The sequence below is a fragment of the Pseudomonas baetica genome (assembly GCF_019733355.1).
Taxonomy (GTDB): Bacteria; Pseudomonadota; Gammaproteobacteria; order Pseudomonadales; family Pseudomonadaceae; genus Aquipseudomonas; species Aquipseudomonas baetica_A.
Window position 1 is genome coordinate 1 of sequence record NZ_JAIHLQ010000035.1, and the last position, 57,671, is coordinate 57,671.

At 54.5% G+C, this 57,671-nt stretch carries 50 protein-coding genes and 3 pseudogenes; 37 read left to right on the forward strand and 16 right to left on the reverse strand.

All coding sequences use genetic code 11. The features are described from left to right. Positions 1 to 171: 171 nt before the first annotated feature. The 5 genes and pseudogenes from K5E40_RS25835 to dnaA all read right to left on the reverse strand — a co-directional run. Positions 172 to 3,891: pseudogene (locus tag K5E40_RS25835) on the reverse strand (DEAD/DEAH box helicase); the annotation flags it as partial. A 466-nt stretch (positions 3,892 to 4,357) separates the two neighbouring features. Then, on the reverse strand, positions 4,358 to 6,775 hold the full coding sequence (gene gyrB / locus K5E40_RS25840; RefSeq protein ID WP_221733251.1) for a DNA topoisomerase (ATP-hydrolyzing) subunit B: 2,418 nt from the start codon (positions 6,773 to 6,775) through the stop codon (positions 4,358 to 4,360). A gap of 5 nt (positions 6,776 to 6,780) precedes the next feature. Continuing rightward, a complete protein-coding gene (recF, locus tag K5E40_RS25845) occupies positions 6,781 to 7,884 on the reverse strand; it encodes a DNA replication/repair protein RecF (protein ID WP_150595884.1) in 1,104 nt (367 codons plus the stop codon). A 14-nt stretch (positions 7,885 to 7,898) separates the two neighbouring features. Beyond that, positions 7,899 to 9,002 (reverse strand): DNA polymerase III subunit beta, encoded by a 1,104-nt coding sequence (dnaN, locus tag K5E40_RS25850; RefSeq protein WP_221733252.1) that lies wholly within the window; start codon positions 9,000 to 9,002, stop codon positions 7,899 to 7,901. A gap of 39 nt (positions 9,003 to 9,041) precedes the next feature. Further along, a complete protein-coding gene (gene dnaA, locus K5E40_RS25855; RefSeq protein WP_221733253.1) occupies positions 9,042 to 10,565 on the reverse strand; it encodes a chromosomal replication initiator protein DnaA in 1,524 nt (507 codons plus the stop codon). Positions 10,566 to 11,130: 565 nt separating this feature from the next. Between dnaA and rpmH the strand changes: the two genes are divergently transcribed. The 27 genes from rpmH (at position 11,131) to K5E40_RS25990 (ending at position 40,401) form a co-directional block, all read left to right on the forward strand. Continuing rightward, a complete protein-coding gene (rpmH, locus tag K5E40_RS25860; RefSeq protein WP_003213577.1) occupies positions 11,131 to 11,265 on the forward strand; it encodes a 50S ribosomal protein L34 in 135 nt (44 codons plus the stop codon). 16 nt (positions 11,266 to 11,281) lie between these two features. Then, the gene (rnpA, locus tag K5E40_RS25865; protein WP_221733270.1) at positions 11,282 to 11,683 is read left to right on the forward strand and encodes a ribonuclease P protein component; all 402 of its coding nucleotides are present in this window, start codon (positions 11,282 to 11,284) and stop codon (positions 11,681 to 11,683) included. Continuing rightward, positions 11,676 to 11,921: a membrane protein insertion efficiency factor YidD gene (gene yidD, locus K5E40_RS25870; RefSeq protein WP_010465488.1), complete on the forward strand. Its 246-nt coding sequence runs from the start codon at positions 11,676 to 11,678 to the stop codon at positions 11,919 to 11,921. The genes rnpA and yidD overlap by 8 nt, the downstream gene beginning before the upstream one ends. A gap of 2 nt (positions 11,922 to 11,923) precedes the next feature. Next, a complete protein-coding gene (gene yidC, locus K5E40_RS25875; protein WP_221733254.1) occupies positions 11,924 to 13,606 on the forward strand; it encodes a membrane protein insertase YidC in 1,683 nt (560 codons plus the stop codon). Between the two features lie 81 nt (positions 13,607 to 13,687). Beyond that, the gene (gene mnmE / locus K5E40_RS25880) at positions 13,688 to 15,058 is read left to right on the forward strand and encodes a tRNA uridine-5-carboxymethylaminomethyl(34) synthesis GTPase MnmE (RefSeq protein ID WP_221733255.1); all 1,371 of its coding nucleotides are present in this window, start codon (positions 13,688 to 13,690) and stop codon (positions 15,056 to 15,058) included. Positions 15,059 to 15,611: 553 nt separating this feature from the next. Then, the gene (gene mnmG / locus K5E40_RS25885) at positions 15,612 to 17,510 is read left to right on the forward strand and encodes a tRNA uridine-5-carboxymethylaminomethyl(34) synthesis enzyme MnmG (RefSeq protein ID WP_221733256.1); all 1,899 of its coding nucleotides are present in this window, start codon (positions 15,612 to 15,614) and stop codon (positions 17,508 to 17,510) included. After that, entirely contained in the window at positions 17,507 to 18,151 is a 645-nt protein-coding gene (gene rsmG / locus K5E40_RS25890) for a 16S rRNA (guanine(527)-N(7))-methyltransferase RsmG (protein ID WP_221733257.1), read from the forward strand. Before mnmG ends, rsmG begins: the two co-directional genes overlap by 4 nt. 18 nt (positions 18,152 to 18,169) lie before the next feature. Further along, a complete protein-coding gene (locus K5E40_RS25895) occupies positions 18,170 to 18,967 on the forward strand; it encodes a ParA family protein (RefSeq protein ID WP_221733258.1) in 798 nt (265 codons plus the stop codon). Positions 18,968 to 18,976: 9 nt separating this feature from the next. Then, on the forward strand, positions 18,977 to 19,849 hold the full coding sequence (locus K5E40_RS25900) for a ParB/RepB/Spo0J family partition protein (RefSeq protein ID WP_221733259.1): 873 nt from the start codon (positions 18,977 to 18,979) through the stop codon (positions 19,847 to 19,849). Positions 19,850 to 19,997: 148 nt separating this feature from the next. Next, a complete protein-coding gene (locus tag K5E40_RS25905; RefSeq protein ID WP_221733271.1) occupies positions 19,998 to 20,405 on the forward strand; it encodes a F0F1 ATP synthase subunit I in 408 nt (135 codons plus the stop codon). A gap of 16 nt (positions 20,406 to 20,421) precedes the next feature. Next, on the forward strand, positions 20,422 to 21,291 hold the full coding sequence (atpB, locus tag K5E40_RS25910) for a F0F1 ATP synthase subunit A (protein WP_221733260.1): 870 nt from the start codon (positions 20,422 to 20,424) through the stop codon (positions 21,289 to 21,291). A 133-nt stretch (positions 21,292 to 21,424) separates the two neighbouring features. After that, positions 21,425 to 21,682, forward strand: coding sequence for a F0F1 ATP synthase subunit C (atpE, locus tag K5E40_RS25915; RefSeq protein WP_003097235.1), 258 nt, complete (start codon positions 21,425 to 21,427; stop codon positions 21,680 to 21,682). Between the two features lie 59 nt (positions 21,683 to 21,741). Then, positions 21,742 to 22,212, forward strand: coding sequence for a F0F1 ATP synthase subunit B (locus K5E40_RS25920; protein ID WP_221733261.1), 471 nt, complete (start codon positions 21,742 to 21,744; stop codon positions 22,210 to 22,212). A 12-nt stretch (positions 22,213 to 22,224) separates the two neighbouring features. Next, positions 22,225 to 22,761 carry a F0F1 ATP synthase subunit delta gene (locus K5E40_RS25925; protein ID WP_221733262.1) on the forward strand — a complete coding sequence of 179 codons (537 nt, stop codon included), beginning with the start codon at positions 22,225 to 22,227 and terminating at the stop codon, positions 22,759 to 22,761. Positions 22,762 to 22,782: 21 nt separating this feature from the next. Then, entirely contained in the window at positions 22,783 to 24,327 is a 1,545-nt protein-coding gene (gene atpA / locus K5E40_RS25930) for a F0F1 ATP synthase subunit alpha (protein ID WP_221733263.1), read from the forward strand. A 50-nt stretch (positions 24,328 to 24,377) separates the two neighbouring features. Continuing rightward, entirely contained in the window at positions 24,378 to 25,238 is an 861-nt protein-coding gene (atpG, locus tag K5E40_RS25935; protein WP_007911960.1) for a F0F1 ATP synthase subunit gamma, read from the forward strand. Between the two features lie 27 nt (positions 25,239 to 25,265). Then, positions 25,266 to 26,645, forward strand: coding sequence for a F0F1 ATP synthase subunit beta (gene atpD, locus K5E40_RS25940; protein WP_221733264.1), 1,380 nt, complete (start codon positions 25,266 to 25,268; stop codon positions 26,643 to 26,645). Between the two features lie 45 nt (positions 26,646 to 26,690). Beyond that, complete coding sequence (locus tag K5E40_RS25945; protein WP_016772407.1) at positions 26,691 to 27,116, forward strand: F0F1 ATP synthase subunit epsilon; 426 nt, start codon at positions 26,691 to 26,693, stop codon at positions 27,114 to 27,116. Between the two features lie 117 nt (positions 27,117 to 27,233). Beyond that, positions 27,234 to 28,601, forward strand: coding sequence for a bifunctional UDP-N-acetylglucosamine diphosphorylase/glucosamine-1-phosphate N-acetyltransferase GlmU (gene glmU, locus K5E40_RS25950; protein ID WP_221733265.1), 1,368 nt, complete (start codon positions 27,234 to 27,236; stop codon positions 28,599 to 28,601). 214 nt (positions 28,602 to 28,815) lie between these two features. After that, positions 28,816 to 29,592 (forward strand): DeoR/GlpR family DNA-binding transcription regulator, encoded by a 777-nt coding sequence (locus K5E40_RS25955; protein ID WP_221733266.1) that lies wholly within the window; start codon positions 28,816 to 28,818, stop codon positions 29,590 to 29,592. 2 nt (positions 29,593 to 29,594) lie between these two features. Further along, on the forward strand, positions 29,595 to 31,427 hold the full coding sequence (gene glmS, locus K5E40_RS25960; RefSeq protein ID WP_221733267.1) for a glutamine--fructose-6-phosphate transaminase (isomerizing): 1,833 nt from the start codon (positions 29,595 to 29,597) through the stop codon (positions 31,425 to 31,427). A gap of 282 nt (positions 31,428 to 31,709) precedes the next feature. After that, on the forward strand, positions 31,710 to 32,564 hold the full coding sequence (locus K5E40_RS25965; RefSeq protein ID WP_221733268.1) for a TnsA endonuclease N-terminal domain-containing protein: 855 nt from the start codon (positions 31,710 to 31,712) through the stop codon (positions 32,562 to 32,564). Next, entirely contained in the window at positions 32,561 to 34,729 is a 2,169-nt protein-coding gene (locus K5E40_RS25970; protein WP_045061251.1) for a Mu transposase C-terminal domain-containing protein, read from the forward strand. The genes K5E40_RS25965 and K5E40_RS25970 overlap by 4 nt, the downstream gene beginning before the upstream one ends. After that, the gene (locus tag K5E40_RS25975; RefSeq protein ID WP_019816907.1) at positions 34,726 to 36,186 is read left to right on the forward strand and encodes an ATP-binding protein; all 1,461 of its coding nucleotides are present in this window, start codon (positions 34,726 to 34,728) and stop codon (positions 36,184 to 36,186) included. The genes K5E40_RS25970 and K5E40_RS25975 overlap by 4 nt, the downstream gene beginning before the upstream one ends. A gap of 17 nt (positions 36,187 to 36,203) precedes the next feature. Beyond that, a complete protein-coding gene (locus tag K5E40_RS25980) occupies positions 36,204 to 37,871 on the forward strand; it encodes a TnsD family Tn7-like transposition protein (protein WP_082060923.1) in 1,668 nt (555 codons plus the stop codon). Between the two features lie 378 nt (positions 37,872 to 38,249). After that, complete coding sequence (locus K5E40_RS25985) at positions 38,250 to 39,881, forward strand: TniQ family protein (RefSeq protein WP_225568932.1); 1,632 nt, start codon at positions 38,250 to 38,252, stop codon at positions 39,879 to 39,881. A 187-nt stretch (positions 39,882 to 40,068) separates the two neighbouring features. After that, positions 40,069 to 40,401 carry a DUF2790 domain-containing protein gene (locus tag K5E40_RS25990; RefSeq protein WP_032872197.1) on the forward strand — a complete coding sequence of 111 codons (333 nt, stop codon included), beginning with the start codon at positions 40,069 to 40,071 and terminating at the stop codon, positions 40,399 to 40,401. A 303-nt stretch (positions 40,402 to 40,704) separates the two neighbouring features. Here the strand turns inward: K5E40_RS25990 and K5E40_RS25995 are convergent, their stop codons facing one another. The 6 genes and pseudogenes from K5E40_RS25995 to K5E40_RS26020 all read right to left on the reverse strand — a co-directional run bounded on the left by K5E40_RS25995 (position 40,705) and on the right by K5E40_RS26020 (position 45,542). Then, a complete protein-coding gene (locus K5E40_RS25995; protein ID WP_032872163.1) occupies positions 40,705 to 41,172 on the reverse strand; it encodes a DUF411 domain-containing protein in 468 nt (155 codons plus the stop codon). Then, a pseudogene (locus K5E40_RS26000) lies at positions 41,162 to 41,965 on the reverse strand (c-type cytochrome). The gene K5E40_RS25995 and the pseudogene K5E40_RS26000 overlap by 11 nt, the downstream one beginning before the upstream one ends. Before the next feature lie 9 nt (positions 41,966 to 41,974). Beyond that, positions 41,975 to 42,949 (reverse strand): copper resistance protein B, encoded by a 975-nt coding sequence (locus K5E40_RS26005; protein WP_019816897.1) that lies wholly within the window; start codon positions 42,947 to 42,949, stop codon positions 41,975 to 41,977. Further along, complete coding sequence (locus K5E40_RS26010; protein WP_131670796.1) at positions 42,921 to 43,169, reverse strand: hypothetical protein; 249 nt, start codon at positions 43,167 to 43,169, stop codon at positions 42,921 to 42,923. Before K5E40_RS26010 ends, K5E40_RS26005 begins: the two co-directional genes overlap by 29 nt. A gap of 12 nt (positions 43,170 to 43,181) precedes the next feature. Next, a complete protein-coding gene (locus tag K5E40_RS26015; RefSeq protein WP_019816896.1) occupies positions 43,182 to 45,158 on the reverse strand; it encodes a copper resistance system multicopper oxidase in 1,977 nt (658 codons plus the stop codon). A 177-nt stretch (positions 45,159 to 45,335) separates the two neighbouring features. Beyond that, positions 45,336 to 45,542, reverse strand: coding sequence for a co-regulatory protein PtrA N-terminal domain-containing protein (locus tag K5E40_RS26020; protein ID WP_019816895.1), 207 nt, complete (start codon positions 45,540 to 45,542; stop codon positions 45,336 to 45,338). Between the two features lie 383 nt (positions 45,543 to 45,925). Here K5E40_RS26020 and flgB point away from each other — a divergent pair, with 383 nt between their 5' ends. Beyond that, positions 45,926 to 46,339 carry a flagellar basal body rod protein FlgB gene (gene flgB, locus K5E40_RS26025; RefSeq protein WP_019816894.1) on the forward strand — a complete coding sequence of 138 codons (414 nt, stop codon included), beginning with the start codon at positions 45,926 to 45,928 and terminating at the stop codon, positions 46,337 to 46,339. A gap of 110 nt (positions 46,340 to 46,449) precedes the next feature. Here the strand turns inward: flgB and K5E40_RS26030 are convergent, their stop codons facing one another. After that, positions 46,450 to 46,650: a heavy-metal-associated domain-containing protein gene (locus K5E40_RS26030; RefSeq protein WP_019816893.1), complete on the reverse strand. Its 201-nt coding sequence runs from the start codon at positions 46,648 to 46,650 to the stop codon at positions 46,450 to 46,452. 361 nt (positions 46,651 to 47,011) lie between these two features. Here K5E40_RS26030 and K5E40_RS26035 point away from each other — a divergent pair, with 361 nt between their 5' ends. From K5E40_RS26035 to K5E40_RS26050, 4 genes are read left to right on the forward strand one after another with little or no spacing between them, the layout of a single operon-like run. After that, entirely contained in the window at positions 47,012 to 47,287 is a 276-nt protein-coding gene (locus tag K5E40_RS26035) for a metal/formaldehyde-sensitive transcriptional repressor (protein WP_019816892.1), read from the forward strand. Positions 47,288 to 47,307: 20 nt separating this feature from the next. Further along, positions 47,308 to 48,240 (forward strand): CDF family Co(II)/Ni(II) efflux transporter DmeF, encoded by a 933-nt coding sequence (gene dmeF / locus K5E40_RS26040; RefSeq protein WP_221733269.1) that lies wholly within the window; start codon positions 47,308 to 47,310, stop codon positions 48,238 to 48,240. 39 nt (positions 48,241 to 48,279) lie between these two features. Beyond that, a complete protein-coding gene (locus K5E40_RS26045) occupies positions 48,280 to 48,651 on the forward strand; it encodes a hypothetical protein (RefSeq protein WP_045061253.1) in 372 nt (123 codons plus the stop codon). A 2-nt stretch (positions 48,652 to 48,653) separates the two neighbouring features. Further along, positions 48,654 to 48,854: a DUF1289 domain-containing protein gene (locus tag K5E40_RS26050; protein WP_019816980.1), complete on the forward strand. Its 201-nt coding sequence runs from the start codon at positions 48,654 to 48,656 to the stop codon at positions 48,852 to 48,854. Positions 48,855 to 48,874: 20 nt separating this feature from the next. Here the strand turns inward: K5E40_RS26050 and K5E40_RS26055 are convergent, their stop codons facing one another. The 3 genes from K5E40_RS26055 to K5E40_RS26065 form a co-directional block, all read right to left on the reverse strand. After that, complete coding sequence (locus K5E40_RS26055; RefSeq protein WP_024014913.1) at positions 48,875 to 51,232, reverse strand: heavy metal translocating P-type ATPase; 2,358 nt, start codon at positions 51,230 to 51,232, stop codon at positions 48,875 to 48,877. Positions 51,233 to 51,412: 180 nt separating this feature from the next. Beyond that, positions 51,413 to 51,946 carry a plastocyanin/azurin family copper-binding protein gene (locus K5E40_RS26060; protein ID WP_019816982.1) on the reverse strand — a complete coding sequence of 178 codons (534 nt, stop codon included), beginning with the start codon at positions 51,944 to 51,946 and terminating at the stop codon, positions 51,413 to 51,415. 157 nt (positions 51,947 to 52,103) lie between these two features. Next, the gene (locus K5E40_RS26065; protein WP_024014911.1) at positions 52,104 to 52,457 is read right to left on the reverse strand and encodes a co-regulatory protein PtrA N-terminal domain-containing protein; all 354 of its coding nucleotides are present in this window, start codon (positions 52,455 to 52,457) and stop codon (positions 52,104 to 52,106) included. Between the two features lie 204 nt (positions 52,458 to 52,661). Between K5E40_RS26065 and K5E40_RS26070 the strand changes: the two genes are divergently transcribed. The 5 genes and pseudogenes from K5E40_RS26070 to K5E40_RS35755 form a co-directional block, all read left to right on the forward strand. Then, a complete protein-coding gene (locus K5E40_RS26070) occupies positions 52,662 to 53,348 on the forward strand; it encodes a heavy metal response regulator transcription factor (protein WP_019816984.1) in 687 nt (228 codons plus the stop codon). Then, positions 53,348 to 54,736 (forward strand): heavy metal sensor histidine kinase, encoded by a 1,389-nt coding sequence (locus K5E40_RS26075; RefSeq protein WP_019816985.1) that lies wholly within the window; start codon positions 53,348 to 53,350, stop codon positions 54,734 to 54,736. The genes K5E40_RS26070 and K5E40_RS26075 overlap by 1 nt, the downstream gene beginning before the upstream one ends. Before the next feature lie 359 nt (positions 54,737 to 55,095). Next, the gene (copC, locus tag K5E40_RS26080; RefSeq protein ID WP_024014909.1) at positions 55,096 to 55,479 is read left to right on the forward strand and encodes a copper homeostasis periplasmic binding protein CopC; all 384 of its coding nucleotides are present in this window, start codon (positions 55,096 to 55,098) and stop codon (positions 55,477 to 55,479) included. Positions 55,480 to 55,482: 3 nt separating this feature from the next. Next, positions 55,483 to 56,421, forward strand: a complete 939-nt coding sequence (gene copD, locus K5E40_RS26085; protein ID WP_019816987.1) for a copper homeostasis membrane protein CopD — start codon at positions 55,483 to 55,485, stop codon at positions 56,419 to 56,421. 73 nt (positions 56,422 to 56,494) lie between these two features. Beyond that, positions 56,495 to 56,718, forward strand: a pseudogene (locus K5E40_RS35755) (hypothetical protein); the annotation flags it as partial. A gap of 290 nt (positions 56,719 to 57,008) precedes the next feature. On the opposite strand, the gene K5E40_RS26090 reads toward K5E40_RS35755, so the two are convergent. Continuing rightward, positions 57,009 to 57,416 (reverse strand): helix-turn-helix domain-containing protein, encoded by a 408-nt coding sequence (locus tag K5E40_RS26090; RefSeq protein WP_019816989.1) that lies wholly within the window; start codon positions 57,414 to 57,416, stop codon positions 57,009 to 57,011. Between the last annotated feature and the right edge of the window lie 255 nt (positions 57,417 to 57,671).

A 57,671-nucleotide genomic window follows, 5' to 3' on the forward strand; every position in this document is an offset into this window, starting at 1 on the left:
CCTATAGGACAGGTGCGTCCGCAGTATGGAAATTAAGGATTAATAAGTGCTTAAAACAGGCTTATTCATCGAAAAAAGTCGATATTTCTAGAGTTTCAGCGAAGTGCTCTCTTTTTTACAGCCTGACGCCCGATTTGCTGGAAAAAGAAGGTCTTACTTCAGACCTTCCCTAGAGTAGTTCTCAAAAAGCACCTTTGTGGATGTGTTTTTCTTGTCGCCCAGAACGATAAAGTCGCCAAACCGATCATCGCGCTGGTTGACCCAATCGCCATGCTCGTCAGGGATGATGGACTGCCAGCCGCTTACGGCGTCGATCCCAGCAATGCTGGCAAAGGCGCTGATCTTATCCAGCTTCTCGGCCTGAGTGAGGTAGTCGCCAATATCGTGCCAGTAAATTTTCCCATGTTGCTGGGCGACTGGGTTCTTGACTAGCAGTGAAATGGCAATCGGGGCACGGCTACCGCTACCAAAAATCTTGCCTCCTTCCTTTCGAGAAAGCTCACCAGAAGTCCGCTGATTACCGCGCAAATGAAACACATAAATACTGGAAAATTCTTCGGCCAAACACTGACGCAAACCATTGGCGGTGTTGGCCTCCAAAAAGCCAGCGTTGGTAACAAAGCCAATTACACCACTGTCGCCAATACGATCAGACGCCCAGCGGATGGCACGAATGTAGGAGTCGTATAAGGCGTTTTTAAGTGTCGCCGTCGAGCGCTCGGCATAGGTGTCACGAATTCGGCTATCGAGCAGTGGATAAGCCACATTGGCGTTGTTGTCGTTGGCGCTGGTTTGCCCTGCCGAGTAAGGCGGATTGCCAATGATTACCCGAATGTCCAGGGCTTTCTGACGAGTGCGGCGAGCGCTGTTGTCCACCAACAACTCGCTGACCAGATCGTCTTTTTCATACAGCTGGAAGGTGTCGGTTAGGCAGATGCCCTCGAAAGGCTGATACGCGCCACCGACAATGCTGTGATACACGGCTTCGATATTGATAGCAGCAATGTAGTAGGCCAGCAGGACGATTTCGTTGGCGTGGATTTGGCCTTGGTATTTGTTCTGGAGCTGCTCTTTGCTGATCAGCCCGCTTTGCAGCAAGCGAGTGATGAAGGTACCAGTGCCAGTGAAAGGGTCGATGATATGCACACCATCGCTGCCCAAGGTTTGGCCGAACTCACGTTGCAGGATCTCGTTAACGCTGTGGATTATGAAATCCACCACTTCTACTGGGGTGTAGACGATACCCAGTCGATCCCTCATACGCGGAAAGGCATTGCTGAAAAACTTATCATACAGCTCGACGATGATTCTCTGTTTGCCTTCGGCATTTTCGATGCCCTCGGCGCGCATTTTCACGCTGTCGTAGAAGCGATTGAGGGTGTCAGCTTCTTTGTCCAGCCGATGCTCTTGCAGCACATCTAGGACGTTTTGCATGGCGCAGGACATGGGGTTATTACTGGCAAAGCTATAACCCTCAAACAGCGCGTCAAACACTGGTTTGGTAATCAGGTGCTGGGCGAGCATCTCGATCACTTCGCTGTCGCTGATACTGTCGTTCAAGTCGTCGCGCAGCTCACCAGCAAAGCTAAAGAAGGCTTCGCGCTCCCGGGTGTTAGCTTCGTCTTCGATGATGCTGCTGATACGAGTGATGTGGGTGCGAGCAATCTTCGCGATGTCGTTGGCCCATATTTCCCAGTGACTACGATTGCCGCACTTCTGTACCACTTTGGCGTAGATGGCGCGCTCGATTTCACCAATTTCAAACTCTAGGCCAAACTGTTCAGGAGCGGGGCCGTGGTCATACTTACCACCACCTGTACCGATGCCATAGGTGTCCCTGCCATCGTCTTTGCCGGCATTGCTACGGTCGGACTTTTTGTTGAGCTTTTCGGTGACGGCGATTACTTCCATCTTGGTGGGGTCACTGCCGATCAGGTCAAGCTTATTGACCATAGCGTCGAAGCGGTCATCGTGTGAGCGCAGAGCTTGCAGCACTTGCCAGACGACCTTGTAGGTCTTGTTATCGTTTAACGCTTCCTCGGGAGCCATACCCGAGGGGATAACGACCGGTAGAATCACATAGCCCCGTTTCTTGCCCTCCGCCTTGCGCATGACTCGTCCAACCGATTGAACAACATCCACTTGTGAATTGCGTGGAGTGAGGAACAACACAGCGTCCAAGGCGGGCACGTCCACGCCTTCAGACAGGCAGCGTACGTTGCTGAGAATGCGACAGGTGTTATCGGGCACCTCGGCCTTGAGCCAGTCGAGTTCGGCCTCTTTCTGGCTGGCAGTCATGCCACCATCCACATGGGAGGCCTCGCAGATTAGCGTGGCGGCGGTGTCGGTGTTTTCTGGGTTGCTGGCTTTGTACGCTTCAACCACCTGGTCAAACATGCTGGAGATGTTCTTAGAGCTTACCTTGTGGGTTCTAGCAAACTTCTGGTATTCGATCACCTGGCAGAAAGCCACGGCACGGCGCATGGGGTCGCCATCGTCTACGAGGTCTTCGCGGGTGTCTTGCTTGCTCAAGGCCTTCCAGCAGCCGATGATTTTGGCGGCATCTTCCAGCTTTATCTGGTTGTCGTCGTCGGCCAGCAGTTTTTGCAGGCGGCTGCTTATGTGCTTTTCATCCATGGCCAGCACCAGCACTTTATAATCCACCAGTAGTTCGGCCTTTACCGCTTCGCTGAAGGTGATAACGAATAGCTCTCTGCCGTACAGGCTGTCGTCATCCATGGAGCACAGCGCAACATCATCTTTCTCAGCACTCGCCTTGGCCAGCTCACCATAGATGCGCGGCGTGGCAGTCATGTACAGACGCTTGGCACTGCGAATGTAATCGGCGTTGTGGACTTTAATGAAAGCGCTTTCGTCATCGTCGCCAAAGGTGGCTCCGGTGGTGCGGTGGGCTTCGTCGCAGATGATCAAATCAAAGTTGGCCAGACCATGCTGGTGTTGAGCATCGCTGATCACGGCAATGGAGTGGTAGGTGCTGAACACCACGCTCATGTGCTGGTCGTCATGACGCTTGAGCATCTCGCCGGCTAACTTGCCTGGCTGGGTGGTGGCCGGGTAGCGCAATTCGTGGGCAAAGGTTTGTACGGCGTCATCGTCTTTCTTGCGCTTCTTGCCCACGTCGCTGTCGGAGCAAACGGCAAAGCTGTGCAACGGGGTTTCGCTCTCTTGCGTCCACTCGGTTAGAGTTTGCGACAGCAAAGACAGGCTGGGTACCAAAAACAGCACACGTTTGCCGGCACCCGCCAACTGTTCGGCAATCTTCAGGCTAGTGAAGGTTTTGCCGGTGCCGCAAGCCATGATCAGCTTGCCCCGGTCGGCATTTTCCAGGCCGCTGGCAACGGATAGCAGGGCGCGCTTCTGGTGATCACGCAGTTGCTTCTTAGCTTTGAAGGCTACGGCTTGATTGGGCTGATATCGCGCCCAGTCAATCTGGCTGTTTTCCAAGTCTTGGCGATCAATCTTGCTCACTGGCGGCTGCTGGTTTTGCAGGGCGTCGGCGGCGTGTTCGTTCCAGTTATTGGTGGTGGTTACGATGACTCGATGGGTGAAAGGTTTTTTGCCAGATGCGGTAAAGAAGCTGTCGATGTCGCTTTTCTGGATGCGGTAGTTGTCTGCATAGAACTTACACTGGATAGCGTGAAACTCGCCGGTGCCATGGGTTTTCGCTACGAGATCAATGCCGGTGTCGCGACCGTCTAACCCTTGTTCCTTAGCCCAGTCGGAATATGTCCACAGCTGCTCATATAAATCGCAATACGTCGCCTCGTTGCGCAGATAGGTGCAAATCAGTTCTTCGAAGTACATGCCTTTTTCTCGCTCGCTTATTGAGGCGGTGCGGTAGGCGTTGAGCAAGGCTGAAAGGGCTGACATTTGAGGGAATTCCTTTTGAATACGCGAGGCGCTTCACGGGCGCAAAATCCGGACAGTCTAACAATTGGCATGACTGACGACAGCCAAAAAAAACCCGATAGACCTTTCGATCAACCGGGGTTTATTTGCAAGGTCTTAGGCCTTTAACTTTAGTCAAATCGCATAACTTTGACCGAAGTGGCGGTTAACTTTGCCCACCTACATCAGCCAATCAGCCAATCAGCCAATCAGCCAATCAGCCAATCAGCCAATCAGCCAATCAAAGGATGCGGTTTGTTTCGATGAAGCCGCAACCATGTTCCATCACATAGCCCATAAAGCCCAAACGAGGCCTTGGAGCACGGTGTGTATTGCTTTGAATAGGCTACGCCACAGAGAAAACCCCGCCACCAAGGCCGGGGATTTCTCTAGAAAGCGACAGTAACTCGCCCACTTGCGACAGTTAATGTGCCCATCGACAACGAAATCAAAAGTCCAGGTTCGAAACCGCCAAAGCATTGCTCTCGATGAAGTCACGGCGAGGTTCGACCGCATCACCCATCAGGGTGTTGAATATCTGGTCTGCGCCAATGGCGTCTTCGATGGTGACTTTCAGCATGCGACGCACGCTTGGGTCCATGGTGGTTTCCCACAGCTGATCCGGGTTCATTTCGCCCAAACCTTTGTATCGCTGAATGGTATGGCGCTTGGTGCTTTCAGCCATCAGCCAGTCCAAAGCTTCCTTGAACTCGGTAACCGCTTTCTTGCGCTCGCCACGCTGGATGTAGGCACCTTCGTCGAGCAGAGTGCTCAGTTGAGCGCCGAGGGTGACGACAGTTTTGTAGTCATTGCTGCCGAAGAAGTCGCGGTTGAAAGTGACGTAGTTCGACAGGCCGTGGGAGATCAGTTCGACTTCTGGCAGCCAAACGCCGCGTTCACGATCTTCACGCAGGCTGGCCTTGTAGACCAGACCGGACTTCTCATTGGTGCGCAGGCGGACTTCGTACTGGGCTAGCCACTCTTGCATCGCGGCGTGGTCGCCGAGCGTTTCCAGGCTCACGGCCGGCAGGTAGATGAAGTGCTCGGTCAGTTCCTGTGGGTACAGGCGCGACAGACGCTTGAGGGTCTTCATTACCATGCGGAAGTCATTTACCAGACGCTCCAGCGCTCCGCCAGAAATGCCTGGGGCTTCTTCGTTCAGGTGCAGGCTCGCATCTTCCAGGGCCGACTGCGTCATGTACTCTTCCATGGCGTCGTCGTCTTTGATGTATTGCTCTTGCTTGCCTTTTTTGACTTTGTACAGCGGCGGTTGGGCGATGTAGATGTAGCCGCGCTCGATCAGTTCTGGCAACTGACGGAAGAAGAAGGTCAGCAGCAGGGTACGAATGTGCGAACCGTCGACGTCAGCATCGGTCATGATGATGATGTTGTGATAGCGCAACTTGTCGATGTTGTACTCTTCGCGACCAATGCCGCAGCCCAGCGCGGTGATCAAGGTGCCCACTTCCTGGGAAGAGATCATCTTGTCGAAACGTGCTTTCTCGACGTTGAGGATCTTGCCCTTCAACGGCAGGATCGCTTGGGTCTTGCGGTTACGTCCCTGCTTGGCAGAGCCGCCCGCGGAGTCACCTTCCACAAGGTACAGTTCGGACAGCGCAGGGTCTTTTTCCTGACAGTCCGCGAGCTTGCCTGGCAGACCGGCGATGTCCAGCGCGCCTTTGCGGCGGGTCATTTCACGGGCCTTGCGCGCCGCTTCACGGGCACGGGCGGCGTCGATCATCTTGCCGACGACCAGCTTGGCTTCGTTCGGATTTTCCAGCAGGAAGTCGGAGAAGTACTTGCCCATTTCCTGTTCGACCGCGGTCTTCACTTCGGAAGAGACCAGCTTGTCTTTGGTCTGGGAACTGAACTTCGGATCCGGCACTTTCACCGAGATGATCGCGGTCAGGCCTTCACGGGCATCGTCACCGGTGGTTGCGACTTTGTGTTTCTTCGCAAGGCCTTCGGCTTCGATATAGGTATTCAAATTACGCGTCAGTGCAGAACGGAAGCCCACCAAGTGAGTACCGCCGTCGCGCTGCGGAATGTTGTTGGTGAAGCACAACAGGTTCTCGTTGAAGCTGTCGTTCCACTGCAGGGCGATTTCCACGCCGATGCCGTCTTCACGCTGGATGTTGAAGTGGAACACCTGGTTGACCGCAGTCTTGTTGGTGTTCAGGTATTCAACGAACGCACGCAGACCACCTTCGTACTTGAACAGCTCTTCCTTGCCGCTGCGCTCATCCTTGAGGACGATGCCGACACCGGAGTTGAGGAAGGACAGTTCACGAATACGCTTTGCCAGGATGTCCCAGCTGAAGTGGATATTCTTGAAGGTGTCAGCCGATGGCTTGAAGTGAATCTGGGTGCCGGTGGTTTCGCTGTCGCCAACGATGGCCATCGGTGCCTGAGGCACGCCGTGGACGTAGGTCTGTTCCCAGATCTTGCCGCTGCGGCGAACGGTCAGTACCAGTTCTTCGGACAACGCGTTCACTACGGAAACACCTACACCGTGCAGACCGCCGGATACTTTGTAGGAGTTGTCGTCGAACTTACCGCCAGCGTGGAGGACGGTCATGATGACCTCAGCGGCGGAAACGCCTTCCTCTTTATGCACGTCTACCGGGATGCCACGACCGTTGTCTTTAACGGTGATGGACTCATCCGGGTGGATGATGATGCTGATGTCATCGCAGTGGCCGGCGAGGGCTTCGTCGATCGAGTTGTCGACCACTTCGAACACCATGTGGTGCAGACCGCTACCATCGTCGGTGTCACCAATGTACATACCGGGACGTTTGCGTACGGCATCCAGGCCTTTCAGCACTTTAATGCTCGTTGAGTCGTACGTATTTTCTTCGCTCAATGCCTTCACTCCCGATGGTCGTGGGTCTGGGTGATACGGCCCTGTTCCACGTGGAACAGGGCGACTGGCGTTTCCGTCTGCCAGCCTTCCCTCAATAATTCATGATCTACACAGGTGATAAAAACCTGGCAGCGTAAGTCTTCCAGCAAGCGGCACAACGCGCGACGGTGGTTCTCGTCCAATTCGGACGGCAAGTCATCCACCAGATAAATACACTGGCCGCGGCGGGCCTGGCTAACCAAGTGCCCCTGGGCAATCCGCAAGGCACAGACCACCAACTTCTGCTGACCCCGGGACAAAATGTCCGCGGCGTTGTGTGCGCCCAATCTAAGACGCAAATCAGCCCGTTGTGGTCCGGCCTGGGTATGACCTATTTGCTGATCCCGTTGCAGGGATCCGGCAAGTACGGCACTCAGTTCCCGGTCTTTGTCCCAGCCTCGGTAATAGCTAAGCGTCAAACCTTCGAGTTCAACCAGTTCACTCAAGGTTTGTTCAAAGACTGGTTTCAAGGCTTTGATGTAAGCGCGACGGTATTCATCTATTTCAGCGCTGGCCTGGCACAACTCCCTGTCCCAAACCGCTTGCGAAACGGCGTCAAGTGTACCATGCCGCAGCCAAGAGTTTCTCTGGCGCAGGGCCTTCTGCAAGCGCTGCCAAGTGGCCATGAAGCGCGGCTCGACGTGAAACACGCCCCAATCGAGGAACTGCCGGCGAATCTTGGGCGCGCCTTCGAGCAAACGAAAGCTGTCCGGGTTGATCAACTGGAGCGGCAGGATTTCTGCCAGTTGCGCGGCGCTACGGGCGTTCTGGCCGTCGATGCGGATCTGAAACTCGCCCTGACGGTCGCGGGATATCCCCAGTGCACTGTGCCCGCCCTCGGCCAATTCAACCTGACCGAACACGGTGCAAGCGAGTTGTTCGTACTGGATGACCGGCAACAGCCGCGTGCTACGAAATGAACGGGCAAGCCCCAGCAGATGAATGGCTTCCAGAACACTGGTTTTGCCGCTGCCGTTGGCGCCGTAAAGGATATTGATGCGGGGGGATGGGGAGAAGGTCACCGGGTGCAGATTGCGTACCGCGGTGACCGAAACACGACTTAAGGACATCCAGAGTCAGCTGATTACAGGCGCATCGGCATGACAACGTAAGCCGAATCGTCGTTGTCAGACTCTTGCACCAGCGCACTGCTGTTGGAGTCGGACAGGATCAGACGAACCTGCTCGGTAGTCATTACGCCCAGCACGTCGAGCAGATAGCTCACGTTGAAGCCAATTTCCAGGGAGCCGCCGTTGTATTCAACGCCCACCTCTTCTTCCGCTTCTTCCTGCTCCGGGTTATTGGCCTGGATCTTCAACTGACCACTGGCCAGTTGCAGACGGATACCACGGTACTTCTCGTTGGACAGAATCGCAGTACGGCTGAACGCTTCACGCAGCGCCTGACGATCGCCCAACACTAGCTTGTCGCCGCCCTTGGGCAGAACACGCTCGTAGTCCGGGAACTTACCGTCGACCAGTTTCGAGGTGAAGGTGAATTCACCAGTAGTAGCTCTGATGTGGTGCTGGCCAAGAACGATACTGACGTTGCCGTCCGGCTCGGTGAGCAGACGCGCCAGTTCGAGAATACCTTTGCGCGGCACGATCACCTGGTGGCGATCCGGCTGACCAATATCGGCCTGCATCGAGCACATCGCCAGACGGTGACCGTCGGTGGCCACGGCGCGGATGACGCCGGCCGAGACTTCAAGCAGCATACCGTTGAGGTAATAGCGTACGTCCTGCTGGGCCATGGCGAAGCTGGTGCGTTCGATCAGACGACGCAGTTTGCTTTGCTCGAGGCTGCAGGTCAGCGAACCCGGGCCCTCTTCAACCGTAGGGAAATCGTTGGCCGGCAGCGTCGACAGGGTGAAGCGGCTGCGACCGGCCTTCACCACCAGCTTCTGCTCGTCGAGCTTGATGTCGATCAGCGCGTCGTTAGGCAGGCTTTTGCAGATGTCCATCAGCTTGCGCGCAGGCACGGTGATGGAGCCTGTTTCGGCCGGCTCTTCAAGTTGCACACGACCAACCAGCTCGACCTCCAGATCGGTACCGGTCAGCGACAGTTGCTGGCCTTCGACAACCAGCAGCACGTTGGAGAGTACCGGCAAGGTCTGTCGGCGCTCAACGACGCCTGCGACCAGTTGCAGGGGTTTCAACAGGGCTTCGCGTTGAATGGTGAAATGCATGGTCTAGTCCCTTGCCTTAATAAGCTGCGCTGGTGTTCATCAAGTGGTCAGTGTACGCAGCAGGTTCTTGTAGTCCTCGCGGATGTCCGCGTCGGATTCCTTAAGTTCGTTGATCTTGCGGCAGGCGTGCAAAACAGTCGTGTGGTCGCGACCGCCAAACACATCGCCGATTTCCGGCAAGCTGTGGTTGGTCAGTTCCTTGGACAATGCCATGGCGACCTGACGCGGACGAGCCACCGAGCGCGAACGGCGCTTGGACAGCAGGTCGGAGATCTTGATCTTGTAGTACTCGGCGACAGTGCGCTGAATGTTATCCACAGAGACCAGTTTGTCCTGCAACGCCAACAGGTCTTTCAGGGATTCGCGAATCAGCTCGATGGTGATGTCGCGGCCCATGAAGTGCGAGTGGGCGATCACGCGTTTCAGCGCACCTTCCAGTTCGCGGACGTTGGAGCGAATTCGCTGAGCGATGAAGAACGCTGCGTCGTGAGGCAACTCGACTTTGGCCTGATCGGCCTTTTTCATCAAGATCGCTACACGGGTTTCCAGTTCCGGCGGCTCGACGGCAACCGTCAGCCCCCACCCGAAGCGGGATTTGAGGCGTTCTTCAAGGCCTTCGATTTCTTTCGGGTAGCGGTCACTGGTGAGGATGACCTGCTGGCCACCTTCAAGCAGGGCGTTGAAGGTGTGGAAAAACTCTTCCTGCGAGCGCTCTTTGCGGGCGAAGAACTGAATATCGTCGATCAGCAAAGCGTCCACTGAACGGTAGAAACGCTTGAACTCGTTGATCGCGTTCAGTTGCAGTGCCTTGACCATGTCGGCCACGAAACGCTCCGAATGCAGGTACACGACCTTCGCATTCGGGTTCTTCTTTAATAGATGGTTACCCACAGCGTGCATCAAGTGGGTTTTACCCAGACCCACGCCACCATAAAGGAACAGCGGGTTGTAGCCATGCTTGGGGTTATCTGCCACTTGCCAGGCTGCCGCTCGGGCGAGTTGGTTGGACTTACCTTCGACGAAATTCTCGAAGGTGAACGTGCGGTTCAGATAACTGGTGTGCTTGAGCGCACCCTCGACCTGCACGGTGCGCTGTTCGGCGCGAACCGGGGCTTGCTGCGACGCGGCACCGGCCATCGGATCGAAGCTGTCGCGGGACGGCTCTTCACTGACTTCGGCGGTTTTCTGCGTAGCGCGCTTGGCCGCAGCTGCCGTCGGGGTGGGCGCCGGCGTGCTGACCGGCGCGGCATTTGCCTGGGCCTGGGAAGCTTGCGCGGCGGCCAACGGAGCATTGGGAGCTGCACGAGGTGCCGAACTGCGTTTGCTGCCTATTAATAAGGAAAGCGCTGGCGCCATGCCGTTGCCATGCTCATCCAGCAGTTCAAGGACGCGTCCCAGGTACTTTTCGTTGACCCAGTCCAGGACAAAACGGTTCGGTGCGTAAACGCGCAACTCGTCGCCTTCGGCTTCGACCTGTAGTGGACGGATCCAGGTGTTGAATTGTTGGGCAGGCAGCTCCTCGCGCAAAAGCTCCACGCACTGCTGCCAAAGTTCCACTGACACGGATATCCCCTAAGTTGAAAGCCGGTGAGGCAAAAACAAGCGGCCATTGTAGCGGCGAGCCGTTTACTTATCCACATGCAGGTTGCCCGGTGAACATGATTTATCAATGCGTTAACTGGAAAAAAGGCGACCAACGGTGTGTGAATAAGCTCTGTGGATAACCACCTCTAAGGGCATTGGACAAGTGGGGGCTAAACTCGGTGGATAACCACCCTGTGGATAACTACCCATTTCACACACAGCTTATCCGACAGCGCAGCACAGGCTGAACACCGTTTTCCACTGTAGTTGTCATTTGCTGTACACGACGTAAAACAAGGGCTGATGCCAGTTATCCACAGCTAGACCCGGCCCTAGCTTTTATAAGCTTTACAGAAAAGCTTTAAATAATTCCCTTCTTTATTTTTATGTATGGCGAACACGGTGTCGGCCAAAGACGCCTCGAGATCTATTTATAAGGAAACGTTGGTTGGAAATTGACCTGAAGGCTTGCTTTCTCTAGAATCCCCGGTCTCTTAAAACGGGGGCCATTCCGGCCCGTTGTGGACGAACCAGGTAACACGACATGAAACGTACTTTCCAACCAAGCACTATCAAACGCGCTCGTACCCACGGTTTCCGTGCTCGCATGGCTACCAAAAACGGTCGTGCCGTCCTGTCGCGTCGTCGCGCCAAAGGTCGTGCGCGTCTGGCAGTTTGATAATCCGGCACTGGAGGTGAGTCAGGACTTCAGTCGGGAAAAGCGTCTGCTTACCGCCCGGCATTTCAAGGCAGTCTTTGACTCCCCTACCGGCAAGGTTCCGGGGAAAAATCTCCTGCTCCTTGCACGCAACAACGATCTTGATCACCCCCGTCTCGGGCTGGTTATCGGGAAAAAGAGCGTAAAGCTCTCCGTTGAGCGCAATCGCCTCAAACGTTTGATGCGCGAATCGTTCCGTCTTCACCAGGATTCACTGGTTGGTTGGGATATCGTTATCGTCGCGCGCAAAGGTTTAGGTGATGTAGAAAACCCCGAATTGATTCAGCATTTCGGCAAACTCTGGAAGCGTTTGGCACGTAGCAAGCCAGTTCCAGCAGTCAAAACCGAAACTGTAGGGGTAGACAGTTCAGATGCGTAAACTGGCCCTCGTTCCGATCCAGTTTTATCGCTATGCCATTAGTCCCCTGATGGCCAGTCACTGTCGCTTCTACCCCAGTTGTTCCTGCTACGCGTATGAAGCCATTGAAAATCATGGCCTTCTGCGCGGTGGCTGGCTGACCTTTCGTCGTTTAGGTCGCTGTCATCCGTGGAATCCCGGTGGTTATGACCCGGTTCCACCTATCCCTACCTCCCGTTCTTCTTCGATGGCCGAGTAATCATGGATATCAAACGCACGATCCTGATCGTCGCCCTGGCAATCGTGTCCTACGTTATGGTTCTTAAATGGAACCAGGACTATGGCCAAGCTGCCCTGCCGACTCAGAATGTTGCTTCCAGTACGACTACATCCGGTTTGCCGGACACCGCCACTGGCAATAATGCTGAAGCCAGTGACGATATTCCGCGTGCCGCAAGCGATACCAGCGCACCTGCCGAAACACCGGTAGCCGCCAGCAAGGATCTGATCCAGATCAAAACCGACGTGCTCGATCTCGCGATCGATCCACAAGGTGGTGACGTTGCTCAACTGACCTTGCCTCTGTATCCACGTCGTCAGGATCGTCCGGACGTTCCTTTCCAGCTGTTCGATAACGGCGGCGAGCGTGTTTATCTGGCGCAAAGCGGTCTGATCGGCACCAACGGTCCGGACGCAAATCCGGCAGGTCGCCCGGTCTACTCCTCGGAGAAGAATACTTATCAACTGGCTGACGGTCAGGACCAACTGGTCGTAGACCTGAAGTTCAGCAAGGACGGCGTCAATTACATCAAGCGTTTCACCCTGAAACGTGGCCTGTATGACGTAGCCGTTTCCTACATTGTGGATAACCAGAGCGCTCAGCCCTGGAACGGCGCGATGTTCGCCCAGTTGAAGCGCGACAACAGCGCCGATCCTTCGTCCACTACTGCTACCGGTACCGCGACTTACCTGGGCGCCGCCCTGTGGACAAGTTCGGAGCCGTACAAGAAAGTGTCCATGAAGGACATGGACAAGGGTCAACTCAAAGAAACCGTCACCGGTGGTTGGGTAGCCTGGCTGCAACACTACTTCGTGACTGCATGGATTCCGGCCAAGGGCGAAAACAACATCGTCCAGACCCGTAAAGACAGCAAAGGCAACTACATCATCGGTTACACCGGTCCTACGCTGACCGCTGCACCAGGTGCCAAAGTTGAAACCAGTGCTGTTCTGTACGCAGGTCCGAAAAGCCAGGCAGTGCTCAAAGAGTTGTCCCCAGGTCTGGAACTGACTGTCGACTACGGCATCCTCTGGTTCATTGCCCAGCCAATCTTCTGGCTGCTGCAACACATCCACGCGATTGTGGGTAACTGGGGCTGGTCGATCATCTTCCTGACCATGCTGATCAAAGGGCTTTTCTTCCCTCTGTCGGCTGCCAGCTACAAATCGATGGCGCGCATGCGTGCCGTTGCGCCGAAACTGGCTGCACTGAAAGAACAACATGGCGATGACCGGCAGAAAATGTCGCAAGCCATGATGGAGCTGTACAAGAAAGAGAAGATCAATCCACTGGGCGGCTGCTTGCCGATCCTCGTGCAGATGCCGGTTTTCCTTTCGCTGTACTGGGTTCTGCTGGAAAGCGTGGAAATGCGCCAAGCGCCATTCATGCTGTGGATCACTGACCTGTCGATCAAGGATCCATTCTTCATTCTGCCGATCATCATGGGTGCAACCATGTTCATCCAGCAGCAGTTGAACCCGACTCCTCCGGATCCGATGCAGGCGAAGGTCATGAAAATGATGCCAATCATCTTCACCTTCTTCTTCCTGTGGTTCCCGGCTGGTCTGGTGCTGTACTGGGTTGTGAACAACTGCCTGTCGATTACCCAGCAGTGGTACATCACGCGTAAGATCGAAGCGGCGACGAAAAAAGCCGAGGCGTAACTTGCTCTGTGGATAACACCACTCAAAACGCCCCCTAGTGGGGCGTTTTGCTATCTGTCACTTTTGTCTGGATTCCGGTTTATGAGCACACCTCGTGAAACCATTGCAGCCGTTGCCACCGCTCAAGGTCGTGGCGGTGTGGGCATTGTCCGTATTTCCGGGCCGCTGGCCAGTGTTGCGGCCAAAGCCATCTGCGGCCGCGAACTGAAACCGCGTTACGCCCATTACGGGCCGTTTTACAGCGACGATCAGCAGGTGTTGGACGAAGGACTGGCGCTGTACTTCCCAGGGCCTAACTCGTTCACCGGTGAAGACGTACTGGAATTGCAGGGCCACGGCGGCCCGATCGTGCTCGATATGCTGCTCAAACGTTGTCTCGAACTGGGTTGCCGTTTGGCTCGCCCGGGGGAATTCAGCGAGCGAGCGTTCCTCAATGACAAACTCGACCTGGCCCAGGCCGAGGCCATCGCGGACCTGATCGAAGCCAGTTCTGCACAGGCTGCGCGCAACGCCCTGCGCTCCTTGCAGGGTGCGTTTTCCCAACGTGTGCATAACCTCACCGAACAGTTGATCGGTCTACGCATCTACGTCGAAGCCGCCATCGACTTCCCGGAAGAAGAAATCGACTTCCTCGCCGATGGCCATGTGCTGAGCATGCTCGACAAGGTGCGTGATGAATTATCCACAGTGCTGCGCGAAGCCGGCCAGGGGGCCTTGCTGCGTGACGGCATGACGGTGGTGATCGCTGGACGGCCGAATGCCGGCAAGTCCAGCCTGCTTAACGCATTGGCCGGGCGCGAAGCTGCGATCGTTACCGAGATTGCCGGTACTACCCGAGACATCTTGCGCGAACACATCCACATCGATGGCATGCCGCTGCACGTAGTCGATACCGCCGGTCTGCGTGATACCGACGACCAGGTGGAGAAAATCGGTGTCGAGCGCGCTTTGAAAGCTATTGGTGAAGCCGATCGTGTGCTGCTGGTAGTCGATGCGACGGCTCCAGAAGCGCTGGATCCGTTCGCCTTGTGGCCCGAATTCCTCGAAATCCGTCCCGATCCCGCCAAAGTGACCCTGATCCGTAACAAGGCAGACCTGACCGGTGAAGCGATTGCTCTGGAAGTCAGCGATGACGGCCATGTGACTATCAGCCTGAGTGCCAAATCGGCGGGCGAAGGCCTTGAATTGCTGCGCGAACATCTCAAGGCCTGCATGGGCTACGAACAAACCTCGGAAAGCAGTTTCAGTGCCCGACGGCGACACCTGGAAGCCTTACGCCACGCCAGTGCGGCCCTTGAACACGGTCGTGCGCAATTAACCTTGGCTGGCGCTGGCGAGTTGTTGGCTGAAGATTTACGTCAGGCTCAGCAGTCGCTAGGTGAAATCACCGGAGCATTCAGCTCCGATGATCTGCTCGGACGGATCTTTTCCAGCTTCTGCATCGGAAAATAACCCCCCTGCTGTTCACAGACAGGCCTGTTCACGGCCTGTCTGACTCCCTCTTTTTATAAATCCCTCCTTGAGTGCCGGGCAGATTTCTTCTTCCTGAGCGGATTCCCTGTACCCGTCGCGCGCTCATTCATCAGATTTCTGTGGATTAAGCCCTGTGAATAACTGCCTCTAAGGTCAGTTGATAACAGGGCCCGAAAACTGGATATAAACCCCTCTGTGGATAACCACCCCTTTCATCCACAGGCTTACACCGGTTATCCAAGGGCTTCATTGGCACATGGGCACAGGGTTTTGAATCTCTGTACATATTGAATATAAAGGCCTGTAGAGATCTATCCACAGAAATGGTGGTCAGTAAGAATAAACATAAAAACAAAGATTTTATAAATTTCTTTCTTTTTTATTTTTTTAACCGCGAGTTCTCCACAGCTGGTTAAATTTTGTGCAAAGGGTTCTTTAGGAAGGGCGAAGTCCCTATACTTGCCGACCGGGTCCAAAAACCTGATCTCAAACTATTCCTGAATGACCTACTTAAGCAGGCACGAGGTGCGTGGTGGATTTCCCTTCCCGTTTTGAAGTGATCGTCATCGGCGGCGGTCATGCCGGTACCGAGGCAGCACTGGCCTCAGCACGTATGGGGGCAAAAACCCTGTTGCTGACGCATAACGTGGAAACCCTCGGTGCCATGAGTTGCAACCCGGCCATCGGTGGCATTGGCAAAAGCCATCTGGTCAAGGAAATCGACGCCCTCGGCGGTGCGATGGCCATGGCTACCGATAAGGGCGGCATCCAGTTTCGCGTTTTGAACAGCCGTAAAGGCCCGGCCGTACGTGCAACCCGTGCACAAGCGGACCGCATTCTTTACAAAGCCGCTGTCCGCGAAATTCTGGAAAACCAGCCGAACCTGTGGATATTTCAACAGGCTGCTGACGACCTGATTGTCGAGCAGGAACAAGTGCGCGGTGTTGTTACGCAAATGGGTCTGCGTTTCTTCGCAGACTCCGTGGTGTTGACCACCGGTACGTTCCTCGGCGGACTTATCCACATCGGTTTGCAGAATTTTTCCGGTGGCCGCGCCGGTGATCCACCGTCGATTGCCCTGGCTCACCGTTTGCGTGAACTGCCACTGCGTGTCGGTCGTTTGAAAACCGGTACGCCACCGCGTATCGACGGCAAGTCTGTGGATTTCTCGGTGATGACCGAGCAGCCAGGGGATACGCCGATCCCGGTGATGTCGTTCATGGGCAACAAAGAACAGCATCCACGCCAGGTCAGCTGCTGGATTACTCACACGAATGCCCGCACCCACGAAATCATTGCCGCGAACCTCGATCGTTCGCCGATGTATTCCGCTGCCGGCGAAATCGAAGGCATTGGCCCGCGTTATTGCCCGTCGATCGAAGACAAGATTCACCGCTTTGCCGACAAGGAAAGCCATCAGGTGTTTATCGAACCGGAAGGTTTGACCACCCATGAGCTGTATCCGAACGGGATATCCACAAGCTTGCCGTTCGACGTGCAATTGCAGATCGTGCAATCGATCCGCGGCATGGAAAACGCGCACATCATGCGTCCGGGTTATGCGATCGAGTACGACTACTTCGATCCGCGTGACTTGAAGTACAGCCTCGAAACCAAAGTCATCGGCGGTCTTTTCTTCGCCGGGCAAATCAATGGCACCACCGGTTACGAAGAAGCCGGGGCCCAGGGTTTGCTCGCCGGAGCCAACGCCGCATTGCGTGCGAAGGGCAAAGAAGCCTGGTGTCCGCGTCGTGATGAAGCGTACATCGGCGTATTGGTCGATGACCTGATCACCCTCGGTACCCAAGAACCCTACCGAATGTTCACTTCCCGTGCCGAGTACCGCCTGATCCTGCGCGAGGACAACGCCGACCTGCGTCTGACCGAAAAAGGTCGTGAACTGGGTCTGGTCGATGACGCGCGTTGGGCGGCCTTCTGCAAGAAACGCGAAAGCATCGAACTCGAAGAGCAACGCCTGAAAAGCACCTGGGTTCGCCCCGGCACGCAGCAGGGCGATGCGATTGCGGAAAAATTCGGTACGCCGCTGACCCACGAATACAACTTGCTCAACCTCTTGAGCCGTCCGGAAATCGACTACGCTGGTCTGGTCGAAGTGACCGGCAACGGTGCCGAAGACCCCCAGGTTGCCGAACAGGTTGAGATCAAGACCAAATACGCCGGCTACATCGACCGTCAACAGGACGAAATCGCCCGTCTGCGCGCCAGTGAAGACACGAAACTGCCTGTGGATATCGATTACACCAACATTTCCGGTCTCTCCAAGGAGATCCAGAGCAAGCTCGGCGCGACGCGTCCAGAGACGCTGGGCCAAGCTTCGCGTATCCCTGGCGTGACCCCAGCGGCCATTTCGCTGTTGATGATTCATTTGAAAAAACGCGGCGCGGGCCGTCAGTTGGAGCAAAGCGCTTGAGTTCTAAGGTCACTTCGCAACACGCTGAAGAGTTATCCACAGGAGCCCGTGAGCTCGGTGTCAATCTCAGTGAAACCCAGCATGAATTGCTGCTGGGTTATTTGGCCCTGTTGATCAAGTGGAACCAGGCCTACAACCTCACGGCTGTTCGCGATCCTGACGAAATGGTTTCTCGCCACCTGCTCGATAGTCTGAGTGTGATGTCGTTCATCGAAAACGGCCGCTGGCTCGATGTTGGCAGTGGTGGCGGCATGCCGGGCATCCCGTTGGCGATCCTGTATCCAGACTCGCAAGTGACCTGTCTGGACAGCAACGGCAAGAAAACCCGCTTCCTGACCCAGGTCAAACTCGAACTGAAACTGGATAACCTCCAAGTTATCCACAGTCGCGTCGAAGCTTTGCAGCCAGAACAACCCTTCAACGGGATTATTTCCCGGGCGTTCAGCAGCATGGAGAACTTCACCAACTGGACTCGCCATCTGGGCGACGCCGATACACGCTGGCTGGCAATGAAGGGCGTTCATCCGGCCGATGAGCTGGTAGCATTGCCGGCAGACTTCAAACTCGATAGCGAACACGCCTTGGCCGTACCCGGTTGCCAAGGCCAACGCCATCTGCTGATACTGCGCCGCACGGCATGATTGGGAACACAAGCAAGAATGGCTAAGGTATTCGCGATAGCGAACCAGAAGGGTGGTGTGGGCAAGACCACCACCTGCATCAACCTCGCAGCATCCCTGGTCGCGACCAAGCGCCGGGTGCTGTTGATCGATCTCGATCCACAGGGCAACGCCACCATGGGTAGCGGTGTGGATAAACATGGCCTGGAAAACTCGGTCTATGACCTGCTGATCGGCGAATGCGATCTGACTCAGGCCATGCACTACTCCGAGCATGGCGGTTATCAACTACTGCCGGCCAACCGCGATCTGACGGCGGCCGAAGTGGTTCTGCTGGAAATGCAGATGAAGGAAAGCCGCCTGCGCAGCGCGCTGGCGCCGATCCGTGAAAACTACGATTACATTCTGATCGACTGCCCGCCGTCCCTGTCGATGCTCACACTGAACGCATTGGTGGCTGCTGATGGCGTGATTATCCCCATGCAGTGCGAGTACTTTGCGCTGGAAGGTTTGAGCGACCTTGTGGATAACATCAAGCGCATCGCTGAACTGCTCAATCCCAACCTGAAAGTCGAAGGCCTGCTGCGGACCATGTACGACCCGCGCCTGAGCCTGATGAACGACGTTTCGGCGCAGCTCAAAGAGCACTTCGGCGATCAACTCTACGACACGGTGATCCCGCGTAACATTCGTCTGGCTGAAGCGCCGAGTTACGGCATGCCGGCTCTGGCCTACGACAAGCAATCGCGCGGCGCATTGGCTTATCTGGCATTGGCGGGCGAAATGGTTCGCCGTCAGCGCAAAAATTCACGTATCGCCGCTGCTCAGGCAACTTAAGGAATCCCCATGGCCGTCAAGAAACGAGGTCTCGGACGTGGACTGGATGCACTGCTGAGTGGTCCGACTGTCGGTGCGCTGGAAGAACAAGCGGCGCAAGCGGATACCCGTGAACTGCAGCACCTGCCACTGGACCTGCTGCAGCGTGGCAAGTATCAGCCACGCCGGGATATGGACCCGCAGGCGCTCGAAGAGTTGGCGCAGTCGATCAAGGCACAGGGCGTGATGCAGCCGATCGTGGTTCGTCCGATTGGTGGCGGCCGCTTTGAAATCATCGCCGGTGAACGCCGCTGGCGCGCCAGTCAGCAGGCCGGGCAGGAAACCATTCCGGCGATGGTTCGCGACGTACCGGATGAAACCGCGATCGCCATAGCGCTGATCGAAAACATTCAGCGTGAAGATCTCAATCCGATCGAGGAAGCGGTCGCGTTGCAACGGTTGCAGCAGGAATTCCAGCTGACTCAGCAACAAGTCGCCGAGGCTGTGGGTAAGTCTCGCGTCACTGTGGCTAACCTGTTGCGACTTATTGCGCTGCCGGAAGTCATCAAGACCATGTTGTCCCACGGTGACCTGGAAATGGGTCATGCCCGTGCTTTGCTCGGTCTGCCGGACAATCAGCAGGTGGAGGGGGCGCGACATGTTGTCGCACGCGGCCTCACCGTGCGCCAAACCGAGGCACTGGTTCGCCAGTGGTTGAGTGGTAAACCGGAGCCTGTCGAAGCCAGCAAACCCGACCCGGATATCGCCCGCCTCGAACAGCGTCTGGCCGAGCGCCTAGGCTCTGCGGTGCAGATTCGCCACGGCAAGAAGGGAAAAGGGCAGTTGGTGATTGGTTACAACTCCCTCGATGAGCTTCAAGGTGTGCTCGCACACATCCGCTGAAACATTTCCTCATGTAGCGAGCAGTCGGAAATCACTACCTGACAGTTGAATAGGGGCAGAAGCGCCCCTATACTCTGCGCGCATTTTGTCGGCACAAATTATGCCAAGTTATTGAATTCTGGCAGCCGACCATTGGAGAGCAATCGTGATGGAAACCCGCAAGCCAAACCGCCTGCCGTTCCATCGCTTGGCGGTTTTTCCGGTGTTGATGGCTCAATTTGTCATTTTGCTCATTGGCGCTTTGGCGCTCTGGCAATGGCACGGAGTCGTTGCCGGATACTCGGGACTTTGCGGAGGCCTGATAGCCTTGCTGCCCAATGTATATTTCGCTCACAAGGCATTTCGGTTTTCCGGCGCCCGAGCAGCCCAGTCCATCGTCCGGTCTTTTTATGCCGGCGAGGCAGGCAAACTTATTTTGACGGCAGTGCTCTTTGCACTGGTGTTTGCAGGTGTGAAGCCACTGGCGCCGGTAGCAGTATTCGGCGTGTTCGTGCTGACGCAGTCGGTCAGCTGGTTCGCTCCCCTGCTGATGAGAACAAGACTTTCGAGACCTTAGGGCGTTTGAGGCAACCATGGCAGAGACAACCGCTTCGGGCTATATCCAGCACCACTTGCAGAACCTGACCTTCGGTCAGCTACCCAACGGCGGCTGGGGCTTTGCCCACACCGCAGCAGAAGCCAAAGAAATGGGCTTCTGGGCTTTCCACGTCGATACCCTCGGCTGGTCGGTCGCGCTGGGTCTGATCTTCGTTCTTCTTTTCCGCATGGCGGCAAAAAAGGCGACGTCGGGTCAGCCGGGTGCTTTGCAGAACTTCGTTGAAGTATTGGTCGAATTCGTCGATGGCAGCGTGAAAGACAGCTTCCATGGCCGTAGCCCGGTGATTGCACCGCTGGCACTGACCATCTTCGTCTGGGTGTTCCTGATGAACGCCGTCGACCTGGTACCGGTCGACTGGATTCCTCAGCTGGCCATCCTGATCACCGGCGACCACCACATCCCGTTCCGTGCCGTGTCGACTACCGACCCGAACGCGACGCTGGGCATGGCGCTCTCGGTTTTCGCACTGATCATTTTCTACAGCATCAAGGTCAAGGGCATCGGCGGCTTCATCGGCGAACTGACCCTGCACCCGTTCGGCAGCAAGAACGTTTTCGTTCAGGCCCTGCTGATCCCGGTGAACTTCCTGCTGGAATTCGTGACCCTGATCGCCAAGCCGATCTCTCTGGCTCTGCGTCTGTTCGGCAACATGTATGCCGGTGAGCTGGTGTTCATTCTGATCGCTGTGATGTTCGGCAGCGGCCTGCTCTGGCTGAGCGGCCTGGGCGTTGTTCTGCAGTGGGCGTGGGCTGTGTTCCACATCCTGATCATCACCCTGCAGGCGTTCATCTTCATGATGCTGACCATCGTCTACCTGTCGATGGCGCACGAAGAAAACCATTAAGGCCAGTCTCGACTAGTCTGATGTCCTTCCCGGTAATACGGGAAGGGGCTCTTCACAGGGCACCTGAAACGATTTGTTTTACCGCTTTAATCTAAAAAACCTAAACCATACGACGTAAAAGTCGGGAGGAAAGATGGAAACTGTAGTTGGTCTAACCGCTATCGCTGTTGCACTGTTGATCGGCCTGGGCGCACTGGGTACCGCAATTGGTTTCGGCCTGCTGGGCGGCAAGTTCCTGGAAGGCGCAGCGCGTCAGCCAGAAATGGTTCCAATGCTGCAAGTTAAAATGTTCATCGTTGCCGGTCTGCTCGACGCCGTAACCATGATCGGTGTTGGTATCGCTCTGTTCTTCACCTTTGCGAACCCGTTCGTTGGTCAGATCGCTGGCTAATTACCCGGATTCTTCCGAGTAATTTGATGTGATGGACAACGTAACTGCGAGGTGTTGGCGTGAACATTAATGCGACCCTGATTGGCCAGTCCGTTGCGTTCCTGATTTTTGTACTGTTCTGCATGAAGTTTGTATGGCCTCCGGTCATTACGGCACTGCACGAACGTCAAAAGAAGATCGCTGATGGCCTGGACGCTGCCAGCCGAGCAGCTCGCGACCTGGAGTTGGCCCAAGAAAAAGCGGGTCAGCAACTGCGCGAAGCGAAAGCTCAGGCAGCTGAAATCATCGAGCAAGCCAAGAAACGCGGTAACCAGATTGTCGAAGAGGCCGTTGAAAAGGCCCGTGTCGATGCTGACCGTGTGAAGGTTCAGGCTCAAGCCGAGATCGAACAGGAACTGAACAGTGTCAAAGACAAGCTGCGCGCCCAAGTGGGCATGCTGGCTGTCGGCGGCGCCGAGAAGATCCTGGGTGCCACAATCGATCAAAACGCGCACGCAGAGCTGGTTAACCAACTGGCTGCTGAAATCTAAGCGAGGGCGATCATGGCAGAACTGACCACGTTGGCCCGACCTTACGCTAAGGCGGCCTTCGAGCACGCTCAGGCCCACCAGCAACTGGCCAATTGGTCAGCCATGCTCGGCCTGGCTGCAGCGGTGTCACAAGACGACACCATGCAGCGCGTGCTCAAGGCCCCGCGACTGACGAGCGCAGAAAAGGCCGCCACGTTCATTGACGTGTGCGGCGACAAGTTTGATGTGAAGGCACAGAACTTCATCAACGTCGTTGCCGAAAACGACCGTCTCCTGCTTCTGCCGGAGATCGCCGCTCTTTTCGACCTGTACAAGGCTGAACAAGAGAAATCGGTAGACGTGGAAGTAACCAGTGCTTTTGCATTGAACCAAGAACAGCAAGACAAACTCGCCAAGGTTCTCAGTGCACGACTCAACCGGGAAGTGCGCCTGCAAGTTGCGGAGGATGCTGCCCTTATAGGTGGTGTCGTTATCCGCGCCGGCGACCTGGTTATCGATGGCTCGATTCGCGGCAAAATCGCGAAACTTGCCGAAGCATTGAAATCTTGAGTTTGAAGGGGCAGCAGAGCAATGCAGCAACTCAATCCTTCCGAAATAAGTGAAATTATCAAGGGCCGCATCGACAACCTCGATGTGACCTCCCAAGCCCGTAACGAAGGCACTGTCGTCAGCGTATCTGACGGCATCGTGCGGATTCACGGTCTGGCCGACGTCATGTACGGCGAGATGATCGAGTTTCCGGGCGGCGTCTACGGTATGGCCCTCAACCTGGAGCAAGACTCCGTAGGTGCCGTTGTTTTGGGTGCTTACCAGTCTCTGGCTGAAGGCATGAGCGCCAAGTGCACAGGCCGCATCCTCGAAGTTCCGGTGGGTAAGGAACTGCTGGGTCGCGTAGTCGACGCACTGGGTAACCCTGTTGACGGCAAAGGTCCACTGGGCAACACCGAGACCGACGCGGTCGAGAAAGTTGCTCCAGGCGTGATCTGGCGTAAGTCGGTAGACCAGCCTGTACAGACTGGCTACAAGGCTGTCGATGCCATGATCCCTGTCGGCCGTGGCCAGCGTGAGCTGATCATTGGTGACCGTCAGATCGGTAAAACCGCTCTGGCGATCGACGCGATCATCAACCAGAAAAACAGCGGCATTTTCTGCGTCTACGTTGCTATCGGTCAGAAACAATCGACCATCGCCAACGTGGTTCGCAAGCTGGAAGAAAACGGCGCCCTGGCCAACACGATCATCGTGGCTGCCAGTGCTTCGGAATCTCCTGCGCTGCAATTCCTGGCACCGTACTCCGGTTGCACCATGGGTGAATTCTTCCGCGACCGCGGTGAAGACGCGCTGATCGTTTATGACGATCTGTCCAAGCAAGCAGTGGCTTACCGCCAGATTTCCCTGCTGCTGCGCCGTCCACCAGGCCGTGAAGCTTACCCAGGCGACGTGTTCTATCTCCACTCCCGTCTGCTGGAGCGCGCATCCCGCGTTTCGGAAGAATACGTAGAGAAGTTCACCAACGGCGCAGTGACCGGCAAAACCGGTTCCCTGACCGCACTGCCGATCATCGAAACCCAGGCTGGCGACGTTTCCGCGTTCGTTCCGACCAACGTGATTTCCATCACCGACGGTCAGATCTTCCTGGAATCGGCCATGTTCAACTCGGGCATCCGCCCTGCAGTGAACGCCGGTGTTTCGGTATCCCGTGTGGGTGGTGCCGCTCAGACCAAGATCATCAAGAAGCTGTCCGGTGGTATCCGTACCGCTCTGGCTCAGTACCGTGAACTGGCGGCATTCGCCCAGTTCGCTTCTGACCTGGACGAAGCGACCCGTAAGCAACTTGAGCATGGTCAGCGCGTTACCGAGCTGATGAAGCAGAAGCAATACGCACCAATGTCGATCGCTGACATGGCGCTGTCGCTGTATGCCGCTGAGCGTGGGTTCCTGACTGACATTGAAATCGCCAAGATCGGCAGCTTCGAACAAGCGCTGATTGCTTTCTTCAACCGCGATCACGCCGATTTGATGGCCAAGATCAACGTTAAAGGTGACTTCAATGACGAAATCGACGCTGGCATGAAAGCCGGTATCGAGAAGTTCAAGGCCACCCAAACCTGGTAAGCCGCAGCGGGAGCCGCGAGGCTCCCGCTTGCTAACCTGATAGGTGTTACATGGCAGGCGCAAAAGAGATTCGCAGTAAGATTGCGAGCATCAAAAGCACGCAAAAGATTACCAGCGCCATGGAAAAAGTGGCGGTCAGTAAAATGCGCAAGGCACAAATGCGCATGGCTGCTAGCCGTCCTTATGCGGAGCGTATCCGCCAGGTAATTGGGCATCTGGCCAACGCCAACCCGGAATACCGCCACCCGTTCATGATCGACCGCGAAATCAAGCGTGTCGGTTATGTCGTAGTGAGCAGTGACCGTGGTTTGTGCGGTGGCTTGAACACCAACCTGTTCAAGGCCCTGGTCAAGGACATGGCGGTAAACCGCGAAAACGGCGTCGAGATTGATCTGTGTGTTGTTGGTAGCAAGGGTGCGGCCTTTTTCCGCAACTTCGGCGGTAACGTCGTTGCAGCTATCAGCCACCTGGGTGAAGAGCCGTCGATCAATGATCTGATCGGCAGCGTCAAGGTGATGCTGGATGCCTACCTGGACGGCCGTATTGATCGCCTGTCCGTGGTGTCCAACAAGTTCATCAACACCATGACGCAACAGCCTACCGTGGAGCAGTTGATTCCACTGGTGGCTACCCCGGATCAGGATCTCAAGCACCACTGGGACTATCTCTACGAACCGGATGCCAAAGAGCTGCTTGACGGCTTGATGGTCCGCTACGTTGAGTCGCAGGTCTACCAGGCGGTGGTCGAGAACAACGCGGCTGAACAAGCTGCGCGGATGATCGCGATGAAGAACGCTACCGACAACGCCGGTGATTTGATCAGCGATTTGCAGCTGATCTACAACAAGGCGCGTCAGGCTGCGATCACCCAAGAGATCTCGGAAATCGTCGGCGGCGCTGCCGCGGTTTAACGGTTCAAATATTCAGAGGATCCAGCTATGAGTAGCGGACGTATCGTTCAAATCATCGGCGCCGTTATCGACGTGGAATTTCCACGCGACAGCGTACCGAGCATCTACAACGCGCTGACAGTTCAAAGCGCGGCCGGAACCACTCTGGAAGTTCAGCAGCAGCTGGGCGACGGCGTGGTTCGTACCATTGCGATGGGTTCCACCGAGGGCTTGAAGCGCGGTCTGGAAGTTACCGACTCTGGCGCAGCCATTTCCGTACCGGTCGGTAAAGCGACCCTGGGCCGGATCATGGACGTGCTCGGTAACCCGATCGACGAAGCTGGCCCGATCGACACCGAAGAGCGTTGGGGCATTCACCGTCCAGCGCCTTCGTTCGCTGAACAGGCAGGCGGCAACGACCTGCTGGAAACCGGCATCAAGGTCATCGACCTGGTTTGCCCGTTTGCCAAAGGCGGTAAAGTCGGTCTGTTCGGTGGTGCCGGTGTAGGCAAAACCGTAAACATGATGGAACTGATCCGTAACATCGCCATCGAGCACAGCGGTTATTCCGTGTTCGCCGGTGTGGGTGAGCGTACTCGTGAGGGTAACGACTTCTACCACGAGATGAAGGACTCCAACGTTCTGGACAAAGTGGCACTGGTTTACGGTCAGATGAACGAGCCGCCGGGTAACCGTCTGCGCGTAGCACTGACTGGCCTGACCATGGCCGAGAAGTTCCGTGACGAAGGTAACGACGTTCTGCTGTTCGTCGACAACATCTATCGTTACACCCTGGCCGGTACTGAAGTATCCGCACTGCTGGGCCGTATGCCTTCGGCAGTAGGTTACCAGCCGACTCTGGCTGAAGAGATGGGCGTTCTGCAAGAACGTATCACTTCGACCAAGGAAGGTTCGATCACTTCGATCCAAGCGGTATACGTACCTGCGGATGACTTGACCGACCCGTCGCCAGCGACCACCTTTGCCCACTTGGACGCCACCGTCGTTCTGTCCCGTGACATCGCATCCCTGGGTATCTACCCAGCGGTAGATCCACTGGATTCGACTTCGCGCCAGCTGGACCCGAACGTAATCGGTCAGGAACACTACGACACCGCTCGCGGCGTTCAGTATGTTCTGCAACGTTACAAAGAGCTGAAAGACATCATCGCGATCCTGGGTATGGACGAGCTGTCGGAAGCCGACAAACAGTTGGTTAACCGTGCTCGTAAGATCCAGCGCTTCTTGTCGCAGCCGTTCTTCGTGGCTGAAGTCTTCACCGGTGCTTCGGGTAAATACGTTTCCCTGAAAGACACCATTGCTGGCTTCAAAGGCATCCTCAACGGTGACTACGACCACCTGCCAGAACAAGCGTTCTACATGGTTGGCGGCATCGAAGAAGCGATCGAAAAAGCCAAGAAACTGTAATCCCGGCGCCCGGCAACGGGCGCTAATTTAGGTTGAGGCAATCAGATGGCTATGACAGTCCATTGCGATATCGTCAGCGCGGAAGGGGAAATCTTTTCCGGCCTGGTCGAGATGGTGATTGCGCACGGTGCACTGGGTGATCTTGGTATCGCTCTGGGTCACGCGCCGCTGATCACTAATCTCAAGCCGGGTCCAATCCGCCTGATCAAGCAAGGCGGGGAAGCCGAGGTGTTTTACATCTCCGGTGGTTTCCTCGAGGTTCAGCCGAACATGGTCAAGGTGCTTGCCGACACTGTGCAACGTGCTGCCGACCTGGATGAAGCTCAGGCTCAAGCAGCTCTCAAGGCTGCCGAGAATGCCCTGAACGAAAAAGGCGCGGACTTCGACTACGGCGCCGCTGCCACACGTCTGGCCGAGGCTGCAGCTCAGCTGCGCACCGTCCAGCAGATCCGCAAGAAGTTTGGCGGTTAATCCGTCAGCCACTTGTTGTGTGATTGATAAAAAAGGGTAGCCTCGGCTACCCTTTTTTCTTTTCCGATTTTTACAACCCGGTCGCAGTTGCTGACCACCCAGGATTGGTAGCCAGTCATGTCTCTCGAAATTGTTATCCTCGCGGCCGGTCAAGGCACTCGTATGCGTTCGGCGTTGCCGAAGGTCTTGCACCCGATTGCCGGAAATTCCATGTTGGGCCATGTTATCCACAGTGCCCGGCAACTTGATCCACAACGCATCCATGTTGTCATCGGCCACGGTGCAGACGCTGTGCGTGAACGTCTGGCCGCTGATGATCTGAATTTCGTGCTGCAGGACAAGCAACTGGGCACCGGCCATGCGACCGCCCAGGCAGTGCCGTTCATTACTGCCGACACCGTGTTGATTCTTTACGGTGATGTTCCGCTGATTGAAGTCGAGACCTTGCAACGCCTGCTTAAGCACGTCGTTCCAGGCCAGATGGGTTTACTGACCGTCGAGCTGGACGATCCGACGGGCTATGGCCGCATCGTGCGCGACGCCGATGGCAAAGTCGCCGCCATCGTCGAGCACAAAGATGCCAGTGAAGCCCAACGTGCAATCACTGAAGGCAACACCGGCATACTCGCCGTGCCAGCCAATCGTCTGGCCGACTGGATGAGCCGCCTGTCGAACAACAACGCGCAGGGCGAGTACTACCTGACAGATGTGATCGAAATGGCGGTCAACGACGGTCTGGTGGTGGCCACTGAACAGCCGCACGATCCGATGGAAGTGCAGGGCGCCAACGACCGCAAGCAACTGTCCGAACTGGAGCGTCATTACCAGTTGCGTGCCGGTCGCCGCTTGATGGCGCAGGGCGTTACCCTGCGTGACCCCGCACGTTTTGATGTGCGCGGCGAGGTGACCGTCGGTCGCGACGTACTGATCGATATCAACGTGATTCTCGAAGGCAACGTCGTTATTGAAGATGACGTGGTGATTGGCCCTAACTGCGTGATCAAGGACAGTACGCTGCGCAAAGGCGTGGTCGTCAAAGCCAACAGTCACATCGAAGGCGCGGTTCTCGGTGAAGGCAGCGATGCCGGCCCATTCGCTCGCTTGCGTCCAGGCACTGTGCTGGAGGCCCGCGCCCATGTGGGTAATTTCGTCGAACTGAAAAATGCCCACATGGGTGAGGGCGCCAAGGCTGGACATCTGACCTACCTGGGCGACGCCCAAATCGGTGCGCGCACCAACATCGGTGCCGGCACGATCACCTGTAACTACGATGGTGCCAACAAGTGGAAAACCGTGTTGGGCGAAGATGTGTTCATTGGTTCGAACAACTCATTGGTCGCACCTGTGGATATCTCCAGCGGTGCAACCACAGCGGCAGGTTCGACCATTACTCAAAATGTGGATAACGCGCAGTTGGCTGTTGGCCGTGCGCGGCAGAAGAACATCGATGGCTGGAAGCGGCCGGAGAAGATCAGGAAAAGCTGAGTTATCCACAATCTTGTTCAATGTGGGAGCGGGCTTGCTCGCGAACGCGGTGCATCAGGCACACAATCAGTGACTGATACGCCGCATTCGCGAGCAAGCCCGCTCCCACTTTAGTTTGTGTCGTTCTCAAAAAAGTCGGTCTGCCGCTTGACGACCTTTAAGCAATAGGTTTTGATTGGTTCCGTTATCTTTCGAAACGAAACTTAAAATCACCATGTCGAAACGCAACACGCCCCAACGCCGCCACAACATACTGGCCTTGCTCAACGAGCAGGGCGAAGTGAGTGTGGATGAACTGGCCAAGCGCTTCGAAACTTCTGAAGTTACGATTCGCAAGGATCTCGCCGCGCTGGAAAGTCACGGTCTGTTGCTGCGTCGGTACGGTGGGGCGATCACCATGCCCCAAGAACTGGTCGCGGAAACTGCCCAAAGCGTTTCCAAATACAAGCAGGCGATTGCGCGTGCAGCGGTAAAACGAATTCGTGAACACGCACGCATCATCATCGACAGTGGCAGCACCACCGCCGCTATGATTCCCGAACTTGGCCAGCAGCCGGGTCTGGTGGTGATGACCAACTCGCTGCACGTCGCCAGCGCCCTGAGCGAACTCGAACACGAGCCCGTGCTGCTGATGACCGGCGGCACTTGGGATCCGCATTCGGAATCCTTTCAGGGCCAGGTGGCGGAGCAGGTACTACGCTCTTACGACTTCGATCAGTTGTTCATTGGTGCCGACGGCATCGACCTGGTGCGCGGCACCACCACGTTCAATGAGCTGCTGGGTTTGAGCCGGGTGATGGCTGAAGTCGCGCGCGAAGTGATCGTGATGGTCGAGGCCGACAAGATCGGCCGCAAGATTCCCAACCTGGAGCTGCCATGGAGCAGCATCCATACCCTCATTACCGATGATCGCCTGCCTCATGAGGCCCGCGATCAGATTCAGGCCCGCGGCATCACGTTGATTTGCGCGGCTGTCAGTCAGGAGAAATAAGCATGTGTGGAATTGTCGGCGCAGTGGCTGAACGTAATATCACTGCCATCCTGCTCGAAGGCCTCAAGCGCCTCGAATACCGTGGCTATGACAGCGCAGGTGTAGCGGTCTACACCAACGACGAAACCCTGGAGCGCATGCGCCGCCCGGGCAAAGTCAGCGAACTCGAAACCGCGTTGGCCGAGCATCCACTGATCGGCCGTCTCGGAATTGCCCACACCCGTTGGGCAACCCACGGCGCACCGTGTGAACGCAACGCCCACCCGCATTTCTCCGGTGACATTGCGGTGGTGCACAACGGCATCATCGAAAACCACGAAGCTCTGCGTGAACAACTGAAAGCGCTGGGTTACGTGTTTACTTCGGACACCGACACTGAAGTCATTGCCCACCTGCTCAGCGAAAAGCTCAAGGAGCAACCTGACCTGACCGTGGCCCTCAAAGCCACTGTTAAAGAACTGCACGGTGCTTACGGTCTGGCAGTGATCAATGCCAAGCAACCGGATTGTCTGGTCGCCGCCCGCAGCGGCAGCCCACTGGTGATCGGTCTGGGTCTGGGCGAGAACTTCCTCGCTTCCGATCAATTGGCGTTGCGCCAGGTCACAGACCGCTTCATGTATCTGGAAGAGGGCGATATCGCCGAGATTCGCCGGGATAACGTGCAGATCTGGGACGTGAACGGCAACGCCGTCGAGCGCCAGACCGTGCAGTACAGCGACGGTGCCGAAGCGGCGGACAAGGGTGAGTTCCGTCACTACATGCTCAAGGAAATCCACGAGCAGCCGGCCGTTGTTCAGCGCACCCTTGAAGGTCGTCTGAGCAATGATCAAGTGCTGGTACAGGCATTCGGCCCGCAAGCGGCCGAACTGTTCGCCAAAGTACGCAATGTACAGATCGTGGCCTGCGGCACCAGTTACCACGCTGGTATGGTTGCGCGTTACTGGCTCGAAGAACTGGCTGGCATCCCTTGCCAGGTCGAAGTCGCCAGCGAGTTCCGCTACCGCAAAGTAGTGGTGCAGCCAGATACCTTGTTTGTCACGATCTCGCAGTCCGGCGAAACCGCCGACACCCTGGCCGCGCTGCGCAACGCCAAAGAACTGGGCTTTCTCGCCAGCCTGGCGATATGCAACGTCGGCATCAGTTCGCTGGTACGCGAATCCGACCTGACCCTGCTGACCCAGGCCGGGCGCGAAATCGGTGTCGCCTCGACCAAAGCCTTCACCACGCAACTGGTCGGCCTATTGCTGCTGACCCTTTCGCTGGGCCAAGTGCGCGGCACGCTGGCCAAAGGCATTGAAGCCACGCTGGTGGAAGAATTGCGTCGCCTGCCAACCCGTCTGGGCGAAGCCCTGGCGATGGACAGCACGGTCGAGAAAGTCGCCGAACTGTTCGCCGAGAAGAACCACACCCTGTTCCTCGGTCGCGGTGCGCAATTCCCGGTAGCGATGGAAGGCGCCTTGAAACTCAAGGAGATTTCCTACATCCACGCCGAAGCCTATCCAGCCGGAGAGCTGAAACACGGCCCGCTCGCGCTGGTGGACAACGACATGCCGGTGGTCACCGTAGCGCCGAACAACGAACTGCTGGAGAAGCTTAAGTCCAACCTGCAGGAAGTGCGTGCGCGTGGCGGCGAACTCGTCGTGTTCGCCGACGAAAAAGCCGGGATGACCAACGGCGAAGGCACCCATGTGGTTCAGATGCCGCACATCCACGACATCCTGTCGCCAATCCTCTACACCATTCCGCTACAACTGCTGTCGTACTACGTTGCTGTGCTCAAGGGCACGGACGTGGATCAGCCGCGTAACCTGGCGAAGTCGGTAACGGTGGAATAAGTTATCCACAGCTGAGTTCGACCCATGGTTTTTAACAATAAAGATTGACACAAAACAATAAAGTTTGACACTGGCGAACATAGATTGACACAAGGCTCAAACCCCCGTATCTACGGGGGTTTTCCTTTCCAGGCTTTCCCTTTGGTCTGGAATCATCGCTTCAACTTTCAGCGGGTGTAGTCTAGAAAACGTTTTGTATACGGCCGCTTTGCCGGTCGTGTCCTTCTACGACTTTTTCTCGGCGCGAGGTGAAGCGGTCCGCATCGACTGAGGAGGCGTGGGTTGCGAGGTCGTAAGTTTGCATCACAGCAGGACATTGAACGGCACATTGCAAATGGATTTGGCGAAGGCGCCGGGGCAAGCTACGTGCCTTGGCTGCGGGTACAAGATGTCCCGTCGATAGGTCGTTCGCACAAGATTCAAGGCGTGAAGATCGAGAGGATTCATCACCTCCTGTCAGATCTCGAGCGTTCGTACTTCCTTGTGTGTGAATTTTCTGAAGACGTCGTGGATATACGGGAGCAATACCCTTTACTACCCACAGAGCGTGCGCAAGCGATAGCGTCGGCGATCGATGTACGCTATCCAAGATACCCTAGAACAACACTGCCTTATGTGATGACAACAGACTTCCTGTTAACTGTTAAGGACCCGAGCGGAAACTTCAAATCGGTAGCTAGGACGGTGAAGTATCGTTCCGATTTAATTGGCAATGGAAGTAAAAGAACGCTTGAAAAACTTGAAATTGAAAAGCGTTTTTGGGAAAGCCAAGGTGTTGATTGGAAAATCGTAACAGACGAGTTTTTTACACGAGATTTGATTAAAAATCTTGGACTAATCAGGAGGTACTCGAAGCTCTCTCGTGATTTAATGAAAGCGCCGTTGCATTCGAGTTTTATCGAGTGCCTTGTAAACAGCCGGGAATATTCGTGGACCTTGGCCACCTGTCTAAGACAAATAGCATCACTTCTGTCCATTTCCTATATAGACGCTCAAGCAATTTTCTTTCATCTGGTTTGGAACAAGATACTGAAAATCGATTTGGTTAACACTCCTCTCCACCTTACTGGTCTAGTTCCTGGCTTCGAAGTTTCACCGGGCCCTGTCCAAGTATCGTTGAAGGAGAAATTATCATGACTGTTCTCGTTAATGACGTTTTCGAGCCTGTAACCGATCTGTCGGTCATTGCTACGATAGCCAGGCTCCTTTACCAGGATGAAACGCATGACTTAGCAGTTTTGATGGATCTAGCTGACCCACCCCGGCAGCCGTACGCGGTTGGTCTGGATGAGCTGCGTCGCTCGATAGCGTCTGGTCACACCAAACCAGCAGCCATCACCACGCCCGAGTTTATGCTTGTGCTTGAGGAACAGTTGGATGAGAGAGCCAAGCAAGGCCGGGACGAAAAGTGGGCCGTCATCGCCCCTCTATTAGATCCTGAATACCCGGGACAAATATTTGTACGAGGTGAGTTAGGCCGGCTTGTTAGCAGACGGGCGTCAGAGCTCGGAATCCAGCGGAAAACGATCTATCGGCTTCTTTACCGATATTGGTTTTATGGTCAAGTTCGCAACTCATTGCTTAATAATTATACGGCGGTAGGTGTTGCCGATAGAAAATATGATCCGAGCAGGCCACCAGGGCGAAAGCCTAAATTTCAAGGCGTTCTTACTTCGCCTTCCAAGATGCTCAGTGCAGTTGATAAACGATGCATCCGTGTTGGATATGCTCTTTATGTAAGAGATAAGAAATCATCTATTTCGAGCGCATATGACGAAATGTTGAGACGATTCTACTCTGTTCGAGACATCTCTAAAAACAGTGAAGAAGAGCTTCGTTTGTTGCCTGGTTCAGAACTCCCCAGCTTGAGGCAGTTCCAATATTGGGGACAGATTTTTTTCGACGAGATTGAAACCGAGCGTGGCCGTAAAGGGTTGAGGAGGTGGTTAAAGGATTGCCGTCCGCTTTCAGGTACCGTTCGAGATTGGCTGCGTGGACCCTGTCATCAGTTCGAAATCGACGCAACGATTGCCGATATTTATTTGGTCAACAGCTACTCTAGACGGATGCTCATTGGTCGGCCCGTTGTTTATATCGTAGTGGATAGTTTCTCCGGAATAATTGCTGGTCTCTATGTAGGATTGGAGGGCCCTAGTTGGAATGGGGCGAGACAAGCGCTGTTCAACGCGTTTACCTCCAAAGTCGAGTTCTGCGCTCAGAACGGCGTTGACATCAATGCAGATGATTGGAATTGTCACCACCTGCCCCACCAGATTTACGCCGACCGGGGAGAGATGCTGTCACTCGCAGCAGAGGGGTTATCCTCAGGGTTGGGAATTGAGATGGGCACTGCCCCACCTTATCGGCCTGATTGGAAGCCTATGGTAGAAAGTCGGTTTGGCATTTTGAATGATTTGACGGGTATCAGGTGGCTACCTGGCGGGGTAGCTGCGCGGGACAAAGAGCGCGGCGAGCGAGATTACCGGCTCGATGCCACGCTGAACCTCAAAGAGTTCACCCAAATCCTCATCAATTGCGTGCTCCACTATAACCGTCACCATCGACAGCCTGACCGACTGACTCAAGCGATGATGAATGACGGCGTAGAACCTACGCCTAACGGTATATGGAATTGGGCCTGCGACAACGACCTGATCGAATCCAACAAACGTCCCGACGAGCTGGTTTATCTCCACCTTTTACCGCGTGAGCGCGCGACCGTTCAAAAGGGCGGAGTGATGTTTCGCGGCATGCACTACGTGTGTGATATGGCCATAGAGAAAGATTGGTTTGCCAAGGCTCGCAAAGGGGGCGTTTGGTCAATAGAGTGTTGGTTCGATCCGAACTCTGCGGCACACATTTGGATTCAAGGAGAGGCCAAGCAGTTTATCCGTTGTGATCTTCGACGATCGGATGCCGGTTACGCGAATTATCGCTCGGACGAGATTTTTGATCTGCTCGAAGCCTATCGCCAAAAACCGCCTACTCGCCGTCGAGCTGAGCTGGAAAGCCGTGTGCAGCTTAGCGATCAGGTCCACCAGATCATCAGTCACGCGCTCGCAGAACGAAAACAGGAACCTGCTCCGCCTACTAAGGCAGAGGCCACTGGAAACATCCGCGAGAACCGCGCAGAAGAACGTCTCCGCGAGCGTGAAAATGCGGTTGTTCCTGAAGGCGTCAGGGTGGAGCCAGCTTCACTTCAATCTGAAACGACACAGAAAGCGCATGATTCATATGCCGGTGAGCGCACCGCTCAGGTTATCGATTTGCTCAAAAGAATTCGGCCAGGACAGGCAAAATGAAAGGTGCACAGACGTTTGCCAATTACGTCAGACAGGACATTAGTGAGTATGCGGGTAACCCGCTTATCGAAGCTTTGCCTCCGATATTGTCGGAGGCGGCGGCTGTTGAACTGATTTCGAACTTTCCTCAGCCGGTGGATCCGAAAGAGCTGACGCTCGAAGGAGCCACTCGAATTCACTGTATCGACAGGCTGAGAACCGTCGTACAGCCGTTCTTGCTACATCTGGAACTGGAGGCCCTGTTCTCACTGCTCATCCGTCGAGGGTATGTCGGGCGTAACCCGATGTCGCCCGCTACCGTCCGGCATTTGCATTCTTTATCGGGAGCTCAGCGTTACCACGATGCGTTCAAGTCCACTGCAGAAACGTTTACGGTCGTCGGCCTGAGCGGCATTGGCAAGTCAACGGCACTCCACGCCATCTTGAGCCTTTATCCACAGACAATCCGTCATGAGCGCTATGAGGGAAAGCAGTTTGTTCATACCCAAATCACATGGCTGAAGCTTGACTGCCCTCGGGATGGATCGCTGGCTGGATTTTGCCAGCAGTTTTTTTATGCGGTTGGAGACGCTCTAGGAGACAAGGACTACCACAAGCGCTACCGGCATCGAAACATCAATGATGCGCTGCAACAGATGGAGCAGGTGGCCAGCACGTTTTTCATCGGCGCCTTGTTGATCGACGAGCTGCAAAACCTCCACCTGGCGAAAACCGGTGGTAAGGAGAGCATGCTGAATTTTTTCCTGCACTTGGTAAACAACATCGGTATCCCGGTGGTTTTCAGTGGCACGAACTCGACGATTAGCCTGTTCTCAGAAGCCATGCGGACTGCCCGCCGAGTTTGTGGTGCTGGTACGCTCGAATTCAAACGATTCGAAAAGGATGATGAGGAGTGGCGGTTGTTGGTCGAAAATCTCTGGAGCTATCAGTGGTGCAAACAGACGGCTGAGCTGACCGACGAGATTTTTGACACGCTGTATGAGCACACTCAAGGCGTCACGGATTTCCTGGTCAAGCTGCTGGTATTGAGTCAGCGTTATGCGGTCCAGAGTGGCTCGGAGTGTTTGACTGCCGAGATCCTGGTGAAGGTAAGCAACTCAAAAATGCAGATTCTAAAGCCAGCCCTTTCAGCTCTGCGTAGCCGTGATCCGAAGCGGATGCGACAGTTTGACGATTTGCTGCCGATTGAGGATCAGCTGAGCGAAATGATGGTTTTCGATGGATTGGCACGAGAGGATCGCCTCACCTTGCTTCGAAGCGTTGTATCCCGTGAGAAGCCGGTAGACCCATCTCCGACCATTTTTGCGAAAGATCACCCATCGCCGATTGCTACTGCTGTGGAAAACTCAGAGGCTAAAGCGCTTAGCGAACATGACGCTCCCCTCGACGCTCTGCGCGCTGCGGGCTGGCTCAACGAGGACCTGTTTGAGTTCTCACCGATGTATCACAAAGCGTGAGTCGGAGGGGGGGTGAAGTGCAACTTAAACTCCATTTCTTCCCCGCCGCGTTTCCCGACGAGACGCTGCACAGCGTGATTTCTCGTTATGCCCGTCTTTGCGGTGTTCGTAATTGCCAAGCAGCATTTGCCGGACTGAAATCGGCGGCAGCTTTTTCGCAAAATGTGGCATTCCCGAGTCATTTAGGGGATTTTGTCGATGCGCTACCCAGCGGTACTGAGCTATCGGTAGCCGAGGTCCTCATGCGCCACACATTATTACCCTACTATGCGCCGTTTTTGAGGATGAGCCAGGTCGAACACGCTCGGACGCTGATGACCGCTGATGGGAAAGGCTTGATGTTGAAGCTGGGCGTCAACGCGAGCCGTATTGGATTCGCCTCCCGAGTGCGGTTATGCCCAGAATGTATCGCACAAGATCAGGCTCAACGGGGAGTCGCTTACTGGCACAGGGTCCACATGCTTCCAGGCGTGCTGGTATGTCCGCATCACGGTACGTCACTCAGGATCCTTGATCCTCGCTGGTCCAGCCGCAGCTCTCGACAACTCAATCTGCCCAATGATGAGAATGTGCAAGCACACACAGTACTTCTCGACACCCCGTTGCGGTGCATGCCACCGCTTCACGAAATAGCGTTGCGCTCACTTCAGGTCCTCGAGTCTGACGTCACTGCTTTGTCGGCGGAGGCGGTGCGCTTCACGCTTTTACACAGGGCAACGCAGCTCAACCTTGCTTCTGATAACCATCGCTTGCACCTGCACATGCTGGCGCAGCACATGGCCGATTTTTTTGCTGCACTCCCGCGAGAATGGGAGTTTTCTATACTCGGAGATGTTCGTGCAGGTACACCCGCCTCATGGGTCACGAAGCTGCTTCGTACGCCTATAACCTCTCACCATCCGCTCAAATACATTTTATTGGCCGGTGCTCTGGGCGTTGAAATGGTGAGCTTGCTTCATGGTCAATGCCCAGTGAAAGAGGCGGTGGCATGTGATCCGAAAGCTCACATTCGGCTTCACGCGCGCCTTTCTCCGGTGATGCCTGGTGAAGGCCTGGACTGTTCGTCAGCCGCTGTGTGGCAACATGCTCTTGAAGGAGCTGATGCCAAAAAGATCGCTGCCGTTCTAGGCGTTTCATCAGCGTATGTCTATCGTCACATCAGAAATGTACCCGGCGGGCAAGATGCTTGGAGGGAGGCACGATTTCACACTGAGCTATGCGCAAGACGCGCGGCTTTCGAGGCTGATTATCGATTTTACAAAGCACATGCATGCAGGGGGTATGCGTGGCTGTATCGCCACGATAAGCAGTGGCTTTCGGAGTCAACTGCAAACCCAAGCCCCCATCGTACGCCTCGTCTAAATAGCACCGAAATGTTCGCTGCCCTCGATGCGAGACTGGCCGGCGAAGTCCGTCAGTGTGCCGACGCGCTTTATGCTCTTGCGGGTAAGCCTGTCCGCATTTCGCGTACCAGGATAGGTCGGGAGCTTCATGTTCTTTCTCGCTTCGAAAAGCAGCTTTGCAAGCTTCCTCTGTGTGCAGCAATGCTCGAAAAAGTATGTGAACCAATCGAAGGCTTTCACGATAGGCGTCTGCGATGGGCTAGACGCCAATTGCTCTCAGAGGGCAAGGCTGTATCACGTTCTTCGCTCTACAGGGTCGCGAGCATTCGACCCATGCTGTAATCCAGCTGGGCATTCTCCCTCCATCTAAAAAGTTCTAAATCAATTCACCATAAACCCATTATTTTTCTGTTAATGAAAAAATTCCCCTCCAGAATAGGTCCGGCATACGCTGGATCATCACGATCAGCATGTAAACGTACTAACCCGCGATCAACGGAAATAGTTTTGCAACCGGCATGGGCTGACCTACGCGGGTTTATCGATACGTGTTTTGTATTCGAGGAATACGGGCGCGGCAGGATTTAGATGAATTCACTACGATTCAAAGTTGAGCGGCTTGTCATTTCAAATCCAGACCGGATGCAGAATTTTAGGGGTTGCATATATACTGCCCCCGGATGCACATTCTCTTCGAGCCCTACCTTTAATCGGTAAATGATGTCTGATCTATTATTTTTCCCCGTTTCGATGCCGGATGAAATGCTTTACTCTCGTGTCACCCGATATCACTATCTGTCAGGTAACAGAACCGCGACGGAAACCTATCGCGATTTGTTCGCATCGAAACCCTTTTGCATCGGTGGCATCGTACCCAAGCAGATCGAGAGGCTCGCGCACAGGCTGCCGGGGCAATCGGAGAGCAATCTCGCAGAGTTGATCAGAAGCAATACTACTTTTCCTGCTTACCGACCGTTTCTTGGGGTTAAGCAGGGGCCAGAGAACGACGTAGGGCCACTGGGTTATGACGGGGTGGTACGGGTGCCCCGCAGAGAAGAGTCCACCCATGGCAAGGCTAAGCTTTGTCCTACCTGCGTTCAGGAAGATTTGATTGAGCGGGGTTCTGCCTACTGGCATCGATCTCACCAGATACCCGGTGTTGCCGTCTGTTGGCGTCATGGCGACGCATTGATCCATGCCTGCCCCGAGTGCTCTCGCCCGTTCTACCGTAAATTGAAGCTGCTTCCCAATCTGACTGAGCCATGCGCATGCGGCTGGAGCCCGTTAAACAGCGCAGCAATACACAAGGGGTCAAAGATGGAACAGAAAGTCGCTCTGTTCGCACACGATATCCTGCAACGCAATATCCCTCCGATAGGCAGTACGGTATTAAGTTCGTGCTACGTCCGCCAATGCAAGAAACGCGGATTCATTTTCGGAAAAAATGCGGGTATCGCAAAACTATTCGACAGCATCCAAAGCGCTTACGGCGATGAGCTTTTGGCGCAGATTGATCCAGCCTACAACACCGGAAAGCATGAGCAATGGATCCGGCTCAAATCAGATAAAGGTCAGCTAAATATGCCGCTCGCGCGGCATTTGATCATTGCTCTTCATTTGTTTTCCAGTGCAGATGGCTTTGAAGAGGCTCTGAAGAATGAGTCTATTCTGCTGAGTGCCGCTGTTTCTCCGCGAGCGCCCAAAGTCGAAGAATCGCGTCTTAGTCAAAAAACTAGATATCGCCAAAAAATCGAGTTGCTTTTAGCGCTACGTACCGATGCCAATATCGAGTACCTCTGGAAGAAGGCGTACAAACCTACGCAATGGATTCTAGAAAATGATAACGCATGGTTAATGGCAAAACTCCATGCCCCTAAAAAAGCTACAGTTAAGGTCGAAAAGTCCGTCGACTCAAGAGACGACGCCTATGCAGCCCTTATCGAAGCGGGCGTAGATGAGCTGTATAAAGTTACGAAAGATCCGAAGAGAGTGAACATTCGGAATTTGCAATCGCTGCTCCCAGGTTCGTTACCTCATGAGCTGGATCTACGCAAGCAGAGGTTCCCTCTTACTTATCAACAGATCAAGATTCATCAGGAGTCAGTATGGCATTTTCGTCTAAGAACTTTGGTGTGGACTGTCTCTGAACTCATCAGGATGAAGCTCCCCGTGAATTACTCGACGGTAAGATTGACCTCAGCGGTATCAAGCAAGGTTTTCCTGGTTTTTTGCAGTTTCTTCGAGTGGGATCTGGAAAGCCTGGCAAGAACCGGGGTCGACGCGGAGGCCCTGCTCAGGTCTACCGGCGTATCGAGGAATTGGGAGGGACCACCGGTTCAAATAAGCTTTTGAGGGCATCTTTGTTCCGTCAGCGTCTGCCAACCTTTGGTGTTAACAAAAATCCCATCTGGCTTGAAAGCGTAAATGCGGGGTAGCGTCCACCTTTCACATTAGTAACCTTCGCGGCAGCTTTCTGAAAGCTTTCACTTGTTACTCTTTAACTCAGTAAATTGAGCTTTAGGAGAAAATCATGAAAGCAATGACAGCAGTGAAAGCGTTTTGCGCCGCTTCGATTTTGACCTTATCTTCATTAGCCATGGCTGAAGGTGGCGGTGACCGCGTGTATGGTCGAATGATGCAAGAGAACCAACAAGCAATGGAGCAATATGCCTCAAGGAACGGCAAGACTCCTCCTGAAGTTGTTCATTATGAATATGGTATGAACCTCGATATCCACAAGGTCGTCAGTGTCACGCAAGCCAATAAAACCTGTGGGGTTGCCCCTTCGCGCATGACCTATGAAGACTCTACGGGCAAGCTTAACACCGTGGAATATAAGGTCATGGCCGACAACTGCCCCCATGGAAGCTAGACAATGAAATTATTTAAGAACTGCATAATTCTCCTTTGTCCGAAACTAGCTTACTGCTCGCTGACGTAGAAGTAATTTTCAGGAAAGCCTGAAGTTATCCATTTTATGAAATCATTCCGTCAGTCGAAGGGTTTCTAACGTGCAGTAAACAATTGCTCGACCACCTGATACATCCCGCCTCCTTGTTTTTCCTTTGGTTTGGGAGGTGGTTTAGGCGCCCTAGTGGCGCCTTTTTTACGTTCGAAATGAGCTATGTCCTCTGCACGGCCATGACCTTCACCATGCAGGAGTGAGATTAGAAGATCAGTTTTCGGGGTATTCAGCAACGACGTGGTCTGTGCCTGCCTTTGACAAGCCGATTACGTTATACGCGTCATGTTTCCCGTCCACTTCCATTCCTGGGGAGCCGGCCGGCATGCCTGGAACGGCAATCCCGAGCAGGTCATCACGTTTGCTCATCGCAATGATTTGCTCGGCGGGCACGTGACCTTCAACAAACTTTCCGTTGATGGTTGCTGTGTGACAGGACGAGAGCTCAGGAGAAATCCCGAGACCGCGCTTGATCGCGCTCATGTTGGTTTCCACGTGATCAACGACGGTAAAGCCGCTGGCTTCAAGGTGCTGGACCCATTTCTTGCAGCATCCGCAATTAGCGTCGCGATGTACATCGATCGTCAATGGCTCTGCTGCGTGACTGGCTGAACTGATGAACAGAGCCACGAGAGCAGCGAGACGAAGTGCCCGTCTGCGACGAAGAGAATTATTTCGCATGGGTATGTTCCTTCCCATCAGTATGTGTATGTGATTTGGGCTGTACGGTTGGAGTCGGGGCCGCGTCATCTGAAGCTTCCCTACCCTTATGATCGGCGTGGTCCGCAGGCTCCTTTGCAGACGGCGCTGCGGAGGGGCCATGGGCATGTGCCGTGTTTTTCTCGTCATCATTAGCGCGGACTTCCTCCCTTTGGTTGGCAGCACCTGCGCCACTTTGCCCCTGGGTCGTTCCATGTTGACCCTCATGGTTGTGCATCACGCTTTCGCCACCACCGTGTTGATGGCCACCGCTACTCGTGATCAGGGCTTTGTATTGCTCTGTATCAAGTGACGGAAGCTGCTGGAGAAATGCGACCATCCCCTATATGTACGGATCGGCCATGCTTTTGCCCCACGCGGGCATGCCGGTGGATTTGATGCCGTGCTTGATGATCCAAAAAGCTGCGGCTGGGTGCCCATCGACGCCCAGTTTTGAAAGGTTCGGAGGTGCGGGGTAAAGGCTGTTACTCAGTTCGGTGCCTGTAAGGCCCGGAGCCAAATGGCAACCGACACACATCGAGTTGTAGTTGCCAGCACCTTCACGGATGAGGGCTTCTTGGCTCAGGTCGGGGACCTGAATGTCGCGCGAGCGCACTTCGATCGAGCGATCCCGAGCAATAGAAAGTAGCGCGTAGACAGGGGCAGAGTGGGGATCATCCGCCCCGACATTGATCACGCCGAAATATACCACGCCGGCAGCCGCTGCTACGGTGGCCAGACCAGCAGCTATCAGTGCCTTCAGTGTAATCTTCATGCCCGGTTCTCAGAACCACATCCGGATACCGGCGACAAAGCGTGCCTCGCTGGCATCTTCACCTTCCTCACGTGCAAAGTCTGCCGTATTGCCATAGGAACGGCTCCAACTCACCCCGATATAAGGGGCAAATTGGCGGACAATCTCATAACGCAATCGGAGCCCCACTTCGGTGTTGGCTAATCCGGACCCGATGCCGCGCTGAGGGTCATTCTTCCCATAAAAATTGACCTCGGCCGTCGGCTGCAAGATCAATCGATTCGTCAGCAGAATGTCGTAATCGCCTTCCAGTCGAGCAGCCGATTGACCGTTCTCACCGATGTAGGCAGTCGCTTCGGCCTCGAAGTTGTAGAGGGCCATGCCCTGAATGCCGAGTGCGGCCCAGGTTTGAGGAGACCCTGGTTTGAAATCCTGTCGTACACCGGTGACGACGTCCCACCACGGTCCGATGGAGTGCCCCCAGAGCGCGGATAATTCAGCACTTTCCGTCACGCCATTGGTACGTTCGCCTTCCGAGCGCAACCACAGTCGATCAATGTCACCGCCGATCCATCCTTTCGCATCCCAAGCCAACGCACTACCGTTGTCAGCATCCTGGTATTCAAACTTATCCAGCAGCATGAAAGAGTTGATTGTTTTGTCGTGGACACCATGACCAGCGACATCTGGAAAGGCGGCTGCACGGTCAGCATCGGTAAGTACGGGGACAGGGGTTCGACTGGTTGTCGTCGTCCCTTCATCCATACTTTCCATGCCGGTCATTTGACCGTCGTCCATTTTCATCTTGCTGTGGTCCATAGCCCCCATGTTGCTATGGTCCATCGCTCCCATGGAGCCATGGTTCATCTTCGAGTGATCCATCTCTTCAGCGGCGTGAGCCACGGCAAAGAAGACAGGACTCGTAGAAACTGCCAATACCATCAACGTTGGGCGTAAAAAATTCTTGGTCATGATCTCAATCCGCCTTCTTGTTTTCATGGTCATGATCCATCGACTCATGGCGCATCTTGGTATGAGGTATCGTCGCGTGATTCGGCGTTGCCTCGTTTGACGTGGTCGCAGTCTTGTTCGGCGCATCCGCAGAAGTAGCAGGTGAAGGATCACCACGTTCTTCGACTGCCAATGCTACGCAGGAGAATCCACCCATCAGGCCAAAAGCAAAGAGGCAACCGATCAGCGATTTACGATTTAGGTGTGTGCTCACAGATCGTCTCCTTTACTCATCAACCCGTACTTCACGGAACATGCCCATTTCCATATGGAAAAGCAGGTGGCAGTGATAGGCCCAGCGACCTAAAGCATCGGCGGTTACTCGATAGCTGCGCTTGGTACCCGGTGGCATGTCGATTGTGTGCTTACGTACCATGAACTTGCCGTTTTCATCTTCAAGGTCGCTCCACATTCCATGAAGGTGGATGGGGTGCGTCATCATGGTGTCGTTTACCAAGGTGATGCGAAGACGCTCCCCGTACTTGAGACGAAGGGGCTCAGCATCAGAAAATTTGATGCCGTTGAAGGACCAGGAAAACTTTTCCATGTGACCGGTCAGATGCAGCTCAATGGTGCGATTGGGCTCTCGGCCATCAGGGTCCTGGAAAGTGCTCTTCAGATCTGAGTAAGTGAGCACCCGTCGACCGTTGTTCCGCAAACCGATACCTGGATCGTTCAGTTTTGGCGTTGGGTTCATGGCCTGCATGTCAACCAACGGGTTGTTGGTTTCGGACGCTGGGTGAGATTGCATCTCGCCTCCCATACCGCCCATCCCTGCCATCTGGCTGTGGTCCATGCCGGCCATGTCGGACATGTCGCCTTTGTCCATCCCCGCCATCTTGCTGTGGTCCATGCCGGCCATGTTGGACATGTCACCTTTGTCCATACCTGCCATCTTGCTATGGTCCATGCCGGCCATGTTGGTCATGTCACCACTGCCCATGCCGGTCATCCCGGTCATGTCACCTTGGTCCATTCCCTGCATCTTGCTGTGATCCATGCCAGCCATACCTGACATGTCACCCTGTTTCATATCGCCGCCGCCCATGCCAGCCATGCTGCCATGGTCCATGCCAGCCATACCGCCCATGCCCATGTCATCCATGGTCAACAGCGGACGCGGATCGATCGCCGGTACCGGTGCTTTCAGTCCTTCACGAACTGCCAAGGTCCCCCGCGCATAGCCGGTTCTATCCATGGACTGGGCAAAGATTGTGTAAGCCTCCTCGGTGGCAGGCTCAACAATCACATCATAGGTTTCTGCCACGGCGATTCGGAATTCATCGACACTGACTGGTTGGACATATTGGCCGTCGGCCGCCACCACGGTCATTTTCAAACCAGGAATGCGAACATCGAAATAGCTCATCGCTGAGCCATTGATAAAGCGCAGGCGTAGCTTCTCGCCAGGCTTAAAAATACCGGTCCAGTTGCCGTTCGGCGCTTGGCCATTCATGAGGTAGGTGTAAGTATCCTCGCTGACGTCTGCCAGATCAGTTGGGTTCATTTTCATTTCGGCCCACATTTTCCGGTCGGCGACGGCAGCAGACCAACCTTGCTTGCTGACGTCGTCGATGAAGTCGCCCACGGTACGTTTGTGGTGGTTGTAGTAGTCCGATTGTTTCTTGAGTTTGGCCATGACGCGCCCAGGATCCTCATCGGTCCAGTCAGTCAGCATCACCACATAGTCGCGATTGTATTGAAACGGCTCAGGCTCTTTCGAATCGATGACTATTGGCCCGTAAACACCTGCCTGCTCTTGCAACCCAGAATGGCTGTGGTACCAGTACGTGCCGTTTTGATGCACCTTGAACTTGTATTCGTACATGCCGTCGGGCGCGATGCCGTGGAAGCTCAAACCCGGTACGCCATCCATGTTGGCAGGCAAAATAATGCCGTGCCAGTGGATGGAGGTGTCTTGATCCAGACGGTTCTTCACGCGCAGAGTGACCGTCTCCCCTTCGCGCCAACGCAGCAAAGGCCCCGGCAACGAGCCATTGATGGTCATGGCTGTGCGCGGCGAGCCAGTGATGTTTACCGGCGTTTCACCAATAAACAGATCAAATTCGTTGCCGGTGAGGACGCTCGGCAGGCCGGGACTGGTCACTGCCCATACAGGAGTGCGCCACAGACCAAGGCCACCAAGGATGCCGCCGGCGGCCAGGCCTTTAACGAATGTCCGTCTAGAGGTTTTGGAATGCATGCCGTTTATTTCCAATCAGTCAAAAGGGAGCCGTTCAAATCAACCCGTGAGTTGGCAAGATGAGCTTCGCGTACCGAAAAAAAGACGAATTTTTCATTGCAAGCGAGCTCAGAAATTGCCACATCTAAACCACCTTCGTGATTACATTTCTGTCAGCTTGGCCGCGTGCCTGATCGTTCAGCAGTTTTTATGGTCCATCGCTTTGGCTTTGCTTTCAGCGACAGGCGGTTGAGCGCTCTGCGTTTGAGCTACCTGGTACGATTCCATCGAATTCGTCCTGGCCACTTCCATACGTGCGAAAGTCCGGTCACCACCGCCTTCAGCCATGGCCAGAGTGGAAACAGTCAGCGCTGCGACGACGAACAAGGTTTTGATGGTGTTCATATGGGCTACCTCAGATGTGTGAAAATATCCCCTCTGAATCACATCATGGATTGGACTCTTTGGGGGTGAGCAAAAGACTCAGTTGGACTATAAGAGACACCCCCTGTCAGGAAGCTTAGGCCAATATTACAGTTGTGTCAGTTTGGAATATTTTTCTTGAAGTACACGCTATTTAATACGTATGGTCTCCATCTTTTCGCATTGCGCGACTTTTATTGAATATAAGATTGAAGTGTAATCATTGCTTTGGGTTCCATTAATTCTCACGGAGGCGATGTTCTAGGTCTCTGCATTAAAATTAATAGGAGACTTGAATGCTCTGCTGCAACAGCTGGGTGTTCAATGATCAAAGAAGATAGTAATGCCACCGAGGGTGATTAATTGTGAGTATTAATTTTGAGAAAGCATTAGGCTCCGCAGAAAGAGCGTTAGTTTATCGTGGCCAAAGAGCTGAGATCTTAAGTAACAATATCGCGAACGCTGACACTCCGAACTTCAAAGCCCAAGACTTGGATTTTTCTACTGTGCTCGCCAGCCAAACCAAAGAACCTGCTACCACTGCGTTTTCTTTGAAAACAACAAACGCAAAGCATTTTCTTAAGAAAGAATCGGCGGTGGCTATATACGGGCGCGACTTGCTTTACAGCACGCCGGCTCAGCCTGCCTTGGACCAAAATACTGTCGATCAGCAGGTCGAGGTCGCGAAATACACGGAAAACGCGATACGTTTCGATGCCGCTTTTACTCGGCTAAATGGAGCATTCAAGGGTTTGCTCAAAGCTCTGCGCGGTGACTAGCAGCATAGGCGCATGCGAGCCAACTTTGGCCGATACAGCGGCTCAGGTACTTTCGGATTCAAAGGTATTCACCATCAGACGACGCTCTACTCAGGAGCAGGCGTCTCCATTCAATGGCTGATCTTGGAAGGAAAACCAACAGCCTCCACAGCTTTACGGAGCTGTTCAGCGTTTTCGCTACTTTCAACACTCACCTTACCGGTTGATCGATCGACGGAGACCGTAGCGTTGTCGTCCAGTGCCTGGATCGCTCTGGTGATTTTGCCGACGCAGCTGCCGCAACCAATGCCTGATACATCTAAGACGACCATGTGAATTACCCTCGTGCTGAGCGGTGTCTTTTCCCCGCAGCGACAGCATCGACGTTGACACCATGGCAAGGTCAACGATTATCTAATCAAAGCCGTGAGCGCAGATTTCGAGAAGTTTTACGGGACTTGACCACTCGGCTGCTAATTAGCTCGCTACCATTTGAACGGTTTCCAGGAGTGCGCCCTATTGTTCTCGTCGGTAAAGGTCGGCTAACGGCAACATTGCGGCTCTCTCGCTTGATCCAACGATTTTGTATGCCTCTCGTTTCGTCAACGGCTTTGATCTGTCCTCCCGCGAACCTTGCATAGGTATAGGGGGGAGGCCTATCATGCGACCCTATATAGGTAGGGGGGGTATAGCGTGGGTCATATCGCATCACACAAAGACGATCTTCTTAAACGTGTAAAACGTATTGCCGGGCAAATTCAAGCTGTTGAACGAGCATTGGAATCGGACTTCGACTGCGCCAAGACACTACATCTTGTTGCGGCCACTCGGGGTGCCATCAACGGGCTGATGGAGGAGATCATCGAGGATCACGCACGAGCACATGTCGCGAACCCCGCGCTCAGCGAAGAAGAGCGTAACAAGGGCGTCGAAGAGCTTCTTGAAGCTATCCGCCGGTACTCCAAGTGAATGCATCCAGGTAAACACGTATGAGCAGGACCGACATCGATTACACACACGACCACGTGTTTCTAGGCTCAGCGCACGATGAGAATGCCAAGCGTACGCTTTGGGTTGTAGCACTCACGGTGGTAATGATGATCGGGGAGATCACCGCCGGCTATATCACGGGTTCGATGGCGTTACTGGCCGATGGCTTCCACATGGCAACCCATGCCGGCGCATTGGGCATCGCGGCGGCCGCTTACGGATACGCAAAACGCCACGCTACCAGCCAGCGCTACAGTTTCGGTACAGGAAAGGTTGGAGACTTGGGCGGGTTCGCCTCGGCGCTGATTCTTTGCATGATTTCGTTGGGCATTGGCGTTGAATCGTTCATGCGTTTGTTGCAGCCAACACCGGTTCAGTTTGGCACCGCGACCCTCATCGCCGTTGTCGGTTTGCTCGTCAACATTGTCAGTGCCCTGCTGCTGGGTCATGGGCATGGGCATGGGCATGGACATGGACATGGGCACGACCACGATCACCCTCATGCCCACAACGGAAACGACAACAACTTGAGGTCCGCCTATGTCCACGTCGTTGCAGACGCGCTGACGTCGATTCTGGCCATCGCTGCCTTGCTTGCCGGTCGATATCTGGGTTGGGTGTGGCTCGACCCGGTCATGGGTATCGTCGGCGCTATCGTTATCGCGCGTTGGGCCTGGACCTTGATGGGGGTAACTGCGGGCGTGTTGCTCGATCAGACCGACGCGCACGTTGCCGAGGAAATCCGCGAACTCGTTGAGAAACCTGGTGGCGCTACCATTACAGACTTGCACGTTTGGAGGGTGGGACCTCAAGCGTGCGCGGCGATCGTCAGCGTTCTAGGTGAAGCCACTGTGAACGCCGAGAGCATTCGTGAGCGTCTCAAAACAGTTCACGAAGTCAGCCACCTGACCGTCGAGTTCCGGCAGACATGACTCAGCGCCTGTCCAGCACAACCTCTATAGGACACACCGATGCCGCCCGGTAAACGTGAACTGGCTCGGATCGAGCGCCAGTTGATCGTCACGCTCACCGACGCGTGCGAAACAGCAAAGGACGAGATAAAGGGGTTTATTTGGCTCACTCACACCGCTGACCTAAGTGCGTTGGCTGAAACCCTGAAGGTCATCTGGGTGTTCGAAACCCTGGCTGACAGGAAGCGGGCCGAGATTGACGCGAAGGCCCGCATCTTTGAGTTGACGGCGATCGCCTTGAAAGAGGCCAATCTTGACCTGCCTGTTTCAGACCGCAATGTCCGCTTTGACTCGGAGCAAGAGTGCCAACGCACGCACATAGGCGACTGGAAACGTCGCGTGGCTCAACTACATAAAGCTAAGGGGGACTGACCATGGCAAAAGAAATCGAGAATCCTTGTATCTCGGTTTGCCAACTCAGTGGTGATCTGTGTGTGAGCTGCGGGCGGAATAAGGAAGACATCAGAAAGTGGAAGCGCATGAAGCGGCCCGAAAAAATGGCCGCTGTGCAAAGGGCGAATGCGCGCTTAAAGGGATTGAAGAAAGCACATGGATCGCCATTCCCCCCGAGTTAAAACCGCTGCAATTTTGAAGGTCAGTCAACTCGGGTATTCCTCAGCCTCAATGCATTGAAAACTACCGACGCGGAACTGACGCTCATGGCTATGGCAGCGATCATTGGCGACAGGAGGTGCCCCGTCAATGGATAGAGCAAACCAGCGGCAAGAGGTATACCCATTGAGTTGTAGAGAAAAGCAAAGCCCAAATTCTGGCGCATGTTTTTAACTGTGGCGACCGAAAGAGCTCGTGCTCGTAAGATCCCCATCAGGTCACCTTTGACCAGCGTGAGTTGCGCGCTATTCATCGCCACGTCAGTCCCCGTTCCCATGGCTATCCCCACATCTGCTCGCGCCAGGGCCGGAGCATCGTTGATACCGTCACCTGCCATGGCCACTTTTCGCCCGTGTTGCTGTAGGTCTGCCACCAGACGTTCCTTGTCTTGGGGTTTGACTTCACCGTGGACCTCTTCAATCCCCATCTCCCTGGCGACAGCCCGAGCGGTAGTAAGCCCGTCCCCAGTAGCCATGATGATTTTCACGTTGTGAGCCTTAAGCTTGGTGACGGCCTCTTTTGAGGTTGGCTTGATCGGATCTGATACGGCCAACAAACCTGCCAATGCGCCGTCGACGGCGAGGTAGATAATACTGATGCCGTCAAGTCGCAACACCTCAGCGCGCTCTTGTAGGGAGTTGGTGCTCACGCCTGCGGCTTCCATCAACGCTGTGTTCCCCAGCTGGAGCTTCTTGCCATCGACAACGCCACTGACGCCGATACCCGAATCCGACTCAAAGGATTCGGGCTTGGTGAGCTTTATGTTCTCGGCTCGGGCGTGATCGACGATCGCATGTGCTAAAGGATGCTCACTGCCCTGATCAAGGCTGGCAGCCAGGTGAAGGACGTCGTCGGGATTGAAGGTGGGAGTGGCCTCCACGCTGTGAAACACGGGCCGTCCCTCTGTCAGGGTGCCTGTCTTGTCGACAATCAGCGTGTCGATTCTGCAAAGGCTTTCAATTGCACTGGCATCTCTGAACAAAACACCCATGCTGGCTGCTTTACCTGTCGACACCATGATCGACATAGGCGTAGCAAGTCCCAACGCACAGGGACAAGCGATGATCAGCACGGCGACAGCGTTGATTAGACCAAACACCCAACTGGGCTCAGGGCCGAAAAGCCCCCAACCGATAAATGTCATTATCGCAATCGCGATAACACCCATCACGAAGTAGCCGGCAATCGAGTCGGCCATTCGTTGCATCGGCGCCTTGGAACGCTGAGCTCTCGCGACCATCTGTACGATCTGGGACAGCATGGTTTCGGCACCGACCTTCTGGGCCTCCATCACCAGGCTCCCATGCGTATTCAGCGTGGCGCCGATCAGGCTATCTCCAGCTTTCTTCATTACCGGGACTGGCTCGCCAGTGAGCATCGACTCATCCACCGCACTTTCACCCTCAAGTACCGAACCATCAACTGGCACCTTTTCACCCGGTCTGACCCGTAAGTGGTCTCCCAGGTGCACATGTGTGAGAGGAATGTCTTCCTCCTGGCCATCGGCATTGATCCGGCGTGCAGTTTTGGGCGAAAGGCCGAGAAGAGACTTAATGGCGGCGGAAGTTTGTGATCGGGCTTTGAGCTCAAGGATCTGGCCAAGCAACGTGAGCGAGATGATGACCGCTGCCGCTTCGAAGTAAACGCCGATACGTCCATCTTGCATGAAATTGGAGGGAAAACTTTGGGGGAAGAGCGTTGCTATGACGCTGTACAGATAAGCTGCGGCGGTGCCCAACCCAATCAGAGTCCACATGTTGGGACTGCGATTTTTAACCGAGGCCAGTCCCCTTACAAAAAAAGGCCATCCTGCCCATAAGGTCACGGGTGTCGCCAGAGCGAACTCGATCCAGTTTTGAGCCGAACCATGAAGAAGTTGTAACGAGTGACCCGCCATCGCGAGCACGGTTACGACCACGGTTAAGGGCAGCGACCACCAGAAGCGGCGATTGAAATCCCGGAGTTCAGGATTTTCTTCTTCATCAAGCGCCGGCATGACAGGCTCTAGTGCCATGCCACATTTAGGACAGTTACCGGGGCCGGTCTGCCGTATTTCAGGATGCATCGGGCACGTAAATTCAGTGCCCGTTTGTACCGCAGACTCCGGCGTTGTGCTGCCTGACTCGTTGCGCACCACGTGGCCACTGTAGCGCTCAGGGTCCGCTCGAAACTTCTCCTGACATTTCAGGCTACAGAACCGATACGTCTGTCCTTGGTAAGTCTCAGCAAATTTACTCGACGAAGTGACTGCCATTCCACACACCGGGTCATGTAGATCAGCATCATCCCGGGAAGCAGCATGGGTGTGATTATGGTCGTGATGGCCAGAGGTGGTAGGCATGTCTATTCCCCTTGTAAGGTGCTACTAGAAATGAGCATATTCAGTACAACGCTGATTTGCGGCTCCACAGTGGTGCGGTGATGTTTCCGCACGGACCCCGGCTGAGAAGCGTTGCTATGTTACTTGCGACTTAGCGTAGCCAACTCTTGCGTCGGGCCGGCAGAAACAGCCGACTCCGGTTTATTTCAGATCAAATTCGCCGACCATTCCCGATTGGTAATGCCCCGGCACGTTGCAGGCAAACTGAAGCCCTGCACTGTCGTTGAAGGTCCAGATCAGCTCTTGGGTTGAGCCAGGCTCAATCAGGACACTGTTAGGGTCGTCATGCTCCATTGCGACCATCTTCATTCCGCCCATGCCGTGGCTCATGCCGCTCATCTTCCCGGTACCGGTAGGGCTTAATGTTCCGTTCTTGAACATGCTTGCCATTTCTTTCTGGTGTGCTGCATGAGCAGCGGCTTTGCCGATGTTGAACTCATGCAGCAGCGAACCCTCGTTGCGAAGGACAAAGCGGATTGTTTCACCAGGTTTTACGTCGATGCTTTTAGGCTTGAAAAAAATGTCGCCCATCTCGACCTCTACAGTGCGGGTAACGTCAGAGGCCACACCAGGCTGGCCTATGTCGTCTTGTCCATGCCCAGCATTAGCCATAGCCGTAGCAGCGAAAAAAAGGGTCATTGCTGCGATGAACGGGGTAGCGAGCGTAGTTTTCATGGTGACCTCAGGAATACGTGGGAACATTGGCTATGCTAATGATGCTCAGCTGCCAGCTAACTGACTTGGGCATTACTTCTTTGTCAGTTTTCTAAATAGATACGGCGTCCAATTGACGCCGCAACAAGATGCTGACAAGTACTTATCCTGGGGGCGTTTATTGATGGTTTTCTGAAAGCATCAATTTGTGCTCGCGCTGCATCTGGCGCAAAACGTCGTCAACAATTTTGTCGTGCTTCTCCATCCAGGCTAGATGCTGTTGGGGTGACATTGAGGCATCTGGGTGATCGTTGTGGAGCTGGCTCATGATGTCGCCAAGCATCTTCATGTGTTCTGCCATGTGGACGTGACGCTCTCCTTCAGGGGCTTGTTCAGCTTTCATCAACGTGGCCTCGGCCTTGTCGCGCAAACCTTCCATACGCTCAATCACACGATCTCCGCCGCTTTCAGCCCACACAGAAGCCGAGACCAGTATCGAGCTTACAAAAAACAGCATTTTCAGGTGGTTCATCGGGGTAGCTCCTCATGAGGGAATCCGACTTCCATACGATTCATCGCTCAGAGGTCGGTCGAGCACCAATGAAGTGCTCATGTCTGAACCCTAGCCAGCACTCGCTGACATCTACCTGAAGCCAAGATTACTTTTCTGTCAGTTGCTGGTTGGCTGCCAGTTTTCGTTGCAGACTCCGCTTAACCTTTATCTGAGAACGACCTCATGAGACTTCTTGTCGCTGAAGACGAACCAAAAATAGGTATCTATTTGCAGCAAGGGCTCAACGAGGCCGGGTTCAATGTCGACCGTTTCACGAATGGAAAAGAGGCGCTTCAGCACGCTTTGAGCGAAGCCTATGATCTGCTGATTCTCGACGTCATGATGCCGGGTTTGGATGGCTGGGAAGTCCTGCAGAAGGTGCGCGCTTCCGGGAAAGACGTCCCGGTGCTTTTTCTCACCGCCAGAGACCGCGTTGAAGACCGAGTGAAGGGACTTGAACTCGGTGCGGATGACTATCTGATCAAACCCTTCGCGTTTTCTGAATTGCTTGCTCGAGTCAGAACGCTGCTGCGTCGCGGTAGCAGCGCACCTTCGCAAACCTTTATGAAACTGGCTGACCTTGAAGTGGACCTGCTCAAGCGTCGAGCCATCCGAGGAGGCAAACGCATAGACCTTACGGCCAAAGAGTTCGCGTTGCTTGAGCTTCTGCTGCGTCGTCGAGGGGAGGTGCTGCCAAAGTCTCTTATCGCCTCCCAGGTTTGGGATATGAACTTCGACAGCGATACCAACGTTATCGAGGTTGCAGTGAGACGGCTCAGGGCCAAGATAGACGACGATTTTGAGGTCAAGTTGATTCATACCTCAAGGGGAATGGGTTACATGCTCGATGCACCAGATTCGGAGTCGTGATGAACCGGATGTCCCTGACGACTCGTATGAGTCTGATGTTTATGCTCGCGGTAACGGCCGTGCTCACGGTCGCCGGACTCAGTTTCAATAACCTCAGCCGGCATCATTTCAAGATGCTGGATCAGCAGGCATTGTACGAAAAACTCCACTCGACCCAGCGGATCTTGTCCGGGCTGAGCAACATCGATCAATTCAGCGAGGCTAAACCGGAGTTAGAAGCGCTGCTGGGCGCACACCGTGATTTGACTGCGCTTATCATCGATGGCGACGGCAAGGTGCTGTTTGCGGATCCCGGCCCGGTCGACGTTCCGAAGGCGTTTCGAACAACCACAAACACAACCGTCTGGGAATGGCGGGAGCAAGAGCAGATGTTCCGTGGTGTGACTGCGCAATCCGTAGTGACGGGACAAGAAAGGCCATTAACTGTCATGTTGATTTTTGACGTTACGCAGCATATGTCCTTTTTCGAGACGCTCGAACGATGGTTTTGGATAGGGTTGGTGATCAGCGCATTGGTCAGTGCTGCACTCGGCTGGATGGTAGCTAGCAGTGGCATGCGGCCTATCCGCCAGGTCACATGGGTTGCTGCCTCCATGTCAGCAAAATCACTCAAGGAGCGTATTCCCCTGGCACCCGTTCCGAAAGAGCTTCAACAGATGGTGTTGTCGTTCAACGCCATGTTATCCAGGCTCGACGATGCATTTGTCCGGTTATCCAACTTTTCGGCAGACATTGCCCACGAACTACGGACCCCCGTGAGCAACTTGATGACCCACACTGAAGTGGTGCTTTCGAGAAAAAGAAACATCGAGGACTACGAAGACAATTTGTACTCCAATCTTGATGACTTGAAGCGCATGAGCCGGATGATTGATGACATGCTTTTTCTGGCGAAATCTGACAATGGTCTAATTACGCACGAGAGCAAGCCAATAGACCTGGTGGCTGTCGTGGAAAAATTGCTTGAGTACTACCGCCTGTTGGCTGATGAACGAGGGATCGAGCTCAAGGTTTCAGGACGGGGGAGCGTGCGAGGTGATGTTCTTATGCTCCACCGAGCGATTTCCAATCTGCTCTCAAATGCGCTGCGCTACACCTATGAAGGGACGTCAATCAGTGTCGATATTCAGCACAAGGATGCGTCGGTAACGGTTGTCGTGGAAAACTATGGTGAGCCCATTGCCCCCGAACACCTTGAAAAGCTGTTTGATCGTTTTTATCGCGTGGACCCAGCGCGGCGAGAAGGAAGTCCGAGCAACGCAGGGCTAGGTCTGTCAATTACCCGATCAATTGTCGAAGCGCACAATGGCAAGATCTGGTGTACGTCAGGCGACGGGAAAACGGCTTTTCATCTTGAGTTTCCGGCCGTCGATTCCACGGTTAGCTGAGCGACAAAACATTGGGACCAACGACGTCTTGGCGTTCTGCGTTTGCTACGCCTCTGCGGATTTTTCAAAGTGATTGAGCTCCCCTGTCCTGCGGTACGCCGTGTCTTTTCCAGGTCTTGCTACGCTCAACGATTAGATGCCAAACATCGGATCAAGCTGACTGAAATGTAATCGAACAGTTTGTGATCGTGTGGCATCGTGTTCTCGCACTGTGACGTTAGGGCTAGCGAGTTTCTCCTGTTCAACCTGGCGAAGAGGACGGGGGCTCCAAGTTAATCAACAGTGGTTTTTAAAGAAATTAAAAACTAGTTCCTCCCAAAAAACCTCGAATCAACAGCGCTTGCTGTGAGGAGTCTTGCATGTCATTCCTTAAAACTACGTCCGTGGCTGTTGCAATCACTGCTGGTTTGCTTCTGAGTGCAGTGGCCCAGGCACATCCAAAACTACTTTCTTCCACTCCGGCAGAAGGCTCGGATGCGGCGGCTCCGTCGAAAATCGAACTGCATTTTTCTGAGAATCTCACCACTCAGTTCTCCGGTGCAAAGCTGATCATGACCGACATGCCAGGCATGCCTAACTCACCCATGGGTGTAAAGGCCGCCGTCGCTGCTGGTGGTGATCCGAAAACCATGGTGATTACGCCGGCTGCACCGCTGACCACCGGCACCTACAAAGTTGAATGGCGTGCAGTGTCTTCGGACACCCACCCGATCACCGGCAACTTTTCATTCAAAGTGAAATAATCCATGAGCGACTCATTAAATATCGTGGTTCGCTTTGCTCTCTATTTTGACCTGATGTTGTTATTTGGACTGGCCATATTTGGCTTGTACAGCCTCAGGGGAAAGGAAAGGGTATCGGGCACGGTCTTGAACTTTGAGTCGCTTCTCTACGGTACTTCTGTTGCAGGTGTAGTTCTGTCCCTTGCTGCGATGTTGTTGCTTGCAAAAGCAATGAGCGGTGTATCGGAGCTTATGGAGCTACATCACCACATTTTTGAAATGGTCATCATGGGCACCGACGTTGGGCTGACCTGGATGGTTCGGATAGCCGCCTTGGTGGGGGCAATTCTGGGCGTCGCGTTGAATAAACGATATCCGACACCCAGCCTCTGGATCGTCACCGTCTGTGGAGCAATCGCGTTGGCCACGCTAGCCTGGACGGGGCATGGTGCCATGGACGAAGGCAGCCGCCGCTACTGGCATTTTCTCAGCGACATTTTCCATTTATTAGCGGCAGGTGGCTGGTTGGGTGCTCTAGCGGCCTTCGCTCTACTGCTACGGTTGAAATCGCTGAAGGGTGAGGAGGAAGCACGTATTCTTGCCCGCGTGCTGACTGGCTTTGAGTCGGCCGGCGGTGTGATTGTTGCGATCATAAGCGTTACGGGAGTAGTAAATTACCTTTTCATCGTCGGTCCCAACCTTGATGAGGTCATGCTCAGTACCTATGGCCAGTTGCTGTTTTTGAAGATCCTGCTCTTTGCCGGGATGATCGTTTTAGCGACGCTGAACCGCTTTCACTTAAGCCCGCTATTGGAGCGCTCGGTTCGCAATGGTCAATACTCTGTAGCGGTCAATGCCTTGCGCCGCAGCATGAAATTCGAATTCCTGATGGCAATCCTCATCATCTGTCTTGTCGCATGGTTAGGCACGCTAAGTCCTGAAATGGAAATGAGCGCGCAATAGAGGTTTCTGGCAGCTAACCCAGAAGCCTGGAGCGTGATTGTTAGCACCATTTCTACTGGCTACACTTCAGCCCATGACACGCTGTCTACGGCTTTGCCTGATTTTCCTGATTAGCCTGGCGCTTCCCCTCAGCGGGATGGCGGGTGTTCAAGCGCCGGAGAGCCATGTCCAATGAAACCCTTGGATGGCGGATGACAACATGGGCCAACGCTGCCGCCGTGACATGAAGTCCCCCGAACTCGGTGAACCCCGTAAGCCGAGCAAGGGTGCAAAACAGGCGGTAAGCTGCACATTTCAAAGCGGCAATGAATTTACCCTGTCGCACGGTTAAGCACTTTGCGTCAGAAATTTAATAAGCACGGAGGTGTCGGTGGTTCAATAATGATAACTGAGCACGGTTAACTTAGAGCTATTACCATCGATTTTCCCACATGTCGCCGCATGCGGTTTTAATGGGATGGCAAATTTGCGAACCACAGGACAATCCTAAGGCACGCATCCTGAAATAAACCAAGATAGCGGACTTTATTGCACAATGACGATTCTCACCTCGTACAATCTCTACGCACATGGAGTCTTTTGCCGCGTTAACTACGATTCGACAATGATTCAATGATGCGACATTGCTCTATAACACCACCGTGGCAGCAAACACTCAGTCGTGTCAGTTCGGCTTCTAAACCTCGTAAGTCCTGAATACGGATTCGAACTTGTTGGAGTTGCCCTTGCACTTTCGCATCCACAGCGGCGCAGGAAGCGTCGCGTCGGTCAGCCAGGCCGAGTAGATCGCGAATGTCATCGACGCTGAACCCAAGCGCGCGGCTGCGACGGATAAACAGCAGCCGGTTGCGCTCTTCATCTGTGTAAAAGCGATAACCCGACGGTGATCTTCCAGCAGAAGGCAGCAGCCCTGACTGCTCGTAATAGCGGATGGTTACGGCTTTGGTATCGGTCAGCTTCGCCAAGGCACCGATCGTGTACGTGGGCGCATTCATTTCTCTTGACCCTATAGTTGCTGGAATCCTCATTCTACTCGCGTCAGGCAACAAGCAAATCCTTGCTCACCGTTCTACCGATCGCCAGGCCTCTGATCGATGAAAACCCTCCCCGCCGATCTCTTCAACTCGAGTTTGGACGCTTTGCTCTGCACATGGCTGCTTACCTTCGTAGCAGAGCTTCTGTGCTGCTCGTCGGCCGCCGCATAGGGCAAGTGCCCTGTGTGCTTTGCTGTGAGGACGGGATGCCGCCTG

Bases quoted from the DNA above. Each gene is read 5' to 3' on its own strand.
- dnaN (WP_221733252.1), bottom strand. From the start codon at position 9,002: ATGCATTTCACCATTCAACGCGAAGCCCTGTTGAAACCCCTGCAACTG.
- yidC (WP_221733254.1), top strand. From the start codon at position 11,924: ATGGATATCAAACGCACGATCCTGATCGTCGCCCTGGCAATCGTGTCC.
- glmS (WP_221733267.1), top strand. From the start codon at position 29,595: ATGTGTGGAATTGTCGGCGCAGTGGCTGAACGTAATATCACTGCCATC.
- mnmE (WP_221733255.1), top strand. From the start codon at position 13,688: ATGAGCACACCTCGTGAAACCATTGCAGCCGTTGCCACCGCTCAAGGT.
- K5E40_RS26075 (WP_019816985.1), top strand. From the start codon at position 53,348: ATGAACCGGATGTCCCTGACGACTCGTATGAGTCTGATGTTTATGCTC.
- K5E40_RS26005 (WP_019816897.1), bottom strand. From the start codon at position 42,949: ATGACCATGAAAACAAGAAGGCGGATTGAGATCATGACCAAGAATTTT.
- recF (WP_150595884.1), bottom strand. From the start codon at position 7,884: ATGTCCTTAAGTCGTGTTTCGGTCACCGCGGTACGCAATCTGCACCCG.
- atpA (WP_221733263.1), top strand. From the start codon at position 22,783: ATGCAGCAACTCAATCCTTCCGAAATAAGTGAAATTATCAAGGGCCGC.
- K5E40_RS26055 (WP_024014913.1), bottom strand. From the start codon at position 51,232: ATGCCTACCACCTCTGGCCATCACGACCATAATCACACCCATGCTGCT.
- K5E40_RS26020 (WP_019816895.1), bottom strand. From the start codon at position 45,542: ATGAACACCATCAAAACCTTGTTCGTCGTCGCAGCGCTGACTGTTTCC.
- K5E40_RS25975 (WP_019816907.1), top strand. From the start codon at position 34,726: ATGAAAGGTGCACAGACGTTTGCCAATTACGTCAGACAGGACATTAGT.
- K5E40_RS25925 (WP_221733262.1), top strand. From the start codon at position 22,225: ATGGCAGAACTGACCACGTTGGCCCGACCTTACGCTAAGGCGGCCTTC.
- K5E40_RS25900 (WP_221733259.1), top strand. From the start codon at position 18,977: ATGGCCGTCAAGAAACGAGGTCTCGGACGTGGACTGGATGCACTGCTG.
- K5E40_RS25945 (WP_016772407.1), top strand. From the start codon at position 26,691: ATGGCTATGACAGTCCATTGCGATATCGTCAGCGCGGAAGGGGAAATC.
- copC (WP_024014909.1), top strand. From the start codon at position 55,096: ATGTCATTCCTTAAAACTACGTCCGTGGCTGTTGCAATCACTGCTGGT.
- K5E40_RS26070 (WP_019816984.1), top strand. From the start codon at position 52,662: ATGAGACTTCTTGTCGCTGAAGACGAACCAAAAATAGGTATCTATTTG.
- K5E40_RS25895 (WP_221733258.1), top strand. From the start codon at position 18,170: ATGGCTAAGGTATTCGCGATAGCGAACCAGAAGGGTGGTGTGGGCAAG.
- atpE (WP_003097235.1), top strand. From the start codon at position 21,425: ATGGAAACTGTAGTTGGTCTAACCGCTATCGCTGTTGCACTGTTGATC.
- K5E40_RS26050 (WP_019816980.1), top strand. From the start codon at position 48,654: ATGGCAAAAGAAATCGAGAATCCTTGTATCTCGGTTTGCCAACTCAGT.
- glmU (WP_221733265.1), top strand. From the start codon at position 27,234: ATGTCTCTCGAAATTGTTATCCTCGCGGCCGGTCAAGGCACTCGTATG.
- atpD (WP_221733264.1), top strand. From the start codon at position 25,266: ATGAGTAGCGGACGTATCGTTCAAATCATCGGCGCCGTTATCGACGTG.
- atpG (WP_007911960.1), top strand. From the start codon at position 24,378: ATGGCAGGCGCAAAAGAGATTCGCAGTAAGATTGCGAGCATCAAAAGC.
- K5E40_RS25955 (WP_221733266.1), top strand. From the start codon at position 28,816: ATGTCGAAACGCAACACGCCCCAACGCCGCCACAACATACTGGCCTTG.
- copD (WP_019816987.1), top strand. From the start codon at position 55,483: ATGAGCGACTCATTAAATATCGTGGTTCGCTTTGCTCTCTATTTTGAC.
- K5E40_RS25970 (WP_045061251.1), top strand. From the start codon at position 32,561: ATGACTGTTCTCGTTAATGACGTTTTCGAGCCTGTAACCGATCTGTCG.
- K5E40_RS25905 (WP_221733271.1), top strand. From the start codon at position 19,998: ATGGAAACCCGCAAGCCAAACCGCCTGCCGTTCCATCGCTTGGCGGTT.
- K5E40_RS25985 (WP_225568932.1), top strand. From the start codon at position 38,250: ATGTCTGATCTATTATTTTTCCCCGTTTCGATGCCGGATGAAATGCTT.
- K5E40_RS26030 (WP_019816893.1), bottom strand. From the start codon at position 46,650: ATGGTCGTCTTAGATGTATCAGGCATTGGTTGCGGCAGCTGCGTCGGC.
- K5E40_RS26060 (WP_019816982.1), bottom strand. From the start codon at position 51,946: ATGAAAACTACGCTCGCTACCCCGTTCATCGCAGCAATGACCCTTTTT.
- dmeF (WP_221733269.1), top strand. From the start codon at position 47,308: ATGAGCAGGACCGACATCGATTACACACACGACCACGTGTTTCTAGGC.
- atpB (WP_221733260.1), top strand. From the start codon at position 20,422: ATGGCAGAGACAACCGCTTCGGGCTATATCCAGCACCACTTGCAGAAC.
- K5E40_RS26015 (WP_019816896.1), bottom strand. From the start codon at position 45,158: ATGCATTCCAAAACCTCTAGACGGACATTCGTTAAAGGCCTGGCCGCC.
- K5E40_RS25995 (WP_032872163.1), bottom strand. From the start codon at position 41,172: ATGCGAAATAATTCTCTTCGTCGCAGACGGGCACTTCGTCTCGCTGCT.
- K5E40_RS26090 (WP_019816989.1), bottom strand. From the start codon at position 57,416: ATGAATGCGCCCACGTACACGATCGGTGCCTTGGCGAAGCTGACCGAT.
- yidD (WP_010465488.1), top strand. From the start codon at position 11,676: ATGCGTAAACTGGCCCTCGTTCCGATCCAGTTTTATCGCTATGCCATT.
- K5E40_RS25990 (WP_032872197.1), top strand. From the start codon at position 40,069: ATGACAGCAGTGAAAGCGTTTTGCGCCGCTTCGATTTTGACCTTATCT.
- K5E40_RS26045 (WP_045061253.1), top strand. From the start codon at position 48,280: ATGCCGCCCGGTAAACGTGAACTGGCTCGGATCGAGCGCCAGTTGATC.
- K5E40_RS26065 (WP_024014911.1), bottom strand. From the start codon at position 52,457: ATGAACCACCTGAAAATGCTGTTTTTTGTAAGCTCGATACTGGTCTCG.
- rpmH (WP_003213577.1), top strand. From the start codon at position 11,131: ATGAAACGTACTTTCCAACCAAGCACTATCAAACGCGCTCGTACCCAC.